Annotated in this window: 45 protein-coding genes (1 of these 45 running past the window's edge); 24 read left to right on the top strand and 21 right to left on the bottom strand. The window is 37.6% G+C overall.

Features of this window, described 5'->3' with window-relative positions; genetic code table 11:
• The 5 genes from ACUNWD_RS14485 to ACUNWD_RS14465 all read left to right on the top strand — a co-directional run.
• Positions 1-36: the final stretch of a phosphate signaling complex PhoU family protein gene (locus ACUNWD_RS14485; RefSeq protein WP_445588544.1), read on the top strand. 651 nt of this gene lie to the left of the window's left edge; the window shows 36 of its 687 coding nt (coding positions 652-687); its start codon lies off the left edge, out of view; it ends in the stop codon at positions 34-36.
• A 2-nt stretch (positions 37-38) separates the two neighbouring features.
• On the top strand, positions 39-719 hold the full coding sequence (locus ACUNWD_RS14480; RefSeq protein WP_445588543.1) for a response regulator transcription factor: 681 nt from the start codon (positions 39-41) through the stop codon (positions 717-719).
• Between the two features lie 54 nt (positions 720-773).
• Complete coding sequence (locus ACUNWD_RS14475) at positions 774-2,546, top strand: ATP-binding protein (RefSeq protein ID WP_445588542.1); 1,773 nt, start codon at positions 774-776, stop codon at positions 2,544-2,546.
• Positions 2,547-2,915: 369 nt separating this feature from the next.
• On the top strand, positions 2,916-5,660 hold the full coding sequence (locus ACUNWD_RS14470) for a TonB-dependent receptor domain-containing protein (RefSeq protein ID WP_445588541.1): 2,745 nt from the start codon (positions 2,916-2,918) through the stop codon (positions 5,658-5,660).
• 41 nt (positions 5,661-5,701) lie between these two features.
• Positions 5,702-7,858 carry a hypothetical protein gene (locus ACUNWD_RS14465; RefSeq protein ID WP_445588540.1) on the top strand — a complete coding sequence of 719 codons (2,157 nt, stop codon included), beginning with the start codon at positions 5,702-5,704 and terminating at the stop codon, positions 7,856-7,858.
• Between the two features lie 118 nt (positions 7,859-7,976).
• Here ACUNWD_RS14465 and ACUNWD_RS14460 read toward each other — a convergent pair whose 3' ends face one another.
• Positions 7,977-9,662 carry a S41 family peptidase gene (locus ACUNWD_RS14460; protein WP_445588539.1) on the bottom strand — a complete coding sequence of 562 codons (1,686 nt, stop codon included), beginning with the start codon at positions 9,660-9,662 and terminating at the stop codon, positions 7,977-7,979.
• A 232-nt stretch (positions 9,663-9,894) separates the two neighbouring features.
• Between ACUNWD_RS14460 and ACUNWD_RS14455 the strand changes: the two genes are divergently transcribed.
• Entirely contained in the window at positions 9,895-11,100 is a 1,206-nt protein-coding gene (locus ACUNWD_RS14455) for a hypothetical protein (protein WP_445588538.1), read from the top strand.
• Positions 11,101-11,105: 5 nt separating this feature from the next.
• On the opposite strand, the gene ACUNWD_RS14450 is transcribed toward ACUNWD_RS14455, so the two are convergent.
• Positions 11,106-11,636, bottom strand: coding sequence for a DNA-3-methyladenine glycosylase (locus tag ACUNWD_RS14450; RefSeq protein ID WP_445588537.1), 531 nt, complete (start codon positions 11,634-11,636; stop codon positions 11,106-11,108).
• A gap of 360 nt (positions 11,637-11,996) precedes the next feature.
• Here ACUNWD_RS14450 and rplM point away from each other — a divergent pair, with 360 nt between their 5' ends.
• From rplM to ACUNWD_RS14410, 8 genes are all read left to right on the top strand, one after another.
• Positions 11,997-12,455 (top strand): 50S ribosomal protein L13, encoded by a 459-nt coding sequence (gene rplM / locus ACUNWD_RS14445; RefSeq protein ID WP_445588536.1) that lies wholly within the window; start codon positions 11,997-11,999, stop codon positions 12,453-12,455.
• Between the two features lie 2 nt (positions 12,456-12,457).
• Positions 12,458-12,844, top strand: coding sequence for a 30S ribosomal protein S9 (rpsI, locus tag ACUNWD_RS14440; RefSeq protein ID WP_445588535.1), 387 nt, complete (start codon positions 12,458-12,460; stop codon positions 12,842-12,844).
• 105 nt (positions 12,845-12,949) lie between these two features.
• Entirely contained in the window at positions 12,950-13,783 is an 834-nt protein-coding gene (rpsB, locus tag ACUNWD_RS14435; protein ID WP_445588534.1) for a 30S ribosomal protein S2, read from the top strand.
• A gap of 30 nt (positions 13,784-13,813) precedes the next feature.
• Positions 13,814-14,641 carry a translation elongation factor Ts gene (gene tsf, locus ACUNWD_RS14430; protein ID WP_445588533.1) on the top strand — a complete coding sequence of 276 codons (828 nt, stop codon included), beginning with the start codon at positions 13,814-13,816 and terminating at the stop codon, positions 14,639-14,641.
• 125 nt (positions 14,642-14,766) lie between these two features.
• Positions 14,767-15,522 carry a sulfite exporter TauE/SafE family protein gene (locus ACUNWD_RS14425; protein ID WP_445588532.1) on the top strand — a complete coding sequence of 252 codons (756 nt, stop codon included), beginning with the start codon at positions 14,767-14,769 and terminating at the stop codon, positions 15,520-15,522.
• A gap of 81 nt (positions 15,523-15,603) precedes the next feature.
• Positions 15,604-16,317 carry a class I SAM-dependent methyltransferase gene (locus ACUNWD_RS14420; protein WP_445588531.1) on the top strand — a complete coding sequence of 238 codons (714 nt, stop codon included), beginning with the start codon at positions 15,604-15,606 and terminating at the stop codon, positions 16,315-16,317.
• A gap of 13 nt (positions 16,318-16,330) precedes the next feature.
• Entirely contained in the window at positions 16,331-16,912 is a 582-nt protein-coding gene (locus ACUNWD_RS14415; RefSeq protein ID WP_445588530.1) for a flavin reductase family protein, read from the top strand.
• An 84-nt stretch (positions 16,913-16,996) separates the two neighbouring features.
• On the top strand, positions 16,997-19,105 hold the full coding sequence (locus tag ACUNWD_RS14410) for a M3 family metallopeptidase (RefSeq protein ID WP_445588529.1): 2,109 nt from the start codon (positions 16,997-16,999) through the stop codon (positions 19,103-19,105).
• Between the two features lie 115 nt (positions 19,106-19,220).
• Here ACUNWD_RS14410 and ACUNWD_RS14405 read toward each other — a convergent pair whose 3' ends face one another.
• Positions 19,221-20,594 (bottom strand): capsule assembly Wzi family protein, encoded by a 1,374-nt coding sequence (locus ACUNWD_RS14405; RefSeq protein ID WP_445588528.1) that lies wholly within the window; start codon positions 20,592-20,594, stop codon positions 19,221-19,223.
• Between the two features lie 332 nt (positions 20,595-20,926).
• On the opposite strand from ACUNWD_RS14405, the gene ACUNWD_RS14400 reads away from it, so the two are divergent.
• Entirely contained in the window at positions 20,927-21,643 is a 717-nt protein-coding gene (locus ACUNWD_RS14400; RefSeq protein WP_445588527.1) for a hypothetical protein, read from the top strand.
• Between the two features lie 45 nt (positions 21,644-21,688).
• On the opposite strand, the gene ACUNWD_RS14395 is transcribed toward ACUNWD_RS14400, so the two are convergent.
• The 11 genes from ACUNWD_RS14395 to ACUNWD_RS14345 form a co-directional block, all read right to left on the bottom strand.
• Entirely contained in the window at positions 21,689-21,859 is a 171-nt protein-coding gene (locus tag ACUNWD_RS14395) for a hypothetical protein (protein WP_445588526.1), read from the bottom strand.
• Between the two features lie 79 nt (positions 21,860-21,938).
• On the bottom strand, positions 21,939-22,685 hold the full coding sequence (locus ACUNWD_RS14390) for a glycosyltransferase family 2 protein (protein ID WP_445588525.1): 747 nt from the start codon (positions 22,683-22,685) through the stop codon (positions 21,939-21,941).
• 7 nt (positions 22,686-22,692) lie between these two features.
• Positions 22,693-23,787 carry a glycosyltransferase family 4 protein gene (locus ACUNWD_RS14385; RefSeq protein ID WP_445588524.1) on the bottom strand — a complete coding sequence of 365 codons (1,095 nt, stop codon included), beginning with the start codon at positions 23,785-23,787 and terminating at the stop codon, positions 22,693-22,695.
• Positions 23,788-23,790: 3 nt separating this feature from the next.
• Positions 23,791-24,981, bottom strand: coding sequence for an O-antigen ligase family protein (locus ACUNWD_RS14380; RefSeq protein ID WP_445588523.1), 1,191 nt, complete (start codon positions 24,979-24,981; stop codon positions 23,791-23,793).
• Between the two features lie 49 nt (positions 24,982-25,030).
• Positions 25,031-26,134, bottom strand: coding sequence for a glycosyltransferase (locus tag ACUNWD_RS14375; protein WP_445588522.1), 1,104 nt, complete (start codon positions 26,132-26,134; stop codon positions 25,031-25,033).
• A gap of 8 nt (positions 26,135-26,142) precedes the next feature.
• Entirely contained in the window at positions 26,143-27,303 is a 1,161-nt protein-coding gene (locus ACUNWD_RS14370; protein WP_445588521.1) for a glycosyltransferase, read from the bottom strand.
• 41 nt (positions 27,304-27,344) lie between these two features.
• On the bottom strand, positions 27,345-28,211 hold the full coding sequence (locus ACUNWD_RS14365; protein ID WP_445588520.1) for a polysaccharide pyruvyl transferase family protein: 867 nt from the start codon (positions 28,209-28,211) through the stop codon (positions 27,345-27,347).
• Entirely contained in the window at positions 28,211-29,479 is a 1,269-nt protein-coding gene (locus tag ACUNWD_RS14360) for an oligosaccharide flippase family protein (RefSeq protein ID WP_445588519.1), read from the bottom strand. The genes ACUNWD_RS14365 and ACUNWD_RS14360 overlap by 1 nt, the downstream gene beginning before the upstream one ends.
• A 44-nt stretch (positions 29,480-29,523) precedes the next feature.
• Positions 29,524-30,645 carry a Wzz/FepE/Etk N-terminal domain-containing protein gene (locus tag ACUNWD_RS14355; RefSeq protein ID WP_445588518.1) on the bottom strand — a complete coding sequence of 374 codons (1,122 nt, stop codon included), beginning with the start codon at positions 30,643-30,645 and terminating at the stop codon, positions 29,524-29,526.
• A gap of 66 nt (positions 30,646-30,711) precedes the next feature.
• The gene (locus tag ACUNWD_RS14350; RefSeq protein WP_445588517.1) at positions 30,712-33,126 is read right to left on the bottom strand and encodes an SLBB domain-containing protein; all 2,415 of its coding nucleotides are present in this window, start codon (positions 33,124-33,126) and stop codon (positions 30,712-30,714) included.
• Between the two features lie 374 nt (positions 33,127-33,500).
• Positions 33,501-34,682 (bottom strand): glycosyltransferase family 4 protein, encoded by a 1,182-nt coding sequence (locus ACUNWD_RS14345; protein WP_445588516.1) that lies wholly within the window; start codon positions 34,680-34,682, stop codon positions 33,501-33,503.
• A gap of 689 nt (positions 34,683-35,371) precedes the next feature.
• Between ACUNWD_RS14345 and ACUNWD_RS14340 the strand changes: the two genes are divergently transcribed.
• On the top strand, positions 35,372-36,988 hold the full coding sequence (locus tag ACUNWD_RS14340) for a sulfatase family protein (protein WP_445588515.1): 1,617 nt from the start codon (positions 35,372-35,374) through the stop codon (positions 36,986-36,988).
• Positions 36,989-37,058: 70 nt separating this feature from the next.
• Here ACUNWD_RS14340 and serS read toward each other — a convergent pair whose 3' ends face one another.
• The 3 genes from serS to rplU form a co-directional block, all read right to left on the bottom strand.
• Positions 37,059-38,333 carry a serine--tRNA ligase gene (gene serS / locus ACUNWD_RS14335; protein ID WP_445588514.1) on the bottom strand — a complete coding sequence of 425 codons (1,275 nt, stop codon included), beginning with the start codon at positions 38,331-38,333 and terminating at the stop codon, positions 37,059-37,061.
• A gap of 97 nt (positions 38,334-38,430) precedes the next feature.
• Complete coding sequence (gene rpmA / locus ACUNWD_RS14330) at positions 38,431-38,697, bottom strand: 50S ribosomal protein L27 (RefSeq protein WP_445588513.1); 267 nt, start codon at positions 38,695-38,697, stop codon at positions 38,431-38,433.
• 19 nt (positions 38,698-38,716) lie between these two features.
• Positions 38,717-39,028 (bottom strand): 50S ribosomal protein L21, encoded by a 312-nt coding sequence (rplU, locus tag ACUNWD_RS14325; RefSeq protein ID WP_445588512.1) that lies wholly within the window; start codon positions 39,026-39,028, stop codon positions 38,717-38,719.
• 258 nt (positions 39,029-39,286) lie between these two features.
• Here rplU and ACUNWD_RS14320 point away from each other — a divergent pair, with 258 nt between their 5' ends.
• The 6 genes from ACUNWD_RS14320 to ACUNWD_RS14295 all read left to right on the top strand — a co-directional run bounded on the left by ACUNWD_RS14320 (position 39,287) and on the right by ACUNWD_RS14295 (position 46,007).
• Complete coding sequence (locus ACUNWD_RS14320; RefSeq protein WP_445588511.1) at positions 39,287-39,877, top strand: bifunctional nuclease domain-containing protein; 591 nt, start codon at positions 39,287-39,289, stop codon at positions 39,875-39,877.
• A gap of 9 nt (positions 39,878-39,886) precedes the next feature.
• Complete coding sequence (locus ACUNWD_RS14315) at positions 39,887-41,347, top strand: NupC/NupG family nucleoside CNT transporter (protein WP_445588510.1); 1,461 nt, start codon at positions 39,887-39,889, stop codon at positions 41,345-41,347.
• 225 nt (positions 41,348-41,572) lie between these two features.
• Positions 41,573-43,366 carry a cation:proton antiporter gene (locus tag ACUNWD_RS14310; protein WP_445588509.1) on the top strand — a complete coding sequence of 598 codons (1,794 nt, stop codon included), beginning with the start codon at positions 41,573-41,575 and terminating at the stop codon, positions 43,364-43,366.
• Positions 43,367-43,531: 165 nt separating this feature from the next.
• Positions 43,532-44,527 carry a D-xylose ABC transporter substrate-binding protein gene (locus ACUNWD_RS14305; protein WP_445588508.1) on the top strand — a complete coding sequence of 332 codons (996 nt, stop codon included), beginning with the start codon at positions 43,532-43,534 and terminating at the stop codon, positions 44,525-44,527.
• A 174-nt stretch (positions 44,528-44,701) separates the two neighbouring features.
• Positions 44,702-45,496, top strand: a complete 795-nt coding sequence (locus ACUNWD_RS14300) for a thymidylate synthase (protein ID WP_445588507.1) — start codon at positions 44,702-44,704, stop codon at positions 45,494-45,496.
• 10 nt (positions 45,497-45,506) lie between these two features.
• Complete coding sequence (locus ACUNWD_RS14295) at positions 45,507-46,007, top strand: dihydrofolate reductase (protein WP_445588506.1); 501 nt, start codon at positions 45,507-45,509, stop codon at positions 46,005-46,007.
• Here the strand turns inward: ACUNWD_RS14295 and ACUNWD_RS14290 are convergent, their stop codons facing one another.
• Positions 46,008-46,673, bottom strand: coding sequence for an inorganic pyrophosphatase (locus ACUNWD_RS14290; protein ID WP_445588505.1), 666 nt, complete (start codon positions 46,671-46,673; stop codon positions 46,008-46,010).
• A 339-nt stretch (positions 46,674-47,012) separates the two neighbouring features.
• On the opposite strand from ACUNWD_RS14290, the gene ACUNWD_RS14285 reads away from it, so the two are divergent.
• Positions 47,013-48,134, top strand: coding sequence for an alginate lyase family protein (locus ACUNWD_RS14285; RefSeq protein WP_445588504.1), 1,122 nt, complete (start codon positions 47,013-47,015; stop codon positions 48,132-48,134).
• Between the two features lie 7 nt (positions 48,135-48,141).
• Here the strand turns inward: ACUNWD_RS14285 and pbpC are convergent, their stop codons facing one another.
• From pbpC to ACUNWD_RS14270, 3 genes are read right to left on the bottom strand one after another with little or no spacing between them, the layout of a single operon-like run.
• Positions 48,142-50,562: a penicillin-binding protein 1C gene (gene pbpC / locus ACUNWD_RS14280; RefSeq protein ID WP_445588503.1), complete on the bottom strand. Its 2,421-nt coding sequence runs from the start codon at positions 50,560-50,562 to the stop codon at positions 48,142-48,144.
• Between the two features lie 16 nt (positions 50,563-50,578).
• Positions 50,579-50,956 carry a GxxExxY protein gene (locus ACUNWD_RS14275; RefSeq protein WP_445588502.1) on the bottom strand — a complete coding sequence of 126 codons (378 nt, stop codon included), beginning with the start codon at positions 50,954-50,956 and terminating at the stop codon, positions 50,579-50,581.
• Between the two features lie 44 nt (positions 50,957-51,000).
• Positions 51,001-56,562, bottom strand: a complete 5,562-nt coding sequence (locus ACUNWD_RS14270) for an alpha-2-macroglobulin family protein (RefSeq protein WP_445588501.1) — start codon at positions 56,560-56,562, stop codon at positions 51,001-51,003.
• Positions 56,563-56,737: 175 nt separating this feature from the next.
• Between ACUNWD_RS14270 and ACUNWD_RS14265 the strand changes: the two genes are divergently transcribed.
• On the top strand, positions 56,738-57,373 hold the full coding sequence (locus ACUNWD_RS14265) for a hypothetical protein (protein ID WP_445588500.1): 636 nt from the start codon (positions 56,738-56,740) through the stop codon (positions 57,371-57,373).
• Positions 57,374-57,671: the final 298 nt, after the last annotated feature.

The raw sequence follows: 57,671 nt of genomic DNA, 5'->3' as shown, positions 1-57,671 counted from the left end.
GGGAAAGATGTCAGGCACCACAAATTGGAAGAATAATTATGGATTACACTCCGAGAATATTAGTAGTTGATGATGAGAAAGATCTCCGCGAGATTCTTCAGTTTAATTTATCGAGTGAAGGTTTTGAGATTGATGTCGCTGCTTCGGCAGAAGAGGCATTATCAAAACCGCTTGAAAATTATCACCTAATACTTTTGGATGTAATGATGTCTGGAATGTCAGGTTATAAAATGGCTGACATTGTTAGGAAAGAAAAACAATTAGGGGTTCCTATTATTTTTTTAACAGCTAAAAACGCTGAAAACGACCTGCTCACAGGATTTAATGTTGGAGGTGATGATTATATCATCAAACCTTTTTCAATCAAAGAGGTCATTGTTCGCATTAAAGCAGTTCTAAAAAGAGGCAAGCCAACTTCTACCCCCTCAACTACACTTGAATATGAAGGATTAAAGCTTGACATAAACAGAAAATCTGCAGCAATAGGTGATGAAGTTATCAAGCTAACCCGAAAAGAATTTGAGATACTTGCTTTGCTGATGAAGAACAGAGGTAAGTATATCAGTCGTCAGGAAATACTTAATCGGATTTGGAGCAATGATGTGATTGTTACCGAAAGAAATGTCGATGTAAACATCGCCAGGTTGAGAAAGAAAATTGGTGATTATGGCTCAGCCATACAGGGGCGGGCTGGTTATGGATATTGTTTTGAAAATTAATTGCATAACTTTTATATCGTACAAGTATTAATTTTTTAATTAAAAATATTCTCCGTGGTACTTAAAAGAAAAACATATCAGCAACGTATTTTTATATACTTCTTTGCTGCCTTCACGTTTTTGCTGATCTCCATTTTGGCATTTCAATATAAACGTGAAAAAGATTATCGTACAGCTCAGCTTGAAAATACCCTGGATAACTTTGCAGGGTTCACGCATCGATATATTGAGCATTACAAAGTCATGGAAAGTGGCAATTTTGCAAGGCTTGATACGGTTAAACATCTCGTCCCAGAAATAAATATTCGAATTACTGTAATTGATGTTAGGGGAAAGGTATTGTACGACAGTTTTGTCAAACAATATGATCAAATGGAGAACCATCTTTCCCGGGCCGAAGTACAAAAAGCATTGTATTCTCAGGTGGGTGGTAATATTCGTCACTCGGCAACTACCGGGCAGGATTTTTACTATTATGCCCGCAATTATGGTGACTATTTTGTAAGATGTGCTGTTGTCTACAATATTGAGGTTGAGAATTTTTTGAAGACTGAAAGGGTTTTCATCTTTTTTATGATCGCTCTTTTCTTTGTCATGTGGGGAATTTTGTTCCTGGTTACTCGAAGACTGGGAGAGTTTGTAAATAAATTGCGTGATTTTGCAATACGCGCTGGAAAGAACGAAGATATCGACCCGAATATAGATTTTGCAGATTCAGAATTTGGAGTAATCCGGAAGCAAATAGTTCAAATTTATGATCGTTTGAAGAAGGCAAAAGATGAGTTAACTGCTGAAAAGGAAAGATTAAATAACCACTTGCTTGCACTGAATGAAGGAATCGCTTTTTTTAAACCGAACAAAGAGAAAATACTGGCAAATAGCCATTTTATTCAATACATCAACTTGATTTCCGAACGTTCAACGATTTCAGCAGATTTACTGTTTGAAATCAGGGAGTTTAAACCAATTTTGAAACAGATTGAAAAAACGCTTAAGCCGGATATTGTGATCAACCCTAAAAGTTTACCACAATTCAGTACTACAGTTCATAAAAACGAAATGTACTTCAAAGTACAGGGAATCGTTTTTGCTGATAAGAGTTTTGAAATTTTGATTAGCGACATTACGCGGCCGGAGAAGAGGCGATTGCTGAAACAGCAATTAACTTCTAACATTGCTCATGAGTTGAAAACTCCATTGGCATCGGTAAAAGGTTACCTGGAAACAATCATGAATAACAAGAATCTTCCCAAAGAGAAGCAGGACTATTTTGTAGAACGGGCGTACCTTCAGAGTGAACGTTTAAATGCATTACTTAACGATATCTCCCTTCTTAACAACATAGAAGATGCAGGTGATTTATTTGAGTTTAAAGAAATTCATATTCGTCCGTTGGTGAATGATGTGATTGAAAATCTGGAATCGCGATTAAACGATAAAAACATCCTGGTGCAGCTGTTGGTAGACAAGAATGTTGTTGTCCAGGGAAATGATAGCTTGATCTCTTCTATTTTCCAGAACCTGATTGAAAATTCAATCAATTATGCAGGTGAAAATGTACAAATACAAATTAAGCAATACCTGGAGGATGATAAATTCTATTATTTCAGTTATGCCGATACTGGTAAAGGTATACCGGAAGAGCATCTTTCAAGAATCTTTGAGCGCTTTTATAGAATTGACGAAGGACGCACGAGAGAAAATGGAGGTACTGGTCTTGGACTTTCAATTGTGAAAAATGCTGTTCAACTTCATAAAGGAGAAGTTTCGGTTCGAAATCGTTCCGAAGGAGGATTAGAATTTCTATTTTCAATTGCCAAAGAATAGATTGCAAAGTTATTACTATATGTATCTGAAGTCCCGTAAGCTCTAGTTTGCGGGATTTTTTTTGTCTAAAAATCAACCACTTCCACTCAAGATTAAAGTAATAGTTGTGTTACCGTAATGTAACATAAGAGTAAATGAAGCTTAATCAACGTGTAACAATATACCTCGTAATTAGCTGCTGAAAACAAACGCGATTTATTGTGGACAGGACTTCTTTGGAACATATTTAATTCAGTCACTAATTAGCCTGCGAAAAAAGCTTCATTCTCATTGCTCTGATCTAAATGTCCCAAGTCTTTAAAACAATAGACCGATTAAAACCGGCGTGTATGCGTGTTGATTTTTGACTAGATATTATATAACAAATTTATGGGAACGAAAAGATTTATTCTGCTTAACATCCTGGTAAGTATTGCTATGCTTGCTTCTGCTCAAAACGGTACAATTAAAGGAACCGTTATTGATGCAAAATCCAACGAAACTCTTATTGGAGCATCGGTTTATTTAGAAGGTACAACGATTGGAACAATTACTGATTTTGATGGGAATTTTATTGTCCCCAAGATTCCTGCCGGTACATATACTGTTTTATGTTCTTTCATTTCATACGAAACTAAATCAGTTGAAAATATTACGATTACTGATGGTTCTGTTATCGACCTAAATTTCAGCCTTGGTGAATCAACTGTTGAAATTGAAGACGTTAAAGTGGTTGCAAAGGCTAATCGGGAATCGGAGTCAATGCTTTTACTGGAGCAAAAGAACTCTCTAGTAGCTACCCAAACTATTGGAGCTCAGGAAATCTCTCGAAAGGGGGTTAGTGATGCTGAAGGTGCTGTGACAAAAGTTTCAGGTATTTCAAAACAGGAAGGCGTGAAGAACGTGTTTGTCCGTGGTTTAGGTGACCGTTTCAACACAACTAGTTTAAATGGCTTTCCTGTACCTTCAGAAGATCCTGAGTATAAGAACATCTCGCTTGATTTCTTTTCATCGGACATTATTAAGGCTGTAGATGTAAATAAAGTATTTAATAGTGAAATGACCGGCGACGTTGGAGGAGCGGGAATTAACATTAACTCTAAAGAACTTGTTGGTAATTCAGAGTTGAAGATAGATGTTTCTACCTCAGCAAACTCCGAAACCTATGACAAGGATTTTCTTATCCCTGACGGTATTAGCAATTTTGGTTTTGCCCAAAATACAAACAGCCCAATGAGTGGTGAAACTTATGCATTCAGCAATTCACTAGACCCGTTGTCCCAGAGTTTTCAATTAGGAAAAAGCGTTGGTTTTTCTGGTGGAAAACGTTATGAGGTGGGAGCCAACCACAATCCATTAACATTTTATCTTATAGGGAGTTATTCGAGTGACTTTAGTTTCAGGGATGGTATAACCCGGCAAACAACAACCAACGGAACTATTTATCGTGATCAAAGCACTAAGGAATATGAGACGGAGTCATTGCATTTTGGAATGGCTAACCTAACATATCGGTTCAACAAATATAATCTCACCTATAATTTACTTGCTATACATACTGCAAAGGGAGGTCTAAGAGACGATTTTGGGATGGATGGAAATCCTTTTAATGGAAATTCCGAGAATAACTATTCAGGGTTGGTAAGACGCCAGCAAAACAACGACAATACCTTACTTGTATATCAATTACGTGTCAATCGGGAAATCAATAAAAGGTTGTCGGCTGATGCAGGTGTTGCTTTTAATTATACGGTTGGAAAAGAACCTGACAGACGTGTAAATTATTTAACGTATTTGGGAGATAAGAACATAGAACCTCTTAAGGGTGAAGGTTATCATCACCGTTATTTTGGAGAGTTAAAAGAAAGAGATTTAAATGCCAATGCAAAGGTTGTTTATAAACTAACTGACGATACAGATAATATTTCATCAGTAGAAGTTGGCTATATAGGACGTTTTTTAACTGATGAGTATAATGCCAGTGCCTGGGACAACAACTGGAGTAAAAGTCTGCCTCAATTAGATCTTGATAACTTTTCCCTAGACGAAATTTTCAACCAGGAAGGATATGCGGCGGGGAATTTCATAAACAAAAATTACAAAACATACAGGTATACTGTTAGTAAAATGGTTCAGTCGGTTTATTCGCAATTGAACTGTCAACTCGGACAAAACTTGGTGACAAATTTTGGCATAAAAGCAGATGATGTTCATATCGATTTAGATTATGACTTAGATGTGAAAGATCAAACCCCTGCAAAAACGAATTCAATTGATAAATTTTATATTCTGCCAAGTCTTAACTTGAAATACAGTCTGAATGAGAAAAACGCTCTAAGACTCGGTGCCAGCAGAACCTATACATTGCCACAATCCAAGGAAATCTCACCGATGCTTTATGAGGGGTCACAATGGAGTTCGCAGGGTAATAAGGATCTGGTTCCTTCAATCAATTACAATGTAGACTTAAAATGGGATTTTTACCTCACAGCTAAAGAATTGATTTCGGTTACTGCTTTTGGAAAGTTAATTCAAAAACCGATTTCAAAAGTTGAGATCAATGCTGCAAATGGCTATTTATCTTATGCCAATATTGCTGAAGAAGCTAAGCTGGCAGGTGTTGAAGTCGAAATCAGGAAAAATATCTTTTCAATATTGAATGAGGAAGGTAGCGATACAAAAAACCGGCTTAGTACTGGTATTAACTTTTCCTATATCAGCACAGGGGTAGAACTGAGTAACAAGAGTGGAAACTTACCACTTGATTTTACAAATGAAAAAACGGAATTGGAAGGAGCGTCACCTTACCTTGCCAATGCAGATATAACCTATCAATATAAAACTAATGATGTTGATATGACGACTTCAGTAGTGGTGAACTATTTTAGTGACCGCATCTACTCTGTCGGAGTAGGTGGCTATAAGGACGTTGAGGAAAACGGCCTAACCACAATCGACTTTATATCATCCTTCAAAATAAAACATAGGTGGGGGATAAAAATAAAGGCAAAAAACCTACTTGATCCGGAATTTCAATTAACACGCAAACCCAGCGGAGAAGATGCTGAAGCTGTTGTATTAAGCAGCTATAAAAAAGGCATTAGCTGTAGCCTTGGTCTATCATATGAATTTTAATAAACACATTAAATAATCATTTTTAATTAAAACTTACCAAAATGAAAAAGTTATTATTCGCTCTTTCTATTTTTGCAGTCCTTTTTGCTGGTTGTACAAAAGATGAAGAAGAAGGTCCAAGCGTAATTGAAACTAATGAATTGGCTGGAGATATTACTGTAGATACTCAGTTGGATGCTTCAATTACTTATAAATTGGCAGGAACCTTAAGTGTGAAAAGTGGTGCTACGTTGACCATTCCCGCAGGAACAACCATTAAAGCCAATAAAGGTTTTAGCAATTATCTTATTGTGGAACAAGGTGGTAAAATTATGGCTGAAGGTACTGCAAGTTCTCCTATTACCTTTACTTCAGCAGAGGCTAGTCCTGCTGCTGCTGACTGGGGTGGTATTTGGATTAACGGTTATGCTCCTATTTCAGGCGGTGGAACTGGTACTGCTGAAGTTGATGCTACACTTCCTTACGGAGGAGACGATCCAGCCGATAACTCAGGTATTCTTAAATATGTTGTTATTGCTTATTCAGGTGCCCAGTCAAGTGAAAATGTTGAGCACAATGGTTTAACCTTGGATGCTGTTGGTAATGGTACTGTAATTGAAAACATCTACATCTACGATGGTGCAGATGATGCAGTAGAGTTCTTCGGTGGAACAGTAAATGTAAAAAACCTTTTGGCTGTGAACTGTGACGACGATTGTTTCGACGTAACACAGGGATGGAGTGGTACTTTGGATAATGCATATGGAGTATGGGAACCTGGGTATTCAAGTACAGAATCTGATCCTCGCGGTATTGAATCTGATGGTAACTTAGACGGAAACTATCCAGATCAATCTGGACAATCAAACTTCACAATGTCCAATATTACCATCAAAAATGCCTCTGGTTATTTGATGGAAGATGGTATCAAAGTACGTCGTGGTGCTACTGCTACTATCACCAATGCTTTGCTTATCGGTGGTACCGCTAAAGACCTGATCGATGTTACAGATAGCAAAGGTGATGCAACTACTTCCACTTCCATCAGTCTTACTATTGAAAAAGCTGCAAGTACATCACATGATATTCATGCAAATGAAACGTACAACAATGTTGCTTTTGCATCCGGAAATACAGGTGCTAATACATCTGCTTTCTCTTGGACTGGGTATGATTTTTCAAGTGATGAAACAGAAGAAATTAGTGGTGACGTTACTGAAGATATGAGATTGAACGCTCTTTATACCTATACTTTGAATGGTACTTTAAGTGTTAAAGACGGTGCAACTTTATCTATTCCTGCCGGAACAATGATCAAAGCAACAAAAGGTTTTAGCTCATACCTAATCGTTGAGCAAGGTGGTAAAATCATGGCAGAAGGTACTGCTGAAGCGCCTATTACCTTTACTTCTGCAGAAGCCAGCCCTGCAGCAGCTGATTGGGGTGGTATCTGGATTAACGGTTATGCTCCTATTTCAGGTGGTGGTACCGGTACTTCTGAAGTAGATGCTACGCTTCCTTATGGTGGTTCTGACACTGCAGACAACTCAGGTGTATTAACATATGTCAATATTTTCTATTCTGGAGCTCAGTCAAGCGAAAGCGTAGAGCACAATGGTTTAACCCTTGATGCAGTTGGTAATGGTACCGTAATTGAGAACATCTTCGTTAAGGATGGTGCTGATGACGCTGTTGAATTCTTCGGAGGAACAGTTAATGTTAAAAACTTTTTAGCTGTTAACTGTGATGACGACATGTTTGACGTAACTCAAGGATGGAGTGGTACTTTGGATAACGCATATGGTGTTTGGGAACCTGGATACACAAGTTCAGAATCTGATCCTCGCGGTATTGAATCTGATGGAAATTTAGACGGAAACTTCCCGGATCAAACCGGACAATCAGACTTTACGATGAGTAATATTACGATTGTAAATAACTCTGACTACCTGATGGAAGATGGTATCAAAGTTCGTCGTGGTGCTAACGCTACTATCATCAATGCTTTAATTATTGGTGGTGAAGCAAAAGACATCATTGATGTTACAGATAGTAAAGGCGATGCCACCACAACTACAGCAATTAGCCTGACTGTTGACGGAACAACTTTCACTTCGAATGAGATCCATAATAATGAAACTTATTCGAACGTAGTAATCGAAGCTGGAAATACAGGTGCTTCTACTTCAGAATTCAGTTGGACTGGATACAGCTTCTAATCTAATCATTACGATTATTATAAAATTGAAGTTTTAAGCAGGCTTCAATACCCGTAAATTTGAAAAGCCCTGGTCATCGACCAGGGCTTTCTTTCTATACTATCTATGTGTATATTTTTTAATAATTGAGTGAGATAATCTTTCCTGGCTCGAACGTTGAACTGTATACTACCGGATCTTTGATTACTTCTTTCGCTTTTTCAATTCCCTTGTCATTTTTAATAGCAGAGCGAATTGCACCTTTTTGATAATAAAATCTGGAAACGATTTCGTCGGTTAGCATCTCAACGATTTCCTCTTTAAATTGCTCGATATCCTTGTTCAGCTCATGTCCGATTTTAGCTTTTAATTGATCAAATTCCCCTTTCGCAATAGAATAATACTTTTCTTCTTTTGCAGTTTCCATCAATTCATTAAAAATTTCTTCTGTTTGTGATTTATAGGAGAATCCTTTTTCATTCACATACTGCTTAAAACTAGTAAATATGTCATCAGTAATTTCAAATTCCTCGGGCTCAGGAATAGATTTGTGTTCGCTTGCATACTTTGTTGCAAAATCAAAAATCATAAAATCACGCACCAAGTGAATACTTAAACTACTTAACTGATCCAGATCAATTTTCACATCCGGCACAACACCTCCACCATCGTATACTTTACGACCTTTTTTAGTGGTGAATTCTGAAATTAGTGAATCCGGAACACTGCCAACACTACCATCTTCATTTCGATGGGAATAATCTAAAGCCTGGATACATCTGCCACTGGGGATATAATATTTTGCTGTTGTAACTTTTAGTTGTGTGTTGTAACTCAACTCACGGGTGGTTTGTACCAGACCTTTCCCAAATGTGCGGGTTCCAATAATGACACCCCTGTCCAGGTCTTGAATAGCACCGGCCACAATTTCTGAGGCAGAAGCTGATCCTCTGTTCACAAGCACTGCAATTGGCATAACGGTATCAACAGGCTGTTCTGTTGCTTTGTAAACTTTATCCCATTGTTTTACTTTTCCACGAGTGCTAACAATTTCTTCTCCCTTTGGCACAAAAAGATTGACAATATTTATCGCTTCAATTAGCAGGCCTCCAGGGTTGGAGCGTAAATCAAGCACCAATGATTTGGCGCCCTTTTGTTCTTTTAGTTCGATGAAAGCCTTTTTTACTTCATCACCACAATCTTTGGTAAAGTTTGAAAGTCGAATATAACCGATCTTGTCGTCCAGCATTCCATAAAATGGAACAGCATTAATTTGTATTTTCTCACGAACGATGTCAATTTCCTGTGGTTTCTTTTCGCCGTAGCGTTTAACCTTTACATTGACCACCTTATTTGCCGGTCCCTTCAATAGATTACTAACGTCCTCAGTTGACATGTTGTTAGTTTCTTTTCCTGAAACTTCTATAAGGACATCGCCAGCTTTAAGTCCTGATTTTTGGGCAGGAAATCCTTCGTAAGGTTCAGCAATTACAACTTCATCGCCATGCTTACTAATTAGCGCCCCAATACCAGCATATTCACCTGTTGTCATGAACCTGAAATCTTCCATGTCTGACTCAGGAATATAGTTGGTGTAAGGATCCAGCGATTGAAGCATTTCATCAATACTGGTTTTAACTAAATCGTTCGGGTTTATTTCATCTACATAGAATAAGTTCAACTCCCTGAAAAGGGTGTAGTAAATATCCAGGTTCTTATCTATTTGGAATAGTTTCTCGTCGCGATTAAAACTAAACAGCAGTAGGCAAACGACCAATACTCCTCCAAGAGCAATTCCTATGTTCCGTTTTCTATTAAATTTCATAGCATTCATTTTTCAAACTCAACCAACAAAAGTAATAAAGCTTCACATTTATTATACCATTCTTTTGGGGTAATTAGTTAATTAATCTTAATTGGCATTACAGCTTGTCTCACATTGCCTAATTATTTGAAAATTCTGGTTTGATGAAAAATGTTGAATAATTTTACGATAAGTATTTTATTATAACTATAGAAAGTGTAGTTTTGGTCCGCAATTCATTACCCCTGTTACTATGACAAAATTTGCGTTACTATTGATTGTTTTTTTGGCCTTTTATGTATGCCATGGACAAACTAATTTTGAGAAAGGTTATTTTATCACCAATCAAGGTGAAAGGATTGAATGCCTTATAAAAAACCTTGATTGGGAGAATAATCCAGAGGGATTTAAATATAAGCTCAATCGTGGTAGTGATAATCAAAAGGCTGTTATCGATTCGGTGCTCGAATTTGGAATTTATAACCGTTCAGTATATAAAAGATTTGTTGTTGATATAGATCGATCAAGACCAGAGCTTACAGAGTTAAGCAATCAACGTCGTGCAATTTTTCAAAAGGAGATACTTTTTCTTAAAGCGTTAATTGAAGGAGATGCAAACTTATATTTTTATAAAGACGACAATATTCGACGATACTTCTATCAATTTGGTCAAACTGATGCCGTTCAATTGGTGCATAAGAGTTATCTGAATCCGGAAGGTAAGGTGGGGACAAACAATCGTTTTCGACAACAATTATTTACCTCGCCACTGGGAGAATGTATCCCCCCTGAAAAAGTAGATAACATTCCTTACAAAAGGGATGAATTATTAGCTGTTTTTAAAGAATACAATAAGAAAAATGGATCAACAAAATATGACGTCACTTCCAATACGAAAAAAGAATTGTTTCATATTTCCATTCGGCCGGGGCTTCAGACTTCTCAATTGCGGGTGAAAAATTCAATGAATGAATTTAAATATGCGGAGTTTGAAGCAAATTCTTCTGTCAATATCGGGGTTGAGACCGAATTTATATTGCCTTTTAGGAACAATAAATGGTCGGTAATATTAGAACCGAGTTACCAACGATTCAAGTCCAAAGCATTAATTCCATATACTTATCAAGCTCAGGTTGAACAAGTCTCTGTTGATTTTCAGTCAATTGACGCACTGGTTGGTTTACGCCATTATTGGTATTTGAATAATTCCAATAAGTTATTTGCTAATGCCGGATGGGTATATCCAATTTATAAAAAAGGGCAAATGCTTTTTGAACGATCCAGAGACTTAGATTTGTATTCCATTTGTAATGTGGTTTTAGGAGTGGGTGGTACTATTAATAATAGGTATACCGTTGAACTCCGATATGCTTCGGATCGGGAAATTTTAAGTAGGTATGTGACCTGGAGATCCAATTTCCAGTGCGTATCCGTTGTTTTTGGTTGCAGAATTATATAATCAGCTTACTGTTTTATTTCAGTTATGAACCTCCACTTTTTACTTACCCATGGTTCGCCTGCATAATCGATTCCAATGCGGGGCGTTGATTTGAAGTTGCTGATTGGTTCTGCATCTTCAATCCAAAGCCGATTGGATATTTCCAGGTTTTCGCCGTAGAAAGATTGGTCAAGTTGTAATTCGCGGCCCAATTTGCCGGGGCCGTTATATCCTTCAATTCCACGAATTAACACTGCGGAAGCACTTTTTTGATCTTCGGTAACAAAATTGAGTAACCAATACATCCCATAAATTAAGTAGACATAGACTAACCCGCCTGGTTGAAACATGACTTCGGTTCGTTTGGTTTGTCCTTTGCTGGAATGACAAGCCAAATCCATTTGACCGCAATACGCTTCAGTTTCTGTAATTCGGTATCGACGAATATCTCCATTAGAAAACCTTCGAACAAGAGTTTTTCCAAGGAGTTCTTGAGCAACGAGCACAGTGTCTCTTTGAAAGAATTCAGATTTTAACCGGATTTCAGATTCATTCATATTACGAATATATAAATTAGTATTTTAGGTTTGCCATTATCCTGAAATCGGGCATTTCAACCTGTTTTTTATATCTTTCAAAAAACTCGCGACTCGCGACTCGTAACTCGAAACGCTTCCATCTTGTAAATCTTTGTGTTAATTTTCTTTTTCACAGTATTTTCTGTTTGGTTTTTAAGAAAAAAGAAATACTTTTGCAGTCCCGATTATTGTCCGTACTTGCAGTTCTTATAATTTATTGATAATGTTGAAGGTAGTAAGGTTATCAACATGCCCGATGTTAATAACTCGAAATCTCCTAACAGATTGAAATGTAAGTTTTTGCAGCTTTTAGTGTTTAATTAAAAAAAATTTGAGCAAGTGGATACCTTAACTTATAAAACCGTTTCAGCCAATAGTGCGACGGTAAATAAAGAATGGGTTGTTATTGATGCAACAGATATGGTACTTGGCCGTTTGGCAAGTGCTGTTGCTAAAATGTTGAGAGGGAAACATAAACCCAACTTTACCCCTCATGTGGATTGCGGTGATAATGTAATTGTTATCAATGCAGAGAAAGTAAAACTAACAGGTAATAAGTTGAATGACAAAATTTACCTGCGCTATTCAGGATATCCTGGTGGTCAACGTTCACAAACTCCATCGGAGATTTTGGCAAAATATCCTGAACGTTTAGTTGAAAAAGCGGTAAAAGGTATGTTACCTAAAAACCGTTTGGGACGTAAGGTTTACGGAAATATGAAAGTATACGTAGGCCCTGAGCACAAACAAGAAGCTCAGAACCCAAAAGTAATTGATTTAAATACGATTAAATTATAACAATGGAAGTAGTAAACACCTTAGGACGTAGAAAAAGCGCCGTTGCTCGTATTTATGTAAGCGAGGGCAAAGGAAAAATTACCATTAATAAAAGGGAATTGAATGAGTATTTCCCAAATGGTACACTACAGTATATTGTTATGCAACCATTGAACCTTCTGGGAGTCGCTGATCAATATGATATTAAAGTAACCCTAGATGGTGGTGGTATTAAAGGACAAGCTGAAGCTGTGCGCCTGGCGATTTCCAGGGCAATGGTTGAAATCAATGCTGATTCAAAATCAGAATTGAAAAAAGCTGGGTTCATGACTCGTGACCCACGTGAAGTGGAACGTAAGAAGCCAGGACAACCAAAAGCACGTAAACGCTTCCAGTTCTCAAAACGTTAATATTTTTTATTCAAATAACTGTGGATCTGAAACCACTGAGACTCCCCCAATTGGACGGACTACTCAGAGGTTGCTTTTCAACAAATTATTTCAAAAAGTAAAAAGATGCCAAGAACAAATTTTCAAGAATTATTGGATGCAGGCGTTCACTTTGGACACCTGAAAAGAAAGTGGAATCCGAACATGGCTCCTTACATTTTTATGGAGAAAAACGGAATTCACATTATCGACCTTCAAAAAACAGTTGTAAAAATTGATGAAGCTGCTGCTGCATTGAAGCAGATTGCCAAATCGGGCCGCAAGATTTTATTTGTTGCTACCAAAAAGCAAGCAAAAGAAATCGTTGCTGATTTAGTTGGCGCTGTGAACATGCCTTACGTTGTTGAACGTTGGCCTGGTGGTATGCTTACTAACTTCCCAACCATCCGTAAAGCGGTGAAGAAAATGATCTCCATCGACAAAATGATGAAAGACAATAGTTGGGATAACTTGTCAAAACGCGAAAAGTTGCAAATTACCCGTCAACGTGCCAAGCTGGAAAAAATCTTAGGTAGTATCTCTGATTTGACCCGTCTTCCTGCTGCATTGTTTGTGGTTGATGTATTGAAAGAAAAAATCGCTGTTCGTGAAGCTCAAAAATTAGGTATCCCCGTATTTGCAATGGTTGATACTAACTCTGAACCACAAGGGTTGGATTTCATCATTCCTGCAAACGATGATGCTTCACAATCTATCCGTTTGGTTGTTCGCTTAATGACTGATGCTGTTGCTGAAGGATTAAATGAACGTAAAGTTGAGCGTGAAAAAGATGATTCTGACAATGCTCCTAAAAAATCCAAAGGCAAAAAAGCAGATGCTAAAAAATCTGCAGCTAAGGTAGAGGAAGAAATTGAAGTAGAAGTTGAAACGGAAGTGGAAGCTGACGATTCAGAAGAATAAATTGTTGACCAAAAATAAAAATATATAATTATGGCAATTACTGCTGCAGATGTAATGAAGTTGCGTAAAGCAACAGGCGCAGGCATGATGGATTGCAAAAAAGCACTTACTGATGCCGATGGCGATTTTGATGGCGCTATTCAAATTATCCGTGAAAAAGGAAAACTGGTAGCAAGCAAACGTTCTGACAGAGAAGCTTCAGAAGGTGTAGCACTTGCAAAAGTAAGTGATGATAATAAATTCGGTGCAATCGTAGTATTGAACTGTGAAACAGATTTCGTTGCTAAAAACGATGATTTCGTAAAAACTACTGCAAGTTTTGCTGAAAAAGCAATTGAAGGAAAACCAGCTGATTTGGATGGTTTGAAAGCAATCGAGCTTGACGGTCGTACTATTGCAGACCATGTTACTGAACAAACAGGTGTTATCGGTGAGAAAATTGAGCTTTCTTTCTTTGCGAAGATAGAAGCTGAATACGTTATCGGTTACATTCACCCAGGAAATAAATTAGCCACTTTGGTTGGATTTAATAAAGGTGGATTTGATGCACAGGTAGCAAAAGATGTTGCGATGCAAGTTGCAGCAATGAGCCCAGTTGCGGTTGATAAGCAAAATGTTTCTCAGGAAGTTATCGATAAAGAATTGGAAATTGCAAAAGAAAAATTCCGTCAGGAAGGAAAACCCGAAGCAATGTTGGATAAGATTGCACAAGGTTCTTTGAATAAATTCTTTAAAGAGAGTACTTTATTGAACCAAGCATTTGTAAAAGACAACAAACAAACTGTAAAAGATTATCTTGCTTCTGTAGATAAAGATCTTACAGTAACAGAGTTTGTTCGTTTTGCTCTTTCTGAATAAGAATATATTTAGACTTATATAATTAAAACCTGCGTGGACCTTCCATGCAGGTTTTTTTGTTATTATACTTTAGTGTTGGGCATGCTCCTGCATCTTTATTATTTTTGTAATTCTAAACAAGCAACATGGAAATCATAACTTCTTTTGAATTAACTACAATCCAATGGGTTTTAATGGCTGCTTGCGGAATGCTAATTGGCATGTCAAAAGTAGGAGTGCCCGGTGTTTCTTTGATTGTTGTTCCTACCCTTGCTTTTATATTTGGAGGAAAGCTTTCAACGGGAGTTTTGTTACCAATTCTAATGATGGCAGATGTTTTTGGTGTGGGGTATTATCGAAGACATGCTGAGTGGAAATACCTTTTTAAAATACTGCCTTGGGCGTTTATTGGAGTCGGATTAGCCTTATGGGTTGGCGAAATTGTAAACGACGAGCAGTTTAAAGATATAATTGCCATCCTTGTTTTTGTATGCATCGGGTTAATGCTGTGGAGGGATCGACGTAAAGGAGCATCGTTTTTCCCTGATAGTTGGTGGTTTGCTGCTTCTATGGGAGTTTTAGGTGGCTTTGCTACAATGATAGGGAATGTTGCAGGACCAATTTTTGCAATCTATTTATTGGCAATGCATCTTCCCAAGAATAACTTTATTGGTACATCGGCTTGGTTCTTTCTGATTATTAATATTTCAAAGTTCCCATTGCACTTTTTTATTTGGAAAACCATTAGTGCTTCGAGTTTGATGCTTGATTTGATGACACTTCCAGCAATTGCATTAGGGGCATTCCTGGGAGTTTTGCTGGTTAAAAAGATCAATGAACGGATGTACCGGGCTTTTGTGATCGTAATCACTGCGCTATCGGCATTCTTGTTATTAATTTGAGATTTCAAATCGACATTCAAACAAGAACTTGTTGGTTTGTGAATGCATAGAAAATAGATTATTTGCGTTAAACGAAAAAATATGGAACAATTAAAAACTTTCTTTTTAGAAAAATCGGTTAAAAATGTTCTTGATGTAGGTTCTGGAATTGGCGATTTTGTTAAGATATTAAATGATGTTTTTGGAAATGGAGCCAAGATTGTAGGCACAGATCCTGGCGATCAGTGGCTTATAGAGGCAAGAAAACGTTTTTCTCAGGACAATATAAGTTTTGAGAGAATGAATGGTGAGAAATTAAATTTTGAGGATAATTCGTTTGATGTGGTTTCAATTTCAAATGCCTTACATCACTTAAAAGATATTGGTGAAACATTTGCAGAGATGAAACGGGTTTTAAAGCCCAATGGCTGGATAATTGTCAATGAGATTTCGGATGGTGAGCTTAACAAAGCACAGGAAAACCAACGAATGTTGCATCATTTTAAATCGTTTGTTGACCGTTTGCATGGTATAACGCACAGCGAAACATACACCCCGGATCAGGTGCTGGAAATTGTCACTGGCAACGGAGTGGATGTTCAGCTCTCATTTCCACATGAGAAAATGAAGAATCCAAATTTCGATGAATTGTTTCTGGACGAAAAAATTGCACAGATGGAGAGTCTGTTGGAAGAATTGCAGGGGCGGCCGGAATATGAAAAGATGGAAAGTATATTACCTGATTTTAAGGAAAGGCTGAATAAATATGGTTTTCAAATGGCTACTCAGCTAATGATTGTCGGACAATTTAAATAAGATATAGGAAATTATGGCGAAGATAGATTGGAAACCGGGAACAATGATTTATCCACTTCCTGCTGTTTTGGTGAGTTGTGGAGAGACACCGGAAGAATATAACATGCTTACCATTGCATGGACTGGAACGATATGCAGTGATCCCCCTATGTGCTATATTTCAGTTCGACCTTCCCGTCATTCATATGACATCATAAAAAGGACAGGTGAATACGTGATTAATTTAACGACAGAGGACCTGGCAAAGGCAACCGATTGGTGTGGTGTGCGATCTGGTGCAAAATTCAATAAATGGAAGGAGATGGGATTGACACCAGCACCAGCGACAATCGTAAAAGCTCCCATTATTGCGGAAGCACCTATTCATATCGAATGTAAAGTAAAAGATATTGTGAACCTTGGCACTCACGATATGTTTATCTCGGAAGTGGTAAATGTTATTGCCGACGACCGTTATTTGGATGAGGAAACAGGGGCATTTAGTCTGAAAAAGTCAGAGCCCATTTGTTATTCTCATGGCCACTACTTTAAGGTTGGTGAACCCATCGGAAAATTTGGCTGGTCGGTAGAAAAGAAGAAGAAAAAGAAGAAGTGAACATTTGTTTAAGTTTTTTGTAATTTAAGGTGACCTGAAAATACATATCACTTACAACTTTACAAATAACTTAAAATTTTTAAAATGAAGAAATCAATTCGGGCACTTTTGCCTGCGTTTTTAATTTTACTGATAATGAATAATGCAGTTGCAGCTGAGGGGAACAATCCTCTATTAAAGCCGTTTAACACACTCCACCAAACGGCACCTTTTAATGAAATCAAGAATGAACATTTTTTGCCAGCTTTTAAACAAGCTATTGAAGAAGCGCGGGCAGAAATACAGGGAATTATAGATAGCAAAAGCGAAGCAAGTTTTGAAAATACCATTGTTGCAATGGATCAGTCTGGCAATCGTCTGGCGACTATTCGAAAGATATTTTTCAACTTGAATTCTGCTGAAACGAATGATGAGATTCAAAATATAGCTCAGGAAGTAGCACCGCTGCTTTCAGAATTTGGCAATGATATTTCGTTGAATCCAGACCTGTTTAAACGGGTGAAAGCTGTTTATGAGAAGAAGGATCAGCTGAATCTGAATGCTGAGCAAAAAACCTTATTAGAAAATACCTATTTGGGTTTTGTTCGAAGCGGAGCAAATCTAGGAGAGAAGGAAAAAGAACGCTACCGGGAGATCACTTCAGAATTATCAAAATTATCGCTGACTTTTTCTGAAAATGTTCTGGCTGAGACCAATGCTTTTGAAATGTTGATTCAGGATGAGGAGGAGCTGTCTGGTCTTCCTGAATTTGCTAAAGAGGCTGCCGTTCATGCAGCCAAGTCGAAAGACAAAGAGGGGTGGTTATTTACCTTGCAATATCCGAGCTTTATACCTTTCATGAAATATGCGGATAACCGGGCTCTTCGGGAAAAGATGTACCGTGCATTTACCGTAAAAGGGAATCAAGACAATAAATATGACAATAAGGAATTGGTAAAGAAGCTCGTCAATCTGAAATTGGAAAAAGCACAATTATTGGGATATGAATCTCATGCCGATTTCCAGTTGAAAAGAAGAATGGCTGAAACTCCTGAAAGAGTTTCCGAATTTTTGGAACAGTTACATCAAGCTTCACGCCCTGCTGCTGAGAAAGAATTTGCGGAGGTTGTTGAGTTTGCAAAGAAAGAAGGCTTTGAAGGAGAACTGCAGCGTTGGGATTGGAATTATTATTCTGAGAAGTTGAAAAATGCTCAGTATGGATTTAATGAGGAAGAAGTGAAACCTTACTTCAAATTGGAGAATGTAATTACCGGGGTTTTTGATTTGGCAAAAACATTGTACGGGCTGGATTTGAAAGAGAATAATGAAATCCAGGTTTATCACCCCGACGTAAAAGCATACGAAGTCTTTGACATAGATGGCAATTTTGTTTCTGTTTTGTATTTAGACTTTTTCCCCAGAGAGGGAAAACGCTCTGGTGCCTGGATGACTGATTTCAGGGGACAATGGTTGGAAGATGGGAAGGATAATCGTCCTCATGTGAGTATTGTAACCAATTTTACAAAGCCTACCGGCAAAGCGCCGTCACTTCTTACGTTTGATGAGGTGACTACCTTTCTGCATGAATTCGGTCACGGGCTGCATGGTATGTTGAGTAAATGTCAGTACTCCGGAACTTCAGGAACAAATGTATTTTGGGATTTCGTTGAGTTACCCTCGCAGGTTCACGAAAACTGGGCGTATGAAAAAGAGTGGTTGGATAAGTTTGCCGTTCATTATGAAACAGGTGAAAAACTCCCGGAAGAGTTAATTGAAAAGATTATAGCAGCAAAGAATTTCCAGTCGGGCTATGTGTCTGAGCGCCAGTTGAGCTTTGGAATGTTAGATATGGCTTACCACACCATTGCAGAGCCATTGAAAGAAGATATCCTAACTGTTGAAACGAGGGCAATGCAAGAAACGGAATTGTTTAAACCAGTTGAAGGAAGTTTGATGAGTACTTCGTTCTCTCACATTTTTGCAGGTGGTTATGCTGCCGGATATTATAGCTATAAATGGGCTGAGGTATTGGATGCCGACGCGTATGCAGCTTTTAAAGAACACGGAATTTTTGATAAGGAGACGGCAGATTCTTTCCGTGAGAACGTGTTGGAAAAAGGTGGGAGCGAACACCCAATGTTACTTTACAAGCGTTTCCGGGGACAAGAGCCAACGGTAGATGCTCTGTTGGAACGAAGCGGGTTGAAGAATTAATTGATTTTCTATTATACACAGAGTGGCTATCTTAAAAGTCTAAGTAAGGTCATCCCTAACTGGAACTTTTAAGATAGTTACTTTTTTATGATTCAATGTTTTCTAGGCTGTCAGTCTAATTAAAGCGATAGCCTATTGAAATTTTTCCACCTGTTCGGGTTGTTTGCTCTCCGTTATCCCATACCCGCCCATTGTCAATCGCAGCAGAAATGCCAAATGAAAGAGGAAGCTTTTTGCTTTGCCTCCTAACTTCTGCCAATGCTGAGAATTGATTTCTGGCCGGCTCAAAAACAGTGGAGTAGGTTCCAAAATTTTTGAATGTTGTGAACTGGCATTTCCAAAAGTAGTTTGAAGAGATATTTCCAGTTAGGCCAAAGTTAAAACCGGAAATCCTATTGGTAAGAGGCGAATTATTATGAGAATTTAATTGACTGAAAAATGGACTTCCCATAGTAAAAGAGTGATAAACCGCTGACTGATAAATCCCATTATTCATATAATTATCAACACCACTGGGATCACTTGATCCATCAGAATTATATGAATCACCGCTTTGGTCTTTGGTATAGAAATATTCAATTAATGCAGATCTGACAAATGCATTGGAAGACCGTGATGAAAAATAAAGGCCATAAAGATTATCTTTTAGATTAGCGAGTTCCATTCCTGAATGATCTTCAAAAGGGTGGGAGATATAAAACTGAAGATCATTTTTCAACGTATGCCAATCGATCTGAAACAAGTAATTTCCGTATTGATTCCCTATGACATTTTCCTGATCCGTAATGATAGCATTTGAGCCGCCTGAACTACCTGAGATGTACTTTAAATAGTCTTCCCAGCCCGGTAAATTGCCGTATACAGGATGCTTCCCTCCCCACATTACATAATGGCGTATTCCACTGGTGATTTCAAATACCCCTGAATTTGTTCGGTATTTTATGAGCAGACTTTTATGGTGCAGATGAGTCTTTTCTACATAACGGGAGTCATCCAGCAGACCTTCTTCGTAATCCAGATTGAAGGACAGCCTGTCTGGAATCAGGTACAAGTAGCCATTGGTGCCAATGCTAATTTTTGGATGAGGACGTGCATTTCGAGAATAGCTGATGTTACCATTTGAAATGGACAGCTCGTCAAATTGTTCCTCCTCGGCAAACCTGCCAATAGAAAGCCGACAAATTTTCCATTGAAATTGGGCAAAAAGTTCGGTGAAATACAGGGAATTACCGTGTGAGACGGTGGCGTTTAACCGGGTTCCCCAGCTTAAATTTATTGCTTTATTCAGGGGGTATGCATCATTTGCCCGCAGTTCCATTGATGCACTAGCCGAATGATCCAGTCTATATCTCCCAAGTTGGTTGGCCCATAACCAAAACGGCAATTGGTCATTGGTTCCTCCAAGAAAACTGGATTCAAGTGAAATTTGTTGCGGGAAAGCACTCATTGAGTGTATCGTAATAAATAAGAGGAATATATATTTTTTCATTGATTTCTTTTTAAAATTTATTGCTATCACGGTGTGTAGGGTAAAGCAATCTCTTTGGATACAGATTCCTTCATCATTATCTTATGCTCTGATTCTTGGTAATAGCTGGACGTGTTAATTGCTAACAGATTACGTGGTTTTCATTATGCTCGTAATGTTGCTTTTTATTTATCAATAATCATTCTATATTATTGTCTTGATAAATGGATTCTTAGGAATTATTCGGTTAGGTTTCTTATATTGATCATAAGTTTGCAACAAGTAAACCGCCGGCTGGTCATCAACCATCCCAGTTTAGCAGCACGGAAAGGAAGAGGAGGCCGGCGGAACTTTTGCAATATATCACAAAATTTAATTATACCATGAGTTATCAAGATGATTTCACACAATGGAAAGATCAAATTGAGAATCTCCCTCCAACAAAAGTTAAACTACCGAACCAACCGATTGATGATTTTGTAGCAAGTACCGAAACCCTGGCTGTTGAAGCGAATAAAGACCGCGAACTACTGTCGGCTGCAGGGCTCGATGTTACTCTAATAGATGAACTGACACCTCTGAGTGGCGCTTTGCGTTATTGCCAGGCTCAATGGATGAGCGAATACCGGGCCCGCGAAGAAGCCCAAAAGGAATGGCTGGAGCAATCTCCATTGGCCTATGAACTGCGCGATGAACTGTTGCATCATTTTTCCTTTGCTTATCGTGATTATGACGATATTAAAAAGAAGGTTATGCGCATACGAGAAGGTGGCAGCCATGCAGATATGGTGCAGGATTTGGTTGAGCTTGCCGTGTTAGGTGAAAAATTCCCCGAACCTTTAACGACAATCAATTTTGATATTAGCACGCTTCAACAAGCACGTGTTGTATCCCATTCGATGTCAGAATTATTAGCAGCTGCTAATGGGGCAGCAGGAGCGAACGGTGCTAACAAGCAAATGCGCGACAAAGCATATACTTTATTAGTCGATAAAGCTTCTGCCATTCGCGAGTATGGCCGCTACATATTCTGGAAAGATGAAGAAAAAAAGGAGCGATACTACAGCTAGCATTTTCTAAAACCCTTAATTTTAATAGCCCCGGGTCAGGTTTTACTATCCCCTCGGGGCTTTTTCTTTTCCAACCGGGCAGGATGCCCCGTCCATCGACAGTTTTTTGGCTTCAACCAGCATGGTTGAGCTTTCCATTGGCAGTTTTTTTGAAATAATCAGCAACTTTATATCGTCAATTGGCAGTTTCCTTGGTTTGTCTTTGAAACGAGTCATTGGGAACGTTGTGTATCCATGTAAAGCAATCCTTTAACACGTAAATTTTTTATTCTCTTCAGTCATACAAATTGAGATTTTACTCCTTTCTGAAAAATTGGCTTACTTTCCTAATATTTTTAAACAGCAGGGTATATACTCCCCCAATATTGTTATTTCGAATAGCCCGAAGATCTTCTTTTGATTTTAGAATAATATTTGCAAGGCTCTTATTGCTGGCACCTCCTACTCGCATTTTAGTGATCACATGGGGCAAATACTGGAAACCTAGCTTCGTGTCTTGAAGAATTCGAAGCATAAAATCGTAATCAGCTGCTATCTTAAAGCTTAAATCAAATTCGCCGTGTTTTTGATAAACCTCCTTTTTTAAAAATAAAGTAGGATGTGCAGGCATCCAGCCATATCGTAAGTTTTGGTGTTTAAACAGTTTGCTTTTCCAATAGCGGATGACCTTATTGGTATCGTTTTTGTCTACATACTGAAGATCACCAAAAACGCCATCTGCCTGTGTTTTCTGAAAGGCTTTAACAAGGTCTTCCAAGGTGCTTGGAGAAGCAAATACATCATCCGAATGAACAAAGCCAATCACATCTCCTGTTGACATCTTAATCCCTTTGTTAAGCGCGTCGTAAATGCCCTCGTCGGATTCAGAAATTGAATGACTAACGAGTGGATTGTTTTTGAGAACAGTTTGTGTTTCATCAGTTGACCCACCATCAATGATAATCCATTCAATATCATTATAGGTTTGTTGTTGGATACTATCCAATGTATCCAATATATTGGGATAGCTGTTATAAGTAGCTGTTATAAGGGTGATTTTCATAAATTATTTAAAAATATTCTTCGTAAAGTTCTTGGTAAACTTTTTTGGTTTGTTTATAGCAAGAGTCCCATGAAAACCGACTTGAATTTATTAATCCATTTCTTATTACTTGCTCGGTAAAGCTTTGATTATTCTTCAATAATTCCATCTTTTCTGCAAAATTATGGGTTGTAATATCATCTATCAGAATAGCACTGTCTTTTGCGACTTCAGAGATTGATGAGTTATTAGATGCAACAACTGGACATCCTGCTCTTTGTGCTTCGATTATGGGAATACCAAAACCTTCATAGGATGATGGGTAAATCAAGCATAATGCCGAATTGTAGATCGTGTTCAGCTGCTCATTTCTAATCCCAGTTAAATGGGTATAGTTAGTAAAGTCTCTTTCTCGAAAAAGAGCTGTTTCTTCTTCCGTTATTTTTCCGCTACCAACCATTACTAAAGGAGTGTTTGCTTCCTTGCAGGCTTTTACAGCTATCTTGAAATTTTTATGATTACTTTTTCTTTCACCTACATAGACTGCATATTCCTGAGGTCCGAAGGGAACTAATTCATTCAATTGAGAAAAACTATTCCCAGGTTCTACGCGATAAGCATCGTCAACTCCATTGTAGATTACTTTGATTTTCTCGGGGTTGGTTTCAGGGTAAAATTTTAGTAAATCCATTTTTGTATTTTCAGACACGCAAATGATCTTATGAGCATTTTTTATTGCGGAACCTTTCTGAAAGGAATGGACCGATTTTGCTATTCCTTTACGAAAGTACTCATAGGTGAAATCATGAACAGTGGTAACATTTAATAACTGGGGTGATTTTGATATTCGGTAATAACTTGAGTGAAATATTCCCTTGCCCTTTAGCTTATTGGGATTGACGTAGCGCTGGACTTGCACTGGGAATTTGGCTAATGGATTCCTTAGCCGTTTATCAGCAGAAGCATTGAGCTCGCTACTAAATATATTATCGTTTTCTTCTTCCAAGAAGCGTACATTTATCTCAGGATCTTCCAGGCATCTTTTTATCAACTCGTACCACACAACTGAAATACCGCCAGCTTTTTGTAAAGAGAAAATGATGTTGTCAAGGTAAAGATTCATTTTTTATTTTGATGGGATAAGTTCCGTAGATTTTTTGTTCGAATAATAATAGAGGAGCAAAAAGAGACAAAACCCGGAAACGGTATAATGTCCTTGTCGCAGTAAATGCAGTAAGATCATTATAAATATACTATTATTAAGCAACCATAATTTCATAAAAAGATGATTGGTAGATTCTTTATATTTTGACTTATTCTTAAAAACAAATCCGATAAAAATTAGGAACGATATAATTCCTCCTTCTGAAAGTAAACGTAATGCTAAACTTGCAGCTTCTTTCTTATTGATATCAGATAGATTTGCCATAGCAGAAGGGATATATTTATCATAGTTGATCTCATGGGTGCCTAAGCCAGATCCAAAAAATGGATTGTTTTCTAAAGCTGATTTTGTTACTACAAAATTTGAATACATGGCATAAGTACTCAAATTAATTTGTTCTAAATCTTCTTCCGAACTATTTGTGGTAACTTTTAAGGTGTCATCAATTCTCATTTTTATAGGTGGATACATGTAAGCTGCTATAATAATGCCCAGCACCAATACTGAAAGAGGGAATGCATACAGCATTTTTTTTGTATTTAGCGTTCGAAGATAGAATACCATTACTGTTAGAATAATCCCAACATAGGCAATTAAAGACAGTGTTAGCAGGTATGCTAATATAATAACTACAGACCATGTTCTGGAAATGAAGAGGTTAGGTTTGATAATTAAGTTGTGAAGGCTGATAAATAGAGCAGGTAACAAATTATAGGCAGCAAACGATGGCTCTCTGTCAAATGACTGGAAACGTATTGTAATGCTGCCCGGTATCGTTAAAAAAGATAATACGTTTTTAAAAATTTCCCCTTGCCCAAGAGCGAATAGTAAAACCTGAAATCCTCCAAAGAATATAAAGATCTTCACTATAGTGAAATAATGCTTCATAATCTTATCCAAGTCAAAATTCATGTATTTTATGTAGCCGTAACTTACAATTAAAAAGAAACAAATATTAATGATTTGTTTCATGACTGAAAGTGGATATTTATAACCGCCTATAAATGACAAGATCAATACAAGAAGTATCGCAAGAAGAATATTCTTGTCAAATTTTTCATACAATCCGATATAAATGAAAAAAAAGAAAATCAATATAAAGAGAGGGAAGTACCAATAAATATCGATGGATACTCCAAGTCCGTCAATCATAAGGCTACTTAAAAAAATTGACAGCATGAAAATATTTGAAATTATACTTTTAAGCATCCTCATTCAATATTTCTGAGTATTTATCAATGACCTTTTTGACAGAATAGTTTATTGCAGCATTTTCTGGCAGCCTGTATTGCATTAATCCTGACTCGATTAACAAGGACATTTTTTCAATCAGATTCGAATCTTTGAAGGAGAAAATAAATCCATTAATCCCGTCCTTAACAATTTCATTTATTCCTCCAGGGCAATTATTTGCCAGTATTGGACACCCACAAGCTAAGGATTCTAGCAGTACATTGGGAAAACCTTCGAATCGGGAGCTCAAAATGAAAACATCAGATTTTTGCATGTAAAGGTATGGATTGGGCACATTTCCTGTAAAGGTTATTTTATCTTCCAGGCCTAAATCTTTAACTTGATGCTTCAGATTTGCTTCATCTTCTCCTTCTCCCAGGATGGTTAAATTTAGGTTGTTGTTATCCATTTCGCTAAATTCCTGAATTAGAAGATCAAAACCTTTTTGATATGTTAGCCTCCCTGCTGCTAATAAGTTTATTTTATTTTTTGGTAATTGAATCGTTAAATCTTCGTTGAGTTTATTTTGAATAAATGCGATATCAACTGGATTATTGATTTTTTTAATTTTTGTTGAGTCGACATTAAAGTTCTCGACCAGGTCATTTTTCATATCATCTGACTGGGCAATAATCAAATCATAGTTGTTATAGAATTTTCGGTACATCCACCTGATTATAGCTATTTTTTCAAAATGAGAAGGTAAATTAGACTCTCTTGCTACCTTCTTGGTTTTTGTAGGTAAAAGGAACAAAAAAGGAGAAAGAAATGCATTTATAGTACCTGCTCCCATAAAAAGAATGTCTGGAGATTTTTTTCTGATTACAAAGATTAATTTTATAAGGAAAGTGAAGAAAGAAAAACGTAATCGCTGTTTTAAATCTAATGATATAATTTCCACATCCTTTTTCAAATCACTTATAAAAGAGTTTGAACCATTCTTTTTTAGAATGACTAGTTTGGGGTTAAATATTTTTCTATCCAAATTATTAAGCAGAATGGAAACTACGCGCTCCGCACCAGCTCCTCCCAAATTTGGCATTACAAATAGTATTGTTTTTCTCCCAATCATGTTAGATTTTATTTAAATATTTGATTGCAAATATTTTCTAAAGCACTACCCTGAACTTTCATTAATTTTTCTAATTGAATCTTTCCTTTATTCTGTAATTGGAGATAAAGTTGGTTGTTCAAGTTTATTTGAAGAATTCTGTTTTTTATTTCATCTATTGAGAAAGGATTAAAATAGAGTGCAGAATCTCCACAAATTTCAGGGATACTAGAGATTGCAGATGCAATTATTGGGATGTTATGGTACATGGCATTTAAAGGCGGATATCCAAATCCTTCATTTAGAGAAGGGTATACAAAGCAGTAAGCGTTTCTGAAATACCGGGCTAATTCTCCTTCTTCAACATAGTCCTTAAAGATAAATTTATCAGGATTCATAACTTTCTTCAAAGACTTGTTCTTTCCAATTCCTAATATTACTACAGATTTTTCTGTTAGCTGATTTTTGGAAAATAATTCGTCAAATGCTTTTATTGCTCTATAACTATTTTTGATCCATCGGTTTGCGCTGATTATTAGGAAGTATTCTTTTCCAAATTCTGTATTTGGTGAATCTTGATTTTTTGTATCCAGAAGTTTTATGGGTGAATGTATAACAGCAATATCTTGTTCTTTAATGTTTGGGAAAAAGTTTATTATTGAATACTTAGTATGATTTGAGACTGTCAGTATCTTCTTATTTTCGATTGATAGTAGACTGTTATATTTTTTGTATGCTAGTTTCCAAGGTCGATTCTTAATAAATGATTTCCGAATACGATATTTTAGTTTAGATATTATCCCAGTCCTGTACTTTATTTCAAAATCATCATTCGGACATTCCAGTTCTCTTAAACCATGGATCGTCATGATAAATTTGCAATGGGGTACTGCAAAATTCCCAAATGCATATGGCATGGCTGAATAGAAGTGAGTGTAGCCATTTTTCACAATTAACTCTTCAATCTGTTTAGTGCAGATTATTTCATATACTCTCAGTTTGTATTGTTCACAAAGCTCTAGCAATTCGTTCTCAATGAAATTTTGGGGGTTGTAGAAACAATCAAAATTAGAATTGCCTGTTTCTAGTGCATACTTAAATACTACTTTCGCATATTCACTTCCTCCGTGAAATTTTGCTTCTGGTGAAGATTGAGTTGCGGAAAGATCAAATAGTAGTTTTACCTCCATTGGTTATATCTTAAATGCGATTAGCTGGCTATTGATTAATTCTAAATGTTCATGTAATCAAAAACCTTCTCTGAAAATTTATTGTTGATTTGCCTGCACTCATCAAGTAATTCATCATAAACAGGAGCTTTTTTTAAAAGTCTTAGGGCGTCCGCACCATCATCACTGGTTGGGACCTTGTATTTGAAACTAAACATTTTCGAAGAATTTGGAATAACCACTACCTTTTTTTTCATCAGCATTGCCCAATACATTGCATGATAGCTGTTGGTAATCAACATTTCTACACTTCCAATGAAACTTATTATTTGCTCAAAAGACGAATTGTTTTGAATGCGGGGGAATCCATTTAATTGATTGCCCGATAGTTTAATGTGTTCGTGTTCAATTATTCCAATGTCTTGTTTCGTATCAAAATTCTGATCAAATATTGAATTCATACAGCTTACACATGGTACCCATTCAGTGCCTTTTATTTGGTAGTCGCGAAGTCCGACAAGTTTAAAATTCTGAATCTGTTTGTAAAACAATTGACTCACTTTGTAAGAAGGATTATTGTGCCCGACTCCCCAAAGTGCAACTTTTCTTCCTTTTTTTACGAGCAAATTCATCATTTCAATACTATGTGAGAAAGAAGGTCTGTCAAGCAGCCCACCTCCTCCCAGAATAATATCATTTTTTGTTACTTTTTTAGTCCAGGATATTGTGTTCAGAAAGTTGTATGATTGATAGTTAAGGATGTCTAATTTTTGGTATTGATTTAGTTCGTTGAAATATAAATATGGTGCACTCTTTAAATCCCCACTATTTTGAGTATTTATTCGATGAATGTTTATGATACTATCATTTTGAATAGTACAGTTTTGAATAACTTTTTGAGCATATTTTCTTTCGAGACTAAGAATCATTATACAATCCAATTAATAATTTTCTTTTTGACGCAAACCAATAAATTACTGACAATACTGACCAGAGCGGAAAGAACCAGACATATGGAGACCGAATAAATGCTAATACCATCATAAAAATATAATCCAACCAGTAGAATCAGATAAATGGATGTTGATATGTATAGCGTACGTGAATATTCGTTTTTCAAGTTATTTACAAGTAAAACTCCTATTCCGATTAAGTAACTAACAGGTTGAATGAAAATTAATATTCCCAGCACCCAAAATAGAAAAATAACTTCAGTGTATGATTCGAAATATTTCGGGATTATTATTTGGAATGAAATTCCGAGTATCAAATATATTGCAAGTCCAACAACAAACAATAATCGAATACTATTTCTAATTAATCTTGGATTTTTATTTTTCGAAACATTTGGGAATAAAACTTGCCCGGCAAGTTGAAGGAAAACTACAAAAACCTCTTTTATTTTGTCCGCAATATCATATATTGCAACACTTTCCATTCCAACAAAAGCCCCGAGTATGACTTTGTTGCTTAAAATTTTAATCTTTCCGGCAATACTTCCCAGAAATATTGAAACGCTCTCGGCTGTATAGTATTTTAATACTTTCCAGGATTGCCATTTAAATTGAAGACGATTTTGTGAAAAGACAATCCAGAGAGAGAAAAAACCTGCAATTGAGTATCCTGCACCATTAATTATTGGCACAGTCAAGTAGTCATTTTTTTCTTTTACAAGAAAGAAAACCAATAACAAAAAGAAAGACCTGCTAATCAGATTAATGATGGTGATGTATTTCATCTTTTCAATTCCTTGGAAATACCAAATCGGAAAAATCCATTCATACAGGCATAAATACATCATTAAGTAAAAGAGGGGCTTAACATTCTCAGCTTTCGGGAAAAATCCAAGCGTTACCCAAAGAATGACAAACGAGAGTAAGAAAAAGGCACCTTTTATGATAAGAATACTACTGACAATCTCGGATAATTTATTCTTATCATCTCGATGAATTGATACCTCTTTGGTTGCGGAAAGATTGAATCCAAAATTTATTAGAATTAATAAATAGGATACTACCGTTTGTGCAAACACAATTAATCCATATGTTTCTTTTCCTAAAACCTTTAATAGATAAGGAATGGTAACTAATGGTACCAGTAGTGTGAATACCTGCAAGGCAGAGAGGTATCCAAAATTCTGGATGAGGATTTTATGTGGGAGCATCTTAGCTTTGATGCGTGGGATATATCTTTTCAAAAGGATTATATGCTAATTTAAAATATATGTAGTAATAGCTGTTTTTACTCTTTTTTCCAACGATGTTTAACGTTGACGATAAATTGTCTGCCGAAAACTGTAAAAACCCCCATTATCCCTCCTAGAAACATCCAAACAAATAGAATTAATGGTCGGTTTGGTTTTGATTTATCGACAGGTATTTGCACTGGTTGGATAATTGCAAAAACCGGTGTTTCTTCTTTTACCTGAATTTTAGCCTGTTCAAGTTGTTTTGCCAGTTCTGAGTAAACAGAATATGCTAACTGATATTCACTTTGCAGACGCTCTTCTTCTGTGAGAGCCATGGCCGATGATACGTTTTTATTGCGATCGCGAAAGGTTGCCAGGTTTTTCTGAGCCTGTTCAAATTCAGCTTTCTTCTCTGCGTAGCGTTCTTCAATGAAATGCAGTTTTTCCGATGCCTTTTCTATCTTAAAATCAGTAATATATTGTTGAAGTAGTTGTTGTGACTTTTGAGTAACTTGCGCTGCAAGTTCAGCTTTATTGAATCGGGATGAAAGGGTTATATAGCCTTCTTTATCATTAATTTCAATGTTAATTTGCTCGCTAAGTTTTTTACGTATTCTCTCTTGCTCTTCAGTTAGTTTTAATAGGTTATTGCTTGAACGAATCCCATTTGTAGAATCTTGTTTTCCTTTAAATGCTCTTAGAATTATAGATGGCAGTCCAATTGTGTATCTTTTTATTAAGGGGAATAATCCGAGTTTCTTTATTTCTGTATAGTATGTGAAGAGATTAACGGGTTCGGATGATCCTTCTATTGTATAACTTGCATTTAGTAAGTCATGTTGAAACGGAACTGAATTTACAATTTGGGGATAGAGCATGGGAGAAAGTGTGGCTGGGCTTTCCATATTGTTCATATTGAACCCGGCCATTGCTGCAAGAGAAGATAGTCCACCTAATTTTGAGGCGTTTGAGTCCTTTGTTTGAGGAACCATGGTGGTGGTTGCAATATATTCTTTTGGTGAGAAGATGGCAATAATTAAACCTAGAATTATCCCTCCTAAAGTAAAACGGATGATTATTTTACGACCTGTCCACATTTTCTTAGCTAGATCTATCAAATCAACCTCCTCGTTTTCGTGTGATAGCGTGTTTTTATCTTGTAAAGGCGTATTCATGATTGTTTTGGTTATTGGTGGTCATTCGGGTTATTCTTGATACCAAGTGTATTAGTTAATTTTGTTTTAGCGTAGAACCGCTGCTATAGCAACTGCCAATGATGAAAGAGCACTTGTAATTGCCAGCCACTTCCCAGTGTTATCTCCATCGGGTTTTACGGGTTTCATTGGGACAACAATTTGGCTGCCAGGTTGAGGGATAGGAAATTTCTTAAAAGGTACTTTCTTGGTTACACGTGTCGTTCCGTCGCTATAAATGATATACAGTTTACCTTTTTTTGCATTGTCGGAAAAGCCACCGGCACGATTGATGTAGTACTTCAGTTTTTTTCCTTTTTGCCAAGCTAATCCTATGGGATTCAAAACTTCGCCAGTTATCCAAATCTCATCAGATTTTTTAGGAATGTAGACTTCATCACCTTCGTTTAAGATATAATCGTAGATAGAGCCAGGTTTGGCCAAAATTTCATCCAATCTAAGTTCGAGGCGGCTCACATTAATTTTTTCTTCCATCCAAATCAAACTATCCTCATCTTGCTCCATCATTTGGATATATTCTATGTTTTGTTTTATGTCTTTTTCGGTATTTCTATTAAGGCTGGCACCTGGTGAAAAAGCATAGGGCGTGAGTCCTCCCGCACGCGATATGATATCCGAAATGCGTTCTGTTTTACTCGAAATACTGTATTCGCCAGGATACTTAACTTCTCCGGTTACACTTACTGTTTTTTGAGTATGATAGGAAGGTGCTTTTCTAATGTATATATAGTCAAATGCCTGTAAAGTGAATTTTTGATCTTCAGGGTCTAGTTTTAGGTTTCTATCGATGTGAAACTGGTAAAGGCTAACCATTTTGTCATTAATTTCCTGCGCTTCGTCTGGTTTATTTCTTCGGGCTACTTCAATAAAGGACTCACTGGCTGCTTCGGTGAGGCCACCAGCCAGAAAAATAACATCTTTTAGGGTCATATTTTTCATGAAATCGAACTTTCCTGGAAACATGACTTCTCCTAGTATATTTACAAAGGCTTGTTCTCCAATACTAAATATATCACGGATGATGACCTGATCTTCTCGTTTTAAAGGGATATTCATTTTTCCGGCCACCACATCATCAACTTCAAAAGGGATGGAGGTTGGGTAAAGTTGCTCATCAAGGCGAATAATCAATCCTCTGTTGGCATAATGATCTTCACGAATACCCCCTGCTTTTTGAATTAGGTCAGCGAGTGTTGTATTTTCAGTTAATGAATAATCACCAGGCCGAAATACGGCACCACTAATATTAATCCGGTTTTCAAAACGATCAATAACTTTTCCGGCAAAAATACTATCTCCATTTTGTAGTAAGAAACCTTCATAATTCTCCTTTGAGACATCAGCAAGTTGCATCTGTCCGTTTGCAAAGCGTGTAATTGAGAGTTGGTTTTTATAAGCATTTTCTGAAAATCCGCCCGCATAGTCAATTAATTGCTGAAGGGTTTCATCTTCTTTTAATTCAAAAATTCCTTTTCGTTTAAATCCTCCCCCAAGTTTTACTCTTTTTTCATAAGGTGGAACGATTAAAATATCTTGATCCCGCAGCGTTATGTTTGCAGCAGCATTTCCATTGATTAAATAATCATATACATCAATTTTTGCTTTTGATTTATTATCGCGGATAAGCTTAATATTTCGAAATGAACCATTTTCATTTGGTCCGTTGGAAAGGTAGAGAGCATTGAAAGCAGATGCAGTTGCTGGTAACGTGTATGTTCCAGGTGCAATTACTTCACCGATTACATTAATGGTAATGGAATGCAAGTTCTGTATACTTACATCAGCAAAAGTTCCAGGAGAACTTCCTCTCATGTCACTATAAATTCCTGTAAGCCTATTTAATATTAATTGGCGTGCATCTTTGAAATTTTGTCCGGATACAAAAATTTGTCCCAGATCTGGAATATTAATCGTACCATTATTGTCAACAGTTAGTAGGTATGTTTGCTGACTTGCTCCCCAAACATTGATTTGAAGTTGATCTCCAATTCCTAGGGTGTAATTTTGAGGCGTAGGAATATTAATATTGGGTTCAAAACTTAGGCTCTCAGAATTAAAAAGCTGATATCCAAAAATGCGTTTGTTTAGTTCGGTAACATGGACTTCTTCCTTCTTTAAAGTATCAGCTATCAATGTAGTGTCCTTCTTTTCAAATAATAAATCAGATTGCTCAGAACTAGTAGGGTGAAATGTTTTTAGTTGTTGAATACGGTTAATTAATTGATTAATTTGAAACTGTGATGCCCCCTTAGCCTTGGCAAGGCTAATTGCCTGATCCATACTAAGCCCTTGGTTCTTAATTTCCTTAAGAACTTGCTCAATTTGTTCATCGCTCGTGTTTTGAATATTAACAGAGTTTACATTCTGAGACAGTCCTTTAATGCCGATTATTAGTAGGCTTATGAAAAATACTATTTTAGTCATGTGTTTAAATAATTCCATGGTGATGACCATTTTAATTTAACCGGTTTGTTTTAGTTTTATAAAGATCGGGTAAATGTTTTTGAACTCCTATTCGAACGATTATTTCGCAGGCTTATTTAGAAATTAGATATACTCACAGCTTCGCCTCTTCGGTCCCATTTTCCGAATACTTATTTAATAAATCGCCCCTTAGGCATACGTCTTCAGACCTTGATTCATTAATTTGAAATTACTCATTATTAACGGTAGTCAAAGTAAAGTATTATCGTATGCACGAAGAATTAGGGAGTCTTTTGCGATTTTTTTTAAGAGAAGAAATGATCAATTGTTTCAGGAGGTTTTTTAAATTATAAAACGCCAAATCTGAAATAAACAGCTTGAAAAAATTAACATTAGTTTTGAAATATTCTTTTTCTAATTCCATAGACTGGCTGATTTTCTTTAACTGGGCCATAAATACGAATCACCTTGCCTTGACGGTTTTCAAGCTTTTTAAGTTGCTCAATATGTCTCCTCTCAACAACAATTTTTGATCTCAATGAAAATAATGACACAAATGTAAAGCTCAATACAAGAACCGTAAAGAAACTGAATGTTACAGAAACATAAGGCTGAATAGTCAGCGATAATAGTATAAAACTAATAGTATATAAAATTAGGAAACTACTAGCTTGCAAATGCGACATTCCTGTCCGAATTAATATATGATGAATATGATTCATATCGGGAGAAAATGGTGAGCGCTTTTGATATAACCGAATCGAAAATACACGCAAGGTGTCAGTAACTGGCACTATCAAGAATGCAAGAGCTACTGTGGGTACCTGTCCAATTTGATATTGGATAGGAGCATGATTATTTAAGCCAATAAATTTAATAATCAGGACGGATACTAACATCCCAAGAACAAGAGATCCGGTATCTCCCATGAAAATCTTTTGTTTTCCACCCCACAAATTGAATTTTAAAAAAGCCAACAAACTTCCACTTAATGCAAAGCTAAGAACTGCATATTGACTAGATCCAACAGCTAGAAACCACAATCCAAGGGATAAAGAAATAAAAAGGACAAGTCCTCCTGCCAACCCGTCAATTCCATCAATTAAATTTATTGAGTTTATAAAAAACAGGATAATTAAAAAGGATAGAGAATAACTAAATATGCTATTTAGATGATAAACTCCAAACAGGTGCTCCATATTATCTAGATGGAAATTGCCCAAAAATACGAGCATCAAGACAGCTGCAATCTGGACTATCAGTTTTTTTGAAGGAGAAATTACGAGGATATCATCTTTTAATCCAACAAAAAATAGCATGATCATCGCTCCATACAAATATTTGAAATTAGGGATTGAACTATCCCCGATAAAAATAATAGAACTTAAGGTTACACCAATAAAAATTGCAATTCCCCCTAAAGTTGGAATTACTGTTTTATTTAACTTCCGGTGATTCGGCTCATCAAATAACCTCTTTTCCTTTGATATTTTAACAATGGGAGGTATGCAAAGATAAGTGATGAAAAAACTTAAAATGATACTCAATAAGTGAGCTATTGGGACAGTCGTCATGGCTATAAATTTTAGTTGTAAAAGTACCTGTTCTGCTGATTGATTATGTAAATTAATTTTTAATTTACATGAACGCTTATTTTTACCCCTTAAAACAGCAACTAACAGGCATGAAGCAACGAATAAGCTTCAATTATGAAAAATAGATTTGCCAATTTTTTAGGGTTAAACAATACATTTTTCAGCTATAGTGCCAAAAAGAATGAATATGTGACAAAATTTTATGCAGAATTATCCTTGTTTTCATGGTCTTCATTGTTTAATATATTAACGTGAGTAATACTAGTTTAGTATTACTACCCTATATAAAAAAGATACCCTACTTTAAAGGGCTGTAATTATCATTTATTTCAATAATCACAAATGGCAGATCAAATTGATCTAACGATTAGCTAACATAAATGGATGATGAAACTTTTATTAAAAGGGTTGCGTCGAAATTTTTGATTTATGCAAACTTAGCGTAATTGGCGGTGCCAATCTTCTTATAAATGGTAGCATTACTTAATAATGGAGGTTTGTTAATTAATTGTAAAGTTCAGTTTCAACTAAGTGCAACTAAATTATTAGAAAGATAGGCGATGAAAATCTCTCTTTCTTGTTAGCCCCTACCTTAAAATTTAGTTTTTTACCTCTTATTTAAAAGTGATATATCTATATTAACACTCCCAAAATAAAACTACACCAAAATGAATAAAATCCTATATATTCTACTACTTCCTATATTATTTCAGGGTGCAGGATGCAGACAACATGCAAAAGAGAAAAACGCTCGTCCGAATATTCTTTTTGCAATTAGTGATGACCAGTCATTTGCGCATACGAGTTTCGCAGGGGCGAATTTTCTGGAGACTCCTGGCTTTGATCGTGTTGCGAGAGACGGAGTCTATTTTACTAATTGCATTGCCGGATCGCCAGGATGTGCACCATCACGAAGCACGATTGTTACTGGCCGTTATCATTGGCAAAATGAGCAATCGGGTCAGCATGCATCTTCGTGGATGAAAAAATATGTGCCGTTTGTTGATTTGCTGGATGCAAATGGATACGCAACGGGCAGGACTGGCAAAGGAGTCGCCCCCTTCCGATATGCAAGAAGCGAAAAAGATTCATTGTGGCGAGCAACAGATGCCGCTGGAATCACACATAGTAATATTAAATACGAAGAGGGCACCCCTGAAGATGAACGAACTGCCGGTGGAATTCATTCTGACGATTATTTTGAGAACTTTAAATTTTTCATTGAGAATGTTCGCGATGAGAAACCTTTCTTTTTCTGGTATGGCGGACATGAACCTCATCGGGCATATGAGCAAGATTCATGGAAAAGAAATAGCAAGGAATTAGACAAGGTTGATGTGCCTGGTTTCTTCCCCGACGATGAAATCGTTCGTGGAGATATTCTTGATTATGGCGTGGAAATTGAGTGGTTTGACCTTCATTTGCAACGAATGTTGAAGTACCTTGAAGAAATTGGTGAGTTGGAGAATACCATAGTGATTGTTACCTCAGATAACGGAATGCCGTTCCCAAGGGCTAAGGCCAATGGGTACGAGTACGGTATCCATGTGCCATTCGCTGTTCGGTATCCAAAAGGTTTCCCGGGAGGGCGAGTTGTGGATGATCCGGTAAGCTTTGCTGATTTGGCTCCAACAATTTTGGAGATGACTGAGACCAGCAGGGACGGAATGCTGCCCATGTCAGGGAAAAGTATTTTGAATATTTTGAAATCCGAAAAAGAAGGCATCGTTGACTCATCCAAAAAATATGTTTTTTCAGGCCGGGAAAGACATTCCTGCTCGAGATACTTGAATTGGGGATATCCCCAAAGGATGATCAGAAGTGAAGAATTTCTGTTGATTTGGAATATTAAACCTGATCGTTGGCCAGCCGGTGCTCCCCAACGAATGGTACAAGGGACTGAGGATGAGCTCTGGCCGATGTACGGAATTGATGAAAACGGTATTCATCATTCTGACTGGGCTTTTACAGATATTGATGCCGCTCCAACTAAATCGTTTATTATCGAAAATATGGAAGACGACGATATCAGGCCATTTTTTGACCTGGCTGTTGATAAACGATCGGAGTTCGAGTTCTTCAATATAAAGAGTGACCCTTATTGCTTAAATAATCTTTCTGGAAATGAAGCTTATGGTGAGGTAGAAAATGATATGAAATCCGCGCTAATGCAAGAATTAGAAAAGTCAGGTGACCCAAGAGTTGTTGGTCCGGACAAGGAAGTGTTCGATTCATACCTTCGTTACAGTCCGATGAGGGAATTTCCGAATCCAGAGGGTGAGTGAAATCGATATTGAAACGCAATAAAAAAAGGCTCTCAATTGAGAACCTTTTTGAATATCATCTGGGGGTTGTTTAGTTTATCAAGTCAAATCCACAATAAGGAACAAGAACTTCAGGTACTTTAATTCCTTCTGCTGTCTGGTTGTTTTCCAGTAGGGCTGCAACAATTCGTGGCAGAGCCAATGCACTTCCATTTAAAGTGTGTGCGATTTGCGGTTTCTTTTGACCTTCCTCGCGGTAACGTAATTTCAATCGATTTGCCTGGAATGATTCAAAATTGGAAACGGAACTTACCTCCAGCCATTTCTCCTGTGCTGCAGAGAAAACTTCAAAATCGTAAGTTAAGGCCGAAGTGAAACTCATATCACCACCACACAAACGCAGAATGCGATAGGGTAATCCAAGTTTTTGAACTAAACCTTCAACATGAGCGACCATCTGGTCAAGAATTTCATAACTCTTATCAGGATGAGCCACTTGAACAACTTCAATTTTGTCAAACTGATGAAGGCGATTTAAGCCGCGAACATCTTTTCCATAAGATCCAGCTTCACGGCGGAAGCAAGCACTATAGGCTGTATTTTTAATTGGAAGTTCTTTTGCATCTACAATAACGTCTCTATATAAGTTGGTTACAGGAACTTCGGCGGTTGGTATCAAGTATAAATTGTCTTCAGTAATGTGATACATTTGGCCTTCTTTGTCTGGCAACTGACCTGTCCCAAAGCCGCTGTCCTCGTTTACAACCAATGGAGGTTGAATTTCGAGATAGCCGGCATCGCGAGCTTCATCTAAAAAGAAATTAATCAATGCGCGTTGAAAGCGAGAACCTTTTCCTTTGTAGACAGGAAAACCAGCTCCCGTCAATTTCACACCCAACTCAAAATCAATCAAGTCATATTTTTCAGCTAGTTCCCAGTGCGGAAGTTTATCACTGCCCAAATCTGGATTTTCACCACTCGTTTTCACCACTTCGTTGTCTTCAGGAGTTTTACCTGCGGGTACAATGTCCGCTGGAAGATTTGGAAGCTGCACTTGCAATTCAAAAACCTGCTCATCAATTTTTGCAAATTGCTCATCCAGTTGTTTGATGCTATCCTTCAAGTCCGAAGTTTTGGATTTAGCCTGATTCGCTTCTTCCTGTTTACCTTCTCTAAATAACTGTCCAATTTCTTTGGATAGCGAGTTCATTTCTGATTTGAATTGGTCTGCTTTTACCTGTATCTCATTTTTTTGTTTGTACAGGTTGCTGATCTGTTCAACAATTGTCGAAGCATCAAAATTCTTCTTTTTAAGCTTTTCAATAACCAACTCCGGGTTTTCCTGGATAAATCTTAAATTGAGCATCTTTGAACTGGTTTTAATTTTGTCGGGCAAAGTTAAAAAATAAAAATCTCCTGCCTTAGCAAAGACAGGAGATTCTTAAAACATATCTTAAAATCGTCTAGTTTGCTGAAGTAATAGGTTCAACAGAGATATACGATTTGTTGTCTCTTTTCTTTTTGAAAACAACAGTTCCATCAGTCAAGGCAAATAAAGTATGATCTTTTCCCATACCTACATTTTCACCTGGATGATGAGAAGTTCCACGCTGGCGAACTAAAATATTACCAGCTTTGCAAACCTGACCACCGTAAATTTTTACGCCAAGCCGTTTACTTTCCGATTCGCGTCCGTTCTTCGAACTACCGACACCTTTCTTATGAGCCATGGTTTAATGTTTTTTAGGGTTATCCAATAATTTCTTCAATCTGAATCTGAGTCAAATACTGACGGTGACCGTTTTTCTTTTTGTAACCTTTTCTTCTTTTCTTTTTGAAAACGATTACTTTATCACCTTTCATGTGCTCAAGAACTTTTGCGTTAACTCTTGCACCTCTTACTTTTGGAGTTCCAATTTTTACTTTACCATCGTCTTCTACCAAAAGAACGTTTTTAAACTCAACACTGGCACCTTCTTCTTCTTGCAGTCGGTGCACAAAGACTTTTTGGTCTTTCTCTACTCTGAATTGCTGTCCAGCAATCTCTACAATAGCGTACATGTTCTGTATTTTATAATTCCCTCCGGCAGGCGGAAATAACTGAAATCCCACTTGTTAGAGCCTGCGCGAAAACTTCGGACTGCAAAAGTAGATATTTTTTAGTGATTGCCAAACAATTAACCCATTTTTTCGAGACTACCGTTAGCTTTTACGAAATAAATGAATGTTGAATGATCTGTTTAATAAACAGCTTACTTTTTCGGAATTCAGGGAAAGTATTTGTTATATTTGCTACACATACACTCCAGGCGAGATTTTATGCAGAAAGTAAGATTGAATATTTTAGGTCTTTCCGTTAGTCAAACCCAGTCGGGGGCATATGCTCTTGTATTGGCTGAAGAAAATGGAGACCGTCGGATTCCCATTATTATTGGTCCTGTAGAGGCACAGGCAATAGCGATACAATTAGAAGGATTAAAACCTCCCAGGCCTTTAACTCACGATCTTTTTAAAAATTTATCAGTTGCTTTTGATATTAATGTTTCAGAAGTAATTATTTATAAATTGGAAGAAGGGATTTTTTACTCAGAGTTGGTTTGCGAAATGGGGGATCAGGAAACACGTATTGATTCACGCACTTCTGATGCGGTAGCGTTGGCTATTCGTTTTAAATGCCCGATCTATACAAATGAAGATATTCTTCAAAAGGCTGGTATCATAATGGATAGCGAAAGTGGTGGGGCAATGGAATTTGGAGAGCAGTCGTCAGGTGAGAGTAGCAAATCCGATTCTGAATTTGGAAAATATTCGGAGAAAGAATTAAATGAAATGCTCAATGATGCTGTTACAAACGAAAACTACGAGCGTGCTTCCAGAATTCGGGACGAATTGCACCGTAGGAAAAAATAAAACACCCTCATGAAACATATCATCTACGGATTTATTTTGCTGCTTGTTTTTGCAGTACCTGTGTATTCATATAGCATGATTAATATTCAGGAATCTGAATCCGTCGAAGTCCAGCAAGAATCCGATAGCTCAAAAAACACATCCAATATTCTTCTTCAGAAGAAGGAAGGAGGGAGTTATAGCGTGATGAGTATTTTCCGGGGGCTCACCGGAATGTTGATGTTGCTGGGATTAGGTTTTCTGTTTTCGAGAGACCGCAAAAATATTCCTTGGAAAACGGTTGGTGTGGGGCTGGCCTTTCAGGTCGTTTTAGCAGTTGGCGTTCTGTACGTACCGTTCATTCGTTTAATATTTGAATTTGCCGGGCAGATATTTGTTAAAGTGCTTGATTTTACCAAGGTAGGTAGCGAATTCTTGTTTGGTAATTTGGTTGACTTCAATCAATTTGGAATGATCTTCGCTTTTCAGATTTTGCCAACAATTATCTTTTTCTCAGCTCTCACCAGTTTGCTTTTTTATTGGGGAATCATTCAGCGGGTAGTTTGGGCATTGGCTTGGGTTTTTACCAAGCTTATGAAGCTTTCAGGAGCAGAGGCTCTTTCGGTTGCAGGTAATATCTTTCTTGGACAGACCGAGTCACCATTGATGATTAAGGCTTACCTTCCAAAAATGAATAACTCGGAAATTATGCTGGTGATGACTGGCGGTATGGCAACATTGGCAGGTGCGGTTTTGGCTGCATATATTGGCATGTTGGGGGGGAACGACCCCTTGTTGAGGCTCGAGTTTGCTAAACACTTGCTTACAGCATCGGTGATGGCAGCACCTGGTGCCGTAATCTTTTCAAAAATGATTGTGCCAAATCCGGATGAGGTGAATAAAGATGTGGAAGTTAGTAAGGATAAAATCGGTAGCAATGTATTAGATGCTATTACCAATGGAACTTCAGAAGGCGTAAAACTGGCAGTGAATGTAGCCGCCATGTTGCTGGCTTTTTTGGCTTTGATTGCGATGTTCAACTTCACTTTTGGCAAAGTGGGGCAGTGGACCGGACTTAATGATATTATTGCCAGCGGAACCGATGGTCGTTATAATGAACTTTCTCTCCAGTTTATTTTGGGTTATTTGTTTGCACCCATCATGTGGCTGATTGGCGTTGCTCAGCAAGATGTGGTATTGGTTGGCAGGCTTCTGGGGGAAAAATTAATTCTAACTGAATTTATTGGCTATATCAGTCTTTCCGAATTAAAAGCTGCAGGTTCCTTTGCTGATTATAAATCGGTAATTATGGCAACATATATATTGTGCGGTTTTGCAAATTTTGCTTCCATCGGAATACAAATTGGTGGTATTGGTGCTCTTGCTCCGAATAAACGGGTTACTCTTTCCCGTTATGGCATGCCCTCGCTAATCGCCGGTACGCTAGCTTCTCTTATGTCTGCAACAATAATTGGAATGATACTTATTTAATATTTATCATGATTTTACCGCATTTGTTTCACATATAATGCTTGCCAATTAATATTCTGGCTCAAATTCATATAAAGTTAATTCAGGGAAAATTAATGATAACGCTTAACCTTTTCAATTTCTTTCAGATTTAAAAATATTAACAGATATTTTCATACTTGAATGTCTTTTATTTCTGCAATTTTCATAAATTGGTGAGACATCAGATTTTTTACTTAAAAGAGTATGGAAGAATTTAACATTAATATTTTAAACATATCTGGCGTTTTACTGGCAGCTTACTTGGGTGGTGTTCTAATTAGGAAGATTGGTTATCCTGCAATACTCGGAGAATTGCTCATCGGAGTTATATTAGGGCCAAGTGTTCTGGGATTACTCGAATTTACCGAATCTATAAAGGTATTATCCGAAATTGGAATCATTTTGTTGATGGTCTACATCGGGATGGAAATTGATTTTCATGATCTAAAGAAAGCCTCCTGGGCAGGTTTGTTGGCTGCAATTGGTGGTTTTTTTGTCCCTTTTATTTTAGGTTATTATACAATCGTTTGGTATGGAGGGACTCCTATGTCTGGTCTTTTTGTAGCAATAGCTATTGGAGTAACATCATTGGCTACTAAAAGTCGGATATTAATTGATCTGAAATTACTGAATACACGCATCGCGTATGTGCTTATGGCTGGTGCTTTAATCTCTGATACACTTGCATTGGTTATCTTTTCTGGCATTACAAATTTTGCTGTATCAAATGTTATCAACCTTAATGAGCTTATTATAATTACTGGTAAAATACTCGCATTTTTTGGATTTACTATCGCTATCGGCGTTTTTGTGTTGCCGCGTCTGGGCAAGTACATCACAAAGTCAAAATTTGGCAATTCCACAACGTATTTTACAATGATTTTGATTGTCACTTTTGGCTATTGCGAATTGGCTGAACTTACTGGAATGCACAGTATCCTAGGAGCTTTCATGGCTGGTTTGTTTATAAAAGGCAATCTGTTCCCGAGAAATATTTCCAAGGAGTTGAATAAAGCATTTTATGATGTATCCATTGGTTTTATGGCGCCTATATTTTTTGTTTCTGCTGGTTTCTTTGTTGATGTTTCAGTCTTCCAAACGGATCTTCCGTTATTGATATTAATTACCGTTTTGGCAATTGTTGGCAAAATTGTTGGTACAGCCTTATTTTATTTGCCCTCTAAAAATGGTTGGAGAGAGGGGCTAACTATTGGTACAGGCATGAACGGGCGAGGTGCTGTAGAGATTATTATAGCAGAGATTGGTCTTGAGATGGGGATTATTGATAAGACCATCTTTTCAATACTAGTCTTCATGGCAATTTTTACGACTTTAACTGTCCCCATTTTTTTGAACTGGACTTCAAAATGGTTAAGGAGAAGAGGTGAGCTCGTTTATATGGAGAAACGAAAAGAAGTGCTTATTCTTGGAATAAATCCGGTGAGCCTTATAATTGCAAAATATTTAGTCAGAAAAATGCCGATCATTTTGATTGATAGTAATGTGGATGCAGTGAAGACTGGCGAGAGTTCAGGATTTAGGTGTATTTATGGGAATGCTCTCAATGAAGAAACAATTGCGGAATCAAATCCAGAAAACATCTCCACTTTTATTGGTATGACTACCAACACGCATGTAAACTTATTGGCTGCACAATTAGCTCATGATTCTTTCCTTATTCCTAACATTTCAGCGGCAGTTTCACAGGCGGAATCTAATGTGGGGACGGAACTGTTGGATAAATTCAATGTTTCAATCTTATTTTCCAAACCAGTACAACTAAATCAGTGGATTCAGAAAATTCAAAATCATCAGGCCTCGGAATTTGAAGAAATAATTACAAATGAAAGCAGTTGTGAGAAATGGATAGAAATGCATTCAAAAGGTGATAGCCCCATGCTTCCTTTGCTTGTTGAAGCTAAAGATGGCGGAATGAGAGTGTTCCGATCTGGTGATATGTTGAAAGTCAGTGAGAAGATAATTTTCTTACGAGAATAATCCCCTCTCGTCATTTTTTATGGTGAGGCTATAAGTGTATTGAACTTAAGCTCTCATACGCCTTGAAATACAATAAAGGTTACGACATTGTTCATGTTGTTTAATACTTAACAAATCTATTGATTAATACGTATCTAAGGGTAGTATTAATCAAAAATCTCCGTTATGAAACCATCGAAACTGATATTTCAGATTCTTTCGGTTATTTTGCTATTTACTTCCTGCAACCAACATCCAGAAATTGGATTATTGATGGATACTACTGCCAGGGAACGTTGGGCAAAAGACCGCGACTTATTTGTCGAAAAAGTAAATGAACATGGTGGAGAAGTTACTGTAAAGGTAGCAGACTCTGATGCTTCTGTGCAATTTCAACAAGCTTTGGAATTAATTAATAGTGGAATTGATGTACTTGTAATTATTCCTGTTGACATGACTGTGGCCGCAGGAATCGTTAAAATGGCTAAGAAAAGTCAAATACCGGTAATTTCGTATGACAGGCTTATTCGGGATTCGGATATTGATTTTTATGTATCTACGGATAATATTAACGTTGGTGAACAGATGGCTGATTTTTTAACGACTGTTAAACCAACTGGAAATTATGTTTTAATTGGTGGGCCAACTTCTGATAATAACTCGTTTCAGCTTCATTTAGGCTGGATGAATGTGTTGCAACCTTTGATCGATAAAGGAGACATTTCTGTTATCAAGGACAATTTCGTTCCTCAGTGGGAACCCGAAGAAGCATACAAAATGATGAAGCCTCTCCTGGAGGAAGGGCTAAAAGTAGATGCAATTATAGCTGGAAATGATGCCTTGGCTGCAGGTGCAATTAAAGCACTGAAGGAATATGATTTGGCGGGTGATGTATTGGTTGCCGGACAGGATGCCGATATTGAGGCAATTCGCAATATCATTTTTGGAGACCAGACAATTACTATTTACAAGCCTATTGAATCTCTGGCTTTTAATGCTGCCGATGCTGCTGTGAAAATGGCAAAAGGGAAAGATCCTACTGATAACATGAGTTTTACAGTAAATAATGGACACCGATTGGTACCTGCAATTTTACTGGATGGGCAAGTGGTAAATAAGCAGAACATTCGTATGACAGTAATTTCTGAGGGTTTTGTGGCTGAACAGGAGATATTTGAGTAATACTATCTTTTACACAAAATCCGAACTGGAAGCGCGAACATTATTGTTTGCGCTTCTTTTTTTCAACAAAGCTGGAAAGCGGTATTTACAGGCTTGGGTATTCAGTCGAAAACCTTTAACTTTCGACATTCTTTTTTTTAGATTGATTTTCATTTTTACCTGAAGGATTTTATCATGAAGCAATACCTTGATTTATTGGATAATGTGCTTGAAAATGGCGCGGAGAAGAAGGATCGGACTGGCACTGGAACCATTAGTGTTTTCGGACATCAGATGCGTTTTAATCTGGAAGAAGGTTTTCCTGTGTTGACCACTAAAAAGCTTCATTTAAAATCTATTATTCATGAATTGTTATGGTTTCTGGCAGGTGATACCAATATTAAATATTTGACAGACAACGGGGTGCGCATCTGGAATGAATGGGCCGATGATGATGGCAATCTGGGGCATATTTATGGTTACCAATGGCGTTCGTGGCCAACTCCTGATGGGAAACATATTGATCAAATTTCAGAAGTCGTTAATTCAATCAAAAACAATCCAAATTCGCGCCGACTTTTAGTTAGTGCCTGGAATGTTGGAGAACTTGATAAGATGAATTTGCCACCGTGCCATTTGCTGTTTCAGTTTTATGTGGCAGATGGAAAGTTGAGTTGCCAGCTTTATCAGCGCAGTTGCGATGTGTTTTTAGGTGTTCCGTTCAATGTTGCGTCATATGCATTATTGACGATGATGATGGCGCAGGTTACCGGACTAAAACCCGGTGATTTTGTTTGGACGGGGGGTGATGTTCATATTTACCTGAACCATATGGAACAAGTGAAATTGCAATTAACTCGCGAGCCTAAAAAACTTCCACAAATGAAAATCAACCCGGAAGTGAAATCTATCTTTGATTTCAAGTATGATGATTTTCAATTAGTAAATTATGAAGCACATCCTCACATTCCCGGGAAAGTGTCTATTTAAATTGTAGAAAATGATTCACAATAATATTTCCATCATTGTAGCGATTGCACAAAATTTTGCCATTGGTAAAAACAACGATTTATTGTTTCATTTGCCCAATGATCTCAAGTATTTTAAAAAAGTAACTACTGGTCATACGATCATCATGGGCAGAAATACCTTGTTGTCTTTGCCTAAATGGCCATTGCCCAACCGCAGACATATTGTTATTACGGATAATCCCGACGATCATTTTGACGGTTGTGAAACGGTTTTTTCAATTGAAGAAGCCATTGAGAAAGTTAAAGATGAAAAGGAAGCTTTCATTATTGGAGGTGGAATGATTTACCGTCAATTTTATCCAATTGCAGGGAAATTATATCTGACCCTTGTCCATCAGGATTTTGAAGCAGATACTTTTTTCCCGGAAGTTAACTACGAGCAATGGGAAACTGAATCGAGGGAAGAGCATTTTGATGAAAAAAATGGATTCAATTATTCATACCTCAACTTAAGAAGAAAGGGAAACTAGCTAGTATAGTAATTTCCCTAAATTATCAAACCGTTTTTGATAGTCGAGAATCGATCTTTTCAAAACATCTTGTGCTTCCTCTGCACCATATATGTGGGTGATCTCAGTGTCATTGTCTTTTCCAGGCATATCCTTGTATGTCAAGAAATAGTGTTTTAATCTTTCAACAACAACTGGAGGGAGATCTGAAACATCTTTGTAGCCTTCATAAACAACATCATTGCTCAAAACGGCAATAATTTTATCATCGGCTTCATTTCCATCAATCATCCGAAATCCACCAATTGGTCTTGCGTCAACTAAAATATCACCGTGAGTGATATCTTTTTCTGTCAATACACAAATATCAATTGGGTCGCCATCGCCTTTGATGTCTTTTTTCCCGGTTTTTTCCATACAGTATTCACCGACTTTATCCCCACAGAATGTTTGAGGAATAAAACCATACAATGCAGGAACAACGTTTGAGTATTTTTGAGGTCTGTCTAATCGCAAATATCCACTGTCCTTATCAATTTCGTATTTCACGGTGTCTGTTGGAACAACTTCAATAAAAGCGGTTAATTTCTTGGGAGCCTCAGGGCCGATGAAAACCCCGTGCCAGGGGTGAGATTTGTAGCGTAGTCCCATTAATCGTCCAATGGGATCTGATAGTCTGTCAACCATAGTTTTTTTTGTTTAATGCTAATAAAGATTAACCAGTACGAGCCTAAAATGTTTTTGAATTTCGTTTATTTTATGCAAAGTTAAAATTGTACCTCATCAATAAAAATGATAATAAGACAGGCATTTTTATATTTTTTGTTTTACACGATGAGAATTCTGCAGGAACATTTCTTTGTTTTGATTTTTTTAGAATTTCAAGTTCAAATTATTTAGAGTTAATATATAACATTTCGTACTTTTAGTAACTGGATAAGGTAAAATTATGTTTGCGCTGTCTTTATTGTTGTTCGGCTGATTACTTGTATCCGGTAAAAGAGATCTCACTAAATAAATATATCTATGAGAAAGCCATCATTTTTGATTAATTCACTCCTGATCGTTTTATTTCTCCTAATTTCCCGTATTTCATCTGAAGCAACCGATATAGTAATTCAACCGGTTATCCTGCTAAATGACTCAGATTGTGTGAACCTTCAAAAGGTTGTTACTGAACAGAAAGATGCGAAGAAACTGTTTAAGCCGCTGAAAAAGTTAGCCAGTAAGAGCCTGAAGAGATCGCCAAGTGCTGCAGCTGAGATAAATTATGAAGGATTGTTGCAGGATGATCCGATGAAAATGGAATCGAATCAAAATTTGGAGGATATGAATATTCTACAGACCCTTGCTTATGCATATGCTGTTACAAAAGATGCGAAGTATGGATTGAAAGCAAAGGCGTACATTTTAGCATGGGTGGAGACTTATAAACCGGATGGGAATCCTGTGAACGAAAACCTATTGACGCCAATATTTTCAAGTTATCTGTTAATTGATGATCAATTTACTAAGGAAGAGAAAAATTTAACAGAAAGTTGGATTCGGTCGATTGCCAGAAAAGAGATTGAGCTTGGCAAGAAAAATCCTGCTGAGATGGGGAGTTGGAAGAGCAAAAGACTGAAAATTGTTGGATTGGCTGCAAGCATGTTTAATGATTTGGATTTGTTGGAATATACCGTTAACGGGGTTAAAGAATATATTGAATCGAACCTATTTGAAGATGGAGCAAGTTATGATCTTCAAATGCGAGATGCTCTTAGTTATCATTGTGAGGGTTTGGCGCCTTTGCTAAGTTTATTGCTGATTATGCCATCTAATTACGATATGTTTTCCTATCAAAATAAAGCGGGTGGATCCGTGAAGAAATCTGTAGAATTTGTACTGCCATATGCAAATGGGGAAGAGGTTTATAGCCAATGGCAAAATTCAAAAGTCGAATTGGATCGTGTCCGATGGGAGCATGGTGATGAAAATTATAACCCAGGTTCAGTATGGGATCCAAAATCAGGATTGGAGTTCTTTGTTTATGCTCAGTTTTTCGATGAACGATACAAAGATGTCATTGCAAAGCTTTCAACGGGTGAAAACCAACCATTTTCAACATGGGAATGTGTTGTTGCAAAGGCAAAGGAAATGAGTAACTAAAATTAACTCAATTTTTTCGGGCAGATAGGCAATGAATGGTTTTCACCAATTGATTTCCTTCGCTATCAACAAGTGTTATTACATGATCTCCAATTTTCGGAAAGATTGCCAGCTGGTGATTTCCTGATGTTTGCCCCAAATAGCGTTCATCAAGATGCCAAAAGATAGTGGCATTCGAAGAATTATGGGCTGCTTCAAGAACGACTTGCCCTGTGGTGCCATCCAGTTGAATAGGGACAAAAATCTGGTCATTTTCTCTAGGATAAATAAGTTCCATGATTTCTCCATGGTCAGTTTCTGAACAGCCATTCATATATGGAGGCAAGGCGTGGTAAAAAGGATTCTTTCGTTTGTAGTACCACTCCATAACCGGAGGCAAAGTGAACCACGATTGATGTTGCATTTGATCTACTGATATACACTTTGAAGTTACCTGGTAATTGCCTGTAGGGTCTAAATGGACCAAATGATGATAGGGGCAGTTTTCAGTTTTCAGGCCTTTTTTTATTACCCACAGACTATCTGTTTTTGTGCAGTATTGATTGGGTCGGTATCCGCTTTCTAAACAAATTGGGACCTGTTCCATTTCATCAATTGGTTGAGTAAACCATCCAGTAGCTGGAAGAAGATTGAAAATGTCAAACAAAATAGGAGCGGCGGTTGAAGTTCCTGTTAAGCCGGGGCGGCCTTCACCATCTGCATTTCCACACCAAACAGCTACCAAATAGTTCCGATCCAGTCCGACTGCCCACCCATCTCGAAATCCAAAACTGGTTCCTGTTTTCCAGGCAACTTTTTTAGAAGAGGAAAAAGATTCCCATCCGGTTTCTTCATCTGGCCGATTTACCTTTAACAATGCGTCAAAGGTTAGCCAGGCTGCCGCTGCAGAAATTGGAGGGTTCACAAATTCTTCAACGGAATGTTGCTTTTTCTCATAAGAGGGAGATCTGAAATCATCTGAAAAAGTAAGTCCGTCGTTTTCTTCATAGTTGATCAATATTCTGGCCATTGAAGAATAGGCACCGGCTAAATCCCATAAGTTTACTTCTGAACCTCCCAGTATTAGCGATAATCCGTAATGATTTGATGGCTGGCTTAGTGTTGAGAAATTTAGTTTTTTCAAAAGGGAGTAAAACCGATCAACCCCAAACTCACGGAGCATCCTGACTGCTGGTATATTAAGCGATTTGGAAAGCGCCTTGGATGCAGGTACAGCTCCTTCAAATTGGAGGTTAAAGTTTTGCGGGCTGAAACCTCCAATCTGGGTTGGGATGTCTGGTATCAAGGTGTTTGGGAGAATTTCACCATTATCCTGCATCGCCGCATATAAAAATGGTTTTAGAATACTTCCTGAACTTCTTGGTGAAGAAATAATGTCAACCTGTTCGCCATGTTGCCCAATCCCAGGATTTGGGGAATTCCCGACGTAAGCCAGTACTTCCCCTTTTTCAATATTAAGAACAAGAGCGGCCGCATTGTGAATTTGATTCGCTCTTAATGGTATTAAATGTTGGTTTATCAACTCATTGGTGTGTTGTTGAAGTTGTTCGTCGATAGTCGATTTCAACCGTTTGCCCGGATGTTCAATTAGCACTCTGTTGAGTAGATGCGGAGCCATTTGCGGAATGGCAAAAACTTTTTTAGGGAGTGGTTCGAGTTTGGCAAGGTGGCAAGTTGTTGAATCAATTTTTCCCTGTTCGGCAAGTCGATCGAGTAACCGATTTCGCTTTTGCAACAAGAGATCATTTTGCTTTCCCGGGTAGATGAGTGACGGGGCATTGGGTAAAACTGCCAGTGTTGCTGACTCAGCCCACGAAAGGTTTTTTGGATTTTTTCCATAGTATCGCCAAGCTGCTGCATCCAATCCTACGACATTGCCACCAAATGGGGCATGTGAAACATACTTTTTTAGAATGTCATTTTTCGAATAGCAAACCTCTGCTCGTATTGCCAGTAATATCTCAATCAGTTTTTGTTGAATATTTCGAGCCTTCCCTTTGCGCGAAAGCCGAATCAATTGCATCGTTATAGTACTCCCACCACTCACAATTTTTCCACTTCGAATATTTTGAATCGCCGCTCTGCCTAAAGAAATAGGATTGACTCCGGGATGCTTGAAGAAGTAGTTATCTTCAAATGCAAGCACACAGGTTTTATATTTCTCCGGAACCTCATCAATCTCGGGAAACCGCCATTGACCATCATTGGCGATATGAGCACCAAGTAGGCTGCCATCACTACTTTCAATGACAGTCGATGTAGGGTCAGAGAATAATTGTTTTGGCAAGCTAAACCACCAAAGAAAAAGAACGATTACAAAAAAAAGGACAAAGGAACATAACCATGGTCTTTTTGAAAGTAATCTCACGCAAAGACGCAAAGACGCAAAGTAGATTTCATCTTCTTTTATCTGATTTTTGCTGCCCATCCCTTTAAGCTTTTATTTACAGATTATTGACAACCCGATGTATCCCATTTTTGATTAACGCCTCATTAAAATTGACGAGCAAACCTAACTTACAATCCGATAGCCGAAGATATGTTAGAAGTTGCTTATAATGAACCGGAGCCAAAGTTTCAATTGATTTTATCTCAACAATCACCTTGTTGTTAATGATCAAATCGGCACGAAAACCATGATCTAGTTTTTGGCCTTTCCATACAACCGGAATGGGTTTCTGCTTTTCAACTTTCATGCCTTTATCAGCTAGTTCAAGATTCAATATTTCTTCGTAAACTGATTCGAATAAGCCAGGCCCTAGTTGCTGATGAATTCTAAAAGCAGCATCTACAACAATTTTTGAAATTTCATTTTCAGTCATTATTCCATTTTATTCTTTGCGGCTTTGCGACTTTGCGTGAAAAACTATTTCACTACTTTCACCCATTTACCTGGTTTGCGTGCATTGATTCGATTATCGTACATAGCTTCACAATTGACTGATGGTAAATAAAATTTCCCTTCGTATGAAGCATTCAGCAAAATTCGGAATGTTTTTTTCTCAAGTGGCTTCAAATCAAAATAAGTGTAAACACGATCATCACGAATGTCTTGATAGTCGAAAGCATCGCTCTTCAGTGAACTTTCTACGTCATTCAGTCGGGTATTGATGATTTCCCATCCGGATGGGAAAATGCTGGTCAATGCCATTTCTTTGTAGACCCCTTTTTGCCCCGGATTGTTAATACTCAACTCAGCAACAAAGTCCGTTCCTTGTTTGATTAAAGTCGGATCTATCAATTGACCTTGCATATCAGTGTATCGCAAGTTCATCCTCAAATTACTTTCCGATGAAGTGGTGTCTCCCGTCATTGGAATACCTTCACTGGTAATTCGTGCATACATGATTTTCCCGGTTTTATTCTCAATCTCAACCGATGCAGATTGGTTTGATTTCAAGTTGATTGGAGTTTGCCAAACCGCCTTTTGATCCGAAACTGTTTTACTACTTTCATTATTGATCCTTACAATGGCTTCAATTGTTGTTTTCTCCAGGTTATTCTCTCCGGCAAACTGAGCAATTGCCAATAATGAATAGGCTGCAGTTTGAGTACTCATCCAATTATCTGAAGATAATTCATTTGCCAAATCAGTTACCAAAGGAAAGGCTTCTTTCTGTTTATTCAGATGAATAAGTGTTTCCAAAATCATTGCCTTATCTCGTAAATCCGAACCAAAGGTGTAGGAAAGTTCCCTGAACGGCTTGATTTCTTTGCTGAGACTGCTGATAATTTTATCGGCCACTTCCGGTTGTCCGGCAACCGCATAGGCAGCAGCCAATCTCCATCGAGCTAACTGGTCAATGTTTTTTTCTTCCCGAAGCCTGTTCATTGCACCAAAATCAGGAGACCGAGCTAGTGCGAGCGTATACAATCGGTAAGCCTGAATCAATGCAGCACGTTCATATGCTTTGTCAGAATTTTGCCAATTCCGGGCAGCATTTTTCTGATAAGTAAGCCATTTATCTTTTAATCCAAATGGCAACGTGTAACCGGCTTTCTCTGCTTTCAATATGAAATGGCCAGCATAGTTGGTTCCCCATGATGAGGTATAGGCTGCTCCTGGCCAATAAGAGAATCCTCCATTGGATGTTTGGAAGCGGTTGATCTTATTTATGGCAATTCGAATGTTGTCTTCTATATCCTTTTTTTGTTCGGGAGATAAGTTCGTAAGACGATCCAGCATTAACTGTGGAAATGCTCCTGAAGTGGTTTGCTCGATGCACCCATGTGGATATCGAATGAGATAATCCAAACGACGGCTTAAGTCAAGCGGTGGTAAGTTTGATAATTCAAGCATTGAAGTATTGGTTCCTGCCATGCCGGGTGCCTGAACGGTTTTATTCCACTTTTCTCCAGCTTGAATGATTGTTTCTTCAACGTTGACCACTTTTGGATTGGACGGCCTTACTTCAACTTCTATTTCATAAGTTGCCTTGTGACTGCCACTTTTTGCTGTAATTGTAACTTTTGCAACACCCGTTTTCTCCGCTACTTTGAGATTGAATCCAGCAATTTGATCGCCGATTTCTTTGAATTGAACATGTTTTGTCTTCTCGCTAACTGGAGTCAATAAATCATTTGGCTGAATGGTGATTTCCACTTCTTTCACTTCCGGTTTCATCGCAAACACGTTCACGGGTAATTTTACTTCTTCTCCCGGACCTAATACACGCGGCAAAGTTGCCAAAAGCATGAGCGGTTTTACGACTTTAACTGATTGATCCGTTTTGCCATAGGCACCATTGTTCCCGGCAACAACCATCACACGAACTGCTCCCACATAGTTTGGCATTTTCAAATTATGTTGGTCGGTTTTTCCTTTTTCCAAGGTAAATGGGCCAATAAAAGAAACGACAGGTTTAAACCTATTCACTTTTTTACGCTTGGCAGCAGCCAGGTTTTCATCCCCACCAACAGCAAACGCTCTTTCCAAACGAGCTCCATAGGCTCCGATGACGTCATCGTAAAAATCCCATGTTTTTACTCCCAAAGCTTCTCTTGCATAGAAAGAAGGCCAGGGATTTGGTGTTTTAAATCGGGTTAGATCAAGTAATCCTTCATCTACAACTGCCAGTGTATACGTCATTTTTTTGCCATTCTTTTCGGATACTTTCACCTCGTATTCTTCTTCCGGACGAAGTTCCTGAGGAACGTTCAGTTCTGGTTCCAAATGGGTTGCAGGGTCTTCCACCATCACCGGAACTACTCCATATAACCGAATTGGAGCATCATTCACCGTTTGTGCATGAGGTTGAATCAACGATATGTGCACATATATATTAGGTGCCATATTGGGTTTTACTTCAAAGCTGAATTGCGAATTCTTTTCCTTTGTTTCAACCCAGAATAAATCAATTACATCACTTCCGTTTTCAAGGCTAACCAAGGCTTTTCCCTCTTTTGCAGAAGGAATAGTAACTGTTGCTTTTTCTCCTACCTGGTAGGTGTCTTTATCAGTCTTAATTGATAGAATAGTTGCACCTCCGGCTGAGTTTTCTGCAGCCCAATATCCCCATTTGCTGAAGTAGGCAGTTATGCCGGTACTGTGTCCACTTTCAGGATCTTTTAAATGAATCAGGTATCGACCATTATCTTCCCAATTGCGATAGTTGATTTCTACAGGAAATTGTGCTTTCCCGTTTACTGTGTTGATGAGCTTTCTCATCACTGGTTTGCGGTAACTATTGTTAACGTAGTGAGCCAGATTATCATCACCTGCATCCCACCACCAGCGCCAGTCAACTTTATAAATGGTGAGTTCCAAATCCTTGCGGTCAATGGGATTTCCTTTGGCATCGATGGTGACAATATCCAAAGGGTAGTTGGTATTTGTTTTGTACCAGTTTGATTCAGATGCAGGAAGTTTTACGCCTACAAATGAAGAGTATGGAGCATAGGGAACGGTTTGCATATCAATGCTGAAATCACCAGTCTCCTCATAAACGCGGGTTGAAAAATGGGCATTCAACATTCCGGGTGCTGAGGTGATTTTCGGAAGTTTAAAATTAATTGGGGCTTCGCCTTTTTCATTAATCTTTCCATTAAATACTTCTGTTTCTTCAACAAAGAATTCTTTGGCAGGATCATCAAAATGATAGTTGAAATAGCCGTTAAACGATGTTTTAAGTTTTGAGAAGCTAACGGAGATTTGTGCCTTGAGATTTTTTGCAGTTGCCCCGGTAAGCCAGCTTGATTTAAGCATTCCTTCTGCATATCCTTGCCAAATTGAAAGTTGATCGCTTTCAAATTTCAGGTCAATTTTTAGTCGGTTGGGCTTTACGGTTTCTACTTTCACCCGTTTACTGAAAGTTTGTCCTCCAATTTTAATGCGAGCACTCCAATTTCCGGTAGGAGCTTCCGAGTCGGTTTTTGTTGTGAAGCAGTAAAACCCATTTTCACCAGCAGTTTTCACTTGTCGGGTGACTATCTGTCCCTTTGGATCGATCAACTCAAATATAACCGGATGGTCATCTGGGAGGTTATCCTGTTTGTCTTCTAAGATGAAAGTTAGGTAAATTTGATCTCCAGGTCTCCAAACTCCCCGTTCTCCATAAATGTATCCTTTAATTCCTTTTTGAACGACATCGCCCGAAACATCGAAATTACTTAACGATAAGGAAGAACCATCATCCAATCTTAAATAGGCTTTTTGACCATTTTTTTCAGCAATCAGCAAAAAGGGTTTGTAGTTTAGGTCGATCTTGGCCATTCCGTTTGATCCGGTGGCGAGGCTTTCCATGAGTTGTTTCTGGAAATTGTAAAATTTTAGGTTAACTCCCGATTCTGGTTCGGTGGTTTTTAAATTGGTAACCACAAAGTTCATGGCAAGGTTAGTTCCTCCTTTGGCAATAATTGCCAGGTCGGTTGCAAAAAGGTTTTTGGCTGCAAATCGGTCAGACTGATAATAAGAAGTGTGATTTGGGTTGTCGCGTTCTCTCCACTGGTAACCATCCGGATAATAATAGTCAGAATACCAACCAGGAGTGTCCCAATTCCTCAGCTCGTTTTGAAAAATTTTTTCCTCTTCCAGCTGATCGGCTGGCGAAGTTGTTTCGGGTTCGGGCATTTGTTCCTGACCGTATAGCGAATAATTTTTGTTGAAACGCAGTTGCACCCGGTAAATAGCACCCGGTTCAATGTCAACAATACTGGCAATGTCAACGGTATAGCTATTCCAGTTTTTGAGTTCCGCAAAAGATGACACATTTAGATCAATCTTCTTTTGAAGAATTAATCGTCCTACTTGCTTAATGTCGTTGCTCCGCTGATAATTATTCTGCTGGAAAAATTGGTGAATGTTGTTGGTGAAAATCTTAATGATCCGCAAATCAACAGCTTTCAGGTTTACCACTTCAAATGGGAAAATAAGTTCATTTGAGGAAGGAACGATGCTTCCTTTCCCAATCAGGCGAACTGCAGGTTTTAAATCTTCAAACCTGATTTGCAGATTCCTTGCTTCTTTCAACTGAAAATTTAGGGCATTTCGAATTCCAGAAGAAATGAAAACCTCGTGTTCGCCTGCTAAGCGGGACGGTAAGTATACTTTCAACTCATTATTTTCAACCAGATATTTTAAGTCGTTGATTTTATCAATCGTTACTAAGCCTTTCATATCTTGAGAGCTCAGCAATGGATCCGTAAAACGAATTAGAAGAAATTGCTCAGGCTGTTGAACCACGCTTACATCGGCCACTTTAAACACATCCAGGGCAGGAAGTTCTATTTTTTCTTCTCCAACAGTTTCATCATTAATTGACTTTCCATTCCATTTAATGGTTAATTGCTGGGAATCGGCGGTTCTCTTTAGGCTATCTACCTGAAATGTGTGCTTTTTTCCTCCTGCATCATGTTGCCAGTTAACGGCCAATTTTTCTCCTTGTTTATCAATTTCGATTATCGGTTCAACCTCCGAATCATCCGCACAATCAGCTGTGTATACAACGCCCGACAAAAACTGAACTTTCATATTTTCGCTATCATAAGCTTTTATCGCGAGGTTGTTAACCTTGAATGATTGCTTAATCGTCTGGATGGGGAATTCCATCGTTTGGTATTTTTCGGGAACATCTAAAATCTTTCCAATCGCAACATTTACCTGGTAAGTCGTTCCTGATTTTAGTTTTTTCGAAGGAATGAAAGCTAGTGTTTGATTGTCCATCCATTGCACTTTCCCCTCAATTTGTGGTGAAAGGCTAATTAATTGCTCGGGTACATCTACACCCGGTTGTTGCAGTTCCTTTGGTTCCTGCGCAAACTGAATTACGATGGGGGCCTTGCAGGAAACGACACCACTGGTGTAGCTAGTCACAAACTGGGTGAATCCACTGTCCACCGTTTTTACTTGTTTTTTCTCTGATTTGCCACAGGAATTTAGGATGAAAATACCTGCAAAAAAGATGATGAAGAGGCGAAAGGAAAGTTGCATGATTATTACATTAATTTACATAAGAAACTTCTATAAAGATAGGATGAAAAAAATGAATGCTGGTTGCCTTGCTGTATAAATTTTATATGAAAATGCTCGATTTTTCGCTCAGTTCAAGTCTGTTACAATGGTTATTTTTTGGAATAGAAAATGGTTTTTAGTAGTTTCATGCCCCATGAGGAATTTATTGATAGTTGGATTGAGTTTGTTGGTGTTAAATTCCTGGGCTAACCTTCCCGACCCTGTTAAGGAATTTTATAAAAATGCACCCCAAGTAAATGGGAGAGCGCTGGATGCAAGTTATCAGCAGCAGGCGCAAATTGCCATGAATTACTACCCGGAATTAAGTGGCAAGAAGATTGAATTTGTGCGAAAAGATTTGAAGACTACCATGGCCTCTCTCCCTAAATTAGATTTTCTATTTCGGAAAAAGGAAAATCGCCGATATCAAATTTTTATTGATACCAAGGTGAAAGCATCAAAAGGATTGCTGTTGAGCGAGGTGCCTTTTAATGCACAGGTGGGAATTATCGGGCACGAATTGGGGCATGTAGTCGATTATGAAAATAAATCAGCTGTGGGTATTTTGCTTACAGGAGTTGGTTATTTGTTCCATCCTTTTCGTAAAAAACTGGAGCGTAAAGTAGACGAAATAACCGTTGCTCACGGATTAGGCTATCAGGTGCACGAGTTCTCAAAATATGTTCTAAATGATCCACACGTTTCTGCGAAATACAAAAAATACAAACGAAAAATTTACTACAAGCCCAAGCAGTTATCTGTTTTGATGCAGGGGTATGAGATTTATTGAATCCAATAGATTCTAGATTACAATCTATCTTTTTCACTCCCAATAAAACTATCGTTAGCGGTTTGTTTAAATAATTACTTCAAGTAAGCAGGCTTTTTGACATGCGGCGCATGGATGGTTTATTTATAAATTAATTTCGTGATTGCGCCTCAATCACAACTATTCTCTAAATCCCTGGGCGCTGCCCAGGGCTACAATTATCCCGCCCCTTCAGGACTAATATGTCTTGTCCTAAAATAGGTTTACACAAAAAGTAAATTTATGCCAGTATTTAAGATCTATGAAGAAAGCTTCAAAC

This window comes from Sunxiuqinia sp. A32, assembly GCF_052690465.1.
Note: the sequence above shows the minus strand (reverse complement) of the source record. Positions and strands in the feature narration are given on the sequence as shown.

What these genes read in the sequence shown, in the direction of transcription:
- ACUNWD_RS14480 (WP_445588543.1), top strand. Translation starts at nt 39, where the DNA reads ATGGATTACACTCCGAGAATATTAGTAGTTGATGATGAGAAAGATCTC.
- ACUNWD_RS14470 (WP_445588541.1), top strand. Translation starts at nt 2,916, where the DNA reads ATGGGAACGAAAAGATTTATTCTGCTTAACATCCTGGTAAGTATTGCT.
- ACUNWD_RS14465 (WP_445588540.1), top strand. Translation starts at nt 5,702, where the DNA reads ATGAAAAAGTTATTATTCGCTCTTTCTATTTTTGCAGTCCTTTTTGCT.
- ACUNWD_RS14460 (WP_445588539.1), bottom strand. Translation starts at nt 9,662, where the DNA reads ATGAAATTTAATAGAAAACGGAACATAGGAATTGCTCTTGGAGGAGTA.
- ACUNWD_RS14455 (WP_445588538.1), top strand. Translation starts at nt 9,895, where the DNA reads ATGACAAAATTTGCGTTACTATTGATTGTTTTTTTGGCCTTTTATGTA.
- ACUNWD_RS14450 (WP_445588537.1), bottom strand. Translation starts at nt 11,636, where the DNA reads ATGAATGAATCTGAAATCCGGTTAAAATCTGAATTCTTTCAAAGAGAC.
- rpsI (WP_445588535.1), top strand. Translation starts at nt 12,458, where the DNA reads ATGGAAGTAGTAAACACCTTAGGACGTAGAAAAAGCGCCGTTGCTCGT.
- rpsB (WP_445588534.1), top strand. Translation starts at nt 12,950, where the DNA reads ATGCCAAGAACAAATTTTCAAGAATTATTGGATGCAGGCGTTCACTTT.
- tsf (WP_445588533.1), top strand. Translation starts at nt 13,814, where the DNA reads ATGGCAATTACTGCTGCAGATGTAATGAAGTTGCGTAAAGCAACAGGC.
- ACUNWD_RS14425 (WP_445588532.1), top strand. Translation starts at nt 14,767, where the DNA reads ATGGAAATCATAACTTCTTTTGAATTAACTACAATCCAATGGGTTTTA.
- ACUNWD_RS14420 (WP_445588531.1), top strand. Translation starts at nt 15,604, where the DNA reads ATGGAACAATTAAAAACTTTCTTTTTAGAAAAATCGGTTAAAAATGTT.
- ACUNWD_RS14415 (WP_445588530.1), top strand. Translation starts at nt 16,331, where the DNA reads ATGGCGAAGATAGATTGGAAACCGGGAACAATGATTTATCCACTTCCT.
- ACUNWD_RS14410 (WP_445588529.1), top strand. Translation starts at nt 16,997, where the DNA reads ATGAAGAAATCAATTCGGGCACTTTTGCCTGCGTTTTTAATTTTACTG.
- ACUNWD_RS14405 (WP_445588528.1), bottom strand. Translation starts at nt 20,594, where the DNA reads ATGAAAAAATATATATTCCTCTTATTTATTACGATACACTCAATGAGT.
- ACUNWD_RS14395 (WP_445588526.1), bottom strand. Translation starts at nt 21,859, where the DNA reads ATGACTCGTTTCAAAGACAAACCAAGGAAACTGCCAATTGACGATATA.
- ACUNWD_RS14390 (WP_445588525.1), bottom strand. Translation starts at nt 22,685, where the DNA reads ATGAAAATCACCCTTATAACAGCTACTTATAACAGCTATCCCAATATA.
- ACUNWD_RS14385 (WP_445588524.1), bottom strand. Translation starts at nt 23,787, where the DNA reads ATGAATCTTTACCTTGACAACATCATTTTCTCTTTACAAAAAGCTGGC.
- ACUNWD_RS14380 (WP_445588523.1), bottom strand. Translation starts at nt 24,981, where the DNA reads ATGATTGACGGACTTGGAGTATCCATCGATATTTATTGGTACTTCCCT.
- ACUNWD_RS14375 (WP_445588522.1), bottom strand. Translation starts at nt 26,134, where the DNA reads ATGATTGGGAGAAAAACAATACTATTTGTAATGCCAAATTTGGGAGGA.
- ACUNWD_RS14370 (WP_445588521.1), bottom strand. Translation starts at nt 27,303, where the DNA reads ATGGAGGTAAAACTACTATTTGATCTTTCCGCAACTCAATCTTCACCA.
- ACUNWD_RS14365 (WP_445588520.1), bottom strand. Translation starts at nt 28,211, where the DNA reads ATGATTCTTAGTCTCGAAAGAAAATATGCTCAAAAAGTTATTCAAAAC.
- ACUNWD_RS14355 (WP_445588518.1), bottom strand. Translation starts at nt 30,645, where the DNA reads ATGAATACGCCTTTACAAGATAAAAACACGCTATCACACGAAAACGAG.
- ACUNWD_RS14350 (WP_445588517.1), bottom strand. Translation starts at nt 33,126, where the DNA reads ATGGAATTATTTAAACACATGACTAAAATAGTATTTTTCATAAGCCTA.
- ACUNWD_RS14345 (WP_445588516.1), bottom strand. Translation starts at nt 34,682, where the DNA reads ATGACGACTGTCCCAATAGCTCACTTATTGAGTATCATTTTAAGTTTT.
- ACUNWD_RS14340 (WP_445588515.1), top strand. Translation starts at nt 35,372, where the DNA reads ATGAATAAAATCCTATATATTCTACTACTTCCTATATTATTTCAGGGT.
- serS (WP_445588514.1), bottom strand. Translation starts at nt 38,333, where the DNA reads ATGCTCAATTTAAGATTTATCCAGGAAAACCCGGAGTTGGTTATTGAA.
- rpmA (WP_445588513.1), bottom strand. Translation starts at nt 38,697, where the DNA reads ATGGCTCATAAGAAAGGTGTCGGTAGTTCGAAGAACGGACGCGAATCG.
- rplU (WP_445588512.1), bottom strand. Translation starts at nt 39,028, where the DNA reads ATGTACGCTATTGTAGAGATTGCTGGACAGCAATTCAGAGTAGAGAAA.
- ACUNWD_RS14320 (WP_445588511.1), top strand. Translation starts at nt 39,287, where the DNA reads ATGCAGAAAGTAAGATTGAATATTTTAGGTCTTTCCGTTAGTCAAACC.
- ACUNWD_RS14315 (WP_445588510.1), top strand. Translation starts at nt 39,887, where the DNA reads ATGAAACATATCATCTACGGATTTATTTTGCTGCTTGTTTTTGCAGTA.
- ACUNWD_RS14310 (WP_445588509.1), top strand. Translation starts at nt 41,573, where the DNA reads ATGGAAGAATTTAACATTAATATTTTAAACATATCTGGCGTTTTACTG.
- ACUNWD_RS14305 (WP_445588508.1), top strand. Translation starts at nt 43,532, where the DNA reads ATGAAACCATCGAAACTGATATTTCAGATTCTTTCGGTTATTTTGCTA.
- ACUNWD_RS14300 (WP_445588507.1), top strand. Translation starts at nt 44,702, where the DNA reads ATGAAGCAATACCTTGATTTATTGGATAATGTGCTTGAAAATGGCGCG.
- ACUNWD_RS14295 (WP_445588506.1), top strand. Translation starts at nt 45,507, where the DNA reads ATGATTCACAATAATATTTCCATCATTGTAGCGATTGCACAAAATTTT.
- ACUNWD_RS14290 (WP_445588505.1), bottom strand. Translation starts at nt 46,673, where the DNA reads ATGGTTGACAGACTATCAGATCCCATTGGACGATTAATGGGACTACGC.
- ACUNWD_RS14285 (WP_445588504.1), top strand. Translation starts at nt 47,013, where the DNA reads ATGAGAAAGCCATCATTTTTGATTAATTCACTCCTGATCGTTTTATTT.
- pbpC (WP_445588503.1), bottom strand. Translation starts at nt 50,562, where the DNA reads ATGGGCAGCAAAAATCAGATAAAAGAAGATGAAATCTACTTTGCGTCT.
- ACUNWD_RS14275 (WP_445588502.1), bottom strand. Translation starts at nt 50,956, where the DNA reads ATGACTGAAAATGAAATTTCAAAAATTGTTGTAGATGCTGCTTTTAGA.
- ACUNWD_RS14270 (WP_445588501.1), bottom strand. Translation starts at nt 56,562, where the DNA reads ATGCAACTTTCCTTTCGCCTCTTCATCATCTTTTTTGCAGGTATTTTC.
- ACUNWD_RS14265 (WP_445588500.1), top strand. Translation starts at nt 56,738, where the DNA reads ATGAGGAATTTATTGATAGTTGGATTGAGTTTGTTGGTGTTAAATTCC.